The following is a 50,775-nucleotide window of genomic DNA, read 5'->3' as shown; positions in this document are numbered from 1 at the left end:
GATTCAGGTAGTCAAGGGTCCGGGCCAGCCGTTCGGCCTCCCCTCGCTGTCCCTCTTCCTTGAATTTGAGGGTGCCCGAGGCTATCCGCGCATTAAGCTGCTCGAGTTGGGTTTCTTTGCCAAGCAGCTCAACGCGCTCACGCATCTGCTCGATAAACCGCTGGCCTTCGTCTGCCGTTTCTCGCCGTGGTCGCTTGGACACAGCGGTTGCACGGTCGATGATGTCCGCCGCCTTGCGGGCCGCCTCGAGGTCGTCGTCCGAGTAGATCAGTTTCCCGGCCTTCACCAGCGCATCGAGCTGCTGACGTTGAGTGGTCAGTCCGGCCGTAAGGGCGCGGTCCTGCAGCCGTTCCAAGTACGTCTTACCGGCTTCGTCGGTCTCGCGCAAGGCGCCGGCCAGAGCACCCTGTGCATTAGCCGCTTCCCGGGCCGAATCTGCCAATCGCTGTTGCTCGGCGGTCAGCACGGCGACCTGCTGGGCGGTCCGCCGTGCAGGTTCCTGTGCAGCCGCCACTGCGGCCGCAGCCTGGCGGTACGTGGTCGCCTGCTCCTGCGTGATCCGCCCGGACTCCGCCCACATATCGATCAGGTCGGCCATTGCCTGCTGCATCTGTTCCGACGACAGATCAGTGTCGGCCGCAATTGCTTGCATCTCCACGCGCATTTGGGCGCGCATCTGAGCTACTGCGCGCGTACCGCGAGCGGTCGTTGGGTTGAGGCTATCGACAAAGTCGTTGACCGCTCGCGCCGCCTCACGCGCTTGCTGGGCCTGCAATTCGCCCAACCTGGCCAGCGCACTTTCCCGTTGCAGCACTCCCAGCTCGCGGAACTTCTCGATCGTGGTCTGCAACGGCTGGTCGATGTCGATCAGGCTGTCACGAGACCTATCCGTGGAGTTCGCAAAGTACACCCACGCTGCACCCGCCGCAGAAAGGCCCAAAGTTAGGGCGCCAATGGGGCCACCTATGAGGCCCGACAACGAAAGGGCAAGGGTGCGATTTGCCGCAGCAAGCGATTGGGTAGAAGCGGCCAGCGCTGCCTGTGCCGGAACCAATTGGGTCTGCACGACAGTGAGCCGCTGCATGCCCGTCGCAGCGGCCACTGCAGCCTGCGCTTCGGCGACTCGGGCTGCTGCAAATGCGCGGCTTGCGGCGGCAGAATTGCGGGTGGCCGCCGCGTCCGCGATTTTGGCTACGGTCAGCTGGCCAGTTGCCACCCCGGCAGCAATAGCGCGTGCCGTGTACGCCGCCAAAAGCCCGCCAGCGGCCAGTACTGCCACGTTCAACACGGAATCGAGGTTATCGCCAAGGCTCACTAGCGCGGCAGCCATCGACGCCGTGACCTGGTTCGCCTCATTGGCAGTACCGATGTACTCGCCGAACGCATTGCTCACATTGTTCATTGCGTCCCGCACGGTGGTCGGCATGCCTTCCACCTGGCGCATGATCTCGTCGTAGCTCCCGGCAAGCGCCTGCGCGATCATGTTGACGGACAGCTGCCCGCTAGCGCCCAACTTGCGGATCTCTTCCGCCGACTTTCCGCTGTGCTGCGCCAGGACCTCGACCAAACTGTCCAGGGACGAATAGATCGTGATCCAGCCTTGTGCGTCCAACTTTCCTTTCTGCAACGCCGTAGACAGCGCCCGCTGTGCAGCGACCGCCCTGTCAGCGCTGGCAGCGTTCACAACCAGCAAGCCACTGAAGGCGTCAACGGCGTCCAGGCTCTGCTCCAGCGACATCCCCATCTGCCGCAGGACCGGCGATAGCTGAATGAACGACTCCCGCGTCTCGTTGATGTTCCGGTACGTCGCATTGGCGCTTTGCAGCATCCGCCGCTGTACCAGGTCGTACTCCTCGGCGCTCTGCGTGGCCATCCGGATCCGACTGGCGAACTGCCCCCAGTCGTCGGCGATGTCGATCACATTCATCGCCGAAAGCCCTGCGATCCCACCAATAAAAGCACGACGCAATGCCAGGGTTGCCTGAGTGGCCGACCTATCGGTGTCATCGAGGGACCGATTAATGCGGTCTACGCCCTGCGCGCCGCGCGTGGCCTGCTGGCCAGCCTGGCTATAGGCCCGGCCGGCATCCCGCGCGGTACGCCCCGCTCTGCCCGCACTGGTGCTCACACGCACGCCGGCATCTTCCAAGGCCTGCATGGCTTGCGCCAGCCCCTCGGCGTCGGTCTTGGCATTGCGGCTGTCGATGACAATCGCTAGGCGGCTTTCACTCATGGTTCATCACTCACGTCGTCGTGTCATTCACGGTCCAAGGCGTCAAGCGCGAAGACACATGCGTCCAGTTCGGCCCTGGGGAGTGGCGACGGATGCGCAGCAAGAACGTCGGATATATCGGCCACGGATATGGGCAGCAGTACCGCACCACCTTGAGCGGGCACCATGCGCCGGGCGCGAGCGGCGAGTTGGTACACCGCGATTACATGGGCCGTGATGGCGTCGATCTCCGGCGGGTCAGGAATCCGTACGCCAAGCCTGCTGGCGATCAGCTTTTGTTTTTCGCTTCGGCTTCCCCACTCGCGCTGCCAGCGGTACCTGGCGACGACTTTCCCCTCGTTTCCTCGACCTCCCTGTGGTGACTCGCCGCCACGTCGGAGGCCTCTTTAAGGACCCAGAGAAAGAAGCGGATGTCGGTCTTGAGGGTTGCCACCGCCGCTTTCGGCGAATAGGGCACCGGGTTGCCGTTGGCGTCGGCCGCCCCCTTCCAATCCCTCACAACGAAGTGCCCAAGCAAGGTGCACTGCGTCGCGTGTTCGGTCTCTTCGCCATCCAGGACCAGGACCTGCTCGGCGCCGGCCAGGCGGTCCAGGGCCTGCGTGCGGCGCCTGGCACGTGCAAGGGCAATTTGGTACTCGTCGTTGTCCAGGCTGTCGATAAGGACGCTGGTTTGCGCGTCGTACTCACGCCACTGCGCCACCGACCTCGGTTTTTGGCGCTCCTCCGTGTGGACGGTCAAAGGCATGATCAGTCCTCGCCTTCCGTAGCGGCCGCAACGCGCGTGATGAACGGAGCCACCTTGGCGACGGTCCAGTTCAAGGTGGCCTGGATGATGTCGCGCTTGCCGCCATTGGGCAGCTCGCCGTCGAATTCAATCGAAGGGAAGGCGAAGACGTATCGGTTGCCCAAGCTGTCCTCGATGGGGAAGGACACCGCGAAGGGCTTGCGGGTCAGTTGCTCCTTCCAGATCAGCCAGGCGCGCTTGGACCATGCGAGCGTGATCGTCCCCGTGATCGCTGCCTCGGTCTCGATAATGGCGCCCGGCCCGAGCCGGCCAGAGCCCAAGCAGCGCTGCAGCTGCACGGTGTTGTCGACGTTGACCGTCATGGCCGACACGCAGGCCGCCCCGGCCAGGGAAATCCCATCCACGGTGATATCGCCCACCGCCAGGGACGACATGAAAGGCGTCGTCGTGGCCGCGGCCGGGCTCGTCACGAACGACGATTCGCCGTCCTCATAGTCCAGAGCCTGGCCGCCGATGGTCAACGTGATCTTGCCCTCCTCGGGGATCTCGATCGACCCGGTGGCGGCGTGCACGCCCTTGAACAGGTGATAGGTGCCCACGTCGGTGAACGCCTTTTGGACGCTGAAGGTGTGGCGCGTGGTCCCCACGGTCAGCACGTCGTTGGTCCAGTTGCCGTAGAACAGCGCCTCGAGGAAATCATCGAAAGTGCCGAAGGACATCTCCCCGACCAGGTCGCCGCCTATCGTCAGGCCGGTGACCACGCTGCCCTGACTGATGCGCGAGTCCGTGATTTCGTCGCTGACTTGAGTGGTGGGCGTGGGCGACAAGCTGTTGCCCGTCAGGCGGGCTGTTTTCCACGCGCCGGCAGCCGGGCTGGCTGGGGTCACGCCAGGCGTGGATTCCTTGATGTAGTGGGTGACAACTTTGGCTCCGCTGCTCACGGCTGCCTCCTATGCTCAATGCGCCCGCACAGAGCGGGCAAAAAAAACCCGCCGAAGCGGGTCGTTCGAGGTGGTTGTTGGCTATCCGGCTCGGTAAGCCACGCGAACGTTCTGCTGGTAGAAGCCATCGGCCGGCCCCACGTCTACGTGGCTGGCCTCCAAGCACTCCAGCTCACCGTGGCGCCAGTACGCGAAATGCACCTCCAGGGCGTCGGCCAGTTCGGTCAACGGCTTGATGCCGGTACGCTCGCGCGCAAAGCACTGCACAACGATCAGGCCGGGCTTGCGGGTGTAGGGACGATCCGCCATGCCGGCCATAAAGGCAGGCCCGGGCTGAATCGACAGGCGGCACCAAAGCCCCTCGTCCGGCGGGGCGAATATCCCCGGATGGTTCGGATACGCAATGCGCGACTGTTCAAGGCCGCTGAAGGCCGCCATGCGGCCCACAATGGCTTGTCGGATCTCTTCGTAGGTCATTTCGCGTGCTTGGCCCGCAGGAACTCGAACGCGGGTCCGTAGATTCCGGACGGCGCCCGCTGCGAATGACCGTCCTCCAGGCGCTGCGCGTAGGCGATGTTGTTCTGCACCACGGCGTACCCGTAGGCCGTATCGATTTGGCCGATGACGGCCTCGCCCCTGGCCAGGGTGTCCTGCCCGCTGGGGTCGGCGGCCAGGGGATCGGAGGAAAGATCCTCGCCGTCCAGGCTCACCTTGTGATTGCCCTTGTACGCGCCCGTATCGACGGGCGAACCCGAAATAACGGCCTGGAGCGCGTCGGACGTAATGACCTTGCGTTTGTCCACGAGATCATCCTCGACTACCTTGATAAAGGCGGTCGGCTTCGTTCCTCCCCAGGCCATTACGCCACCTCCCAGGCATCAACCCAGGACGGACCCTTGACGCTGCCATCCTTGAGCAGCAAGCAGCGCCGTCCCAACGTCTTGCACTCCATGCCGAACGGCGTCCTGCGGGCGATGTGGAATGACACTTCGCCATCGTGGTGTAGCAGTGCCACAATCTTTCGCTGCGTCACGGCAGCCCATATTTTCATCAGCAGCACCATCACACCTTCCGAAGTTGCACGACCCAGGTGACGGCGGCCGGGTCCTGCCCGACGGACTCCACCCTCATGCCGTTGATCTTGTCGCCCACGGCTGGCGTGCCGGTCGTCTCGGCCTGCAAGGCAAGCAGCCGCACGTCGGTCGCCAGCACGCGCACGCCGTCGATCTCCTCGCTTCGATATCCGCCAAACGCGCCGCGGCCGCTGTAGGTCTCCGTGATCCCCGGCCGCGTCTCGGTCACCGGGTCATACGGCCCTACACCCGCGACCCGCGAACCCTCGAACGGGCGGATGGCGTCGGCGAGGTCGTCATCGAAGGCTTCGGCCAGGTCAGCTGTAATTTCGTCGCGCAGCCCCACATCAACTCCCTTCGCTCTTTCGGCACGGATCCGGCTTCCATGTCATCCGTTTGGCCTTGATCGTTCGCTTACCCAGCGCCAGCGCCTTGATGACGCGGTGTCGGCCGTCGGCGATGCCGCCGTTCCAGTCCAGCAAGATCGGCACATCCAGGTCGGCCCGCATCACCTTGCGAACGTGGAAGGCCAATCCGTGCATGTTGCTGCCCTTCCAGATCTCCCCCGACAGATCCAGCGCCGCCAGCGGGCAATCGAAAATCGGCAGGTCTTTGGCATCATCGACCAAGCGCGCCACTGAATACTGGTTGCCCTGGCCGTCGTCGTAGTAGTCCTGGAGTGGATCGATGGGCCGGAACTCGACCCTAGGCGGCTTTAGGTGCTGTCCCATGTCACCCCGTCACGGCATGCAGCCAGGGCTTGACTACCCCCCACAGCCACGGAACACCCCAGAACAGCAATGCCATGATCGCCGCGCCGGCGATACCGCACGCGATCATGAGCGCGGTAAACGCGCCATCCAGTCCACTTCCGTACATGCTCATACCCTCTTCAACATCACCACTCCGGCGCCGAGCCCGCCGCGCCAGGGCTTAAGCAAGGCCAGCGCGAGGTTTTCCCCGGCCGACACCACGCGGTGCCCATGCGCGAACGTCTTGGACGTGGAGACCTCGCCAGCCGAGGCCGACTTGCTCATAAGCCCGTGCTCGGTCTGTCCGTAGATCCGGCCGGCGGCGGCCTCGCGCGCGATGTAGGCCGCGGCGCGCGGCCATTGTTCGGGCATCGGGTCCAGCGCGGGCAAGTCCTGGTCTGACATCCAGACGTTGGCGATGAAGATCGCCTCGGCCTTCTTGTCCGCCGCCGCCCATCCATCGCCCAGCAGCTCGTCCACCTGGGCGACCGTCACGTACTCCGTCACGGTCAGGCCCCCGCCTGTTTCCGGGGCGGCCGGCCACGCCGCTTCGGCGCTTCGGCGGAGGGCACCGTCGTCGGCTGGCCGGCGGGAGGAACGGTCTCCGGGGCCGCCCCGCTTATAGGTGTCGGCACGGGCTCTCCACCAGCCGTCGGGGCTGTTGCTACCGCAGTGCCTCCATTGGTCTCTGCCTCGGCACCCGAGCTCAGCTCGGGCACAGACGGCCGATTCTCCGTTTGCGCCGCTTCGCCCGGCAGGCCAACGCCGGGCACGAGGTGATCAATGAGGAAGCGCTGGCATTGCCCGCTGCGCATTTCCTCCAGCGTCCACTGCCCATAGGCCAGACGGGCGAAGTAGGCACGCCGGTCTTCGATGCTCGGCAGCTGTTCGCCTGCCAGGTCCTCGTAGGCGGCGCCGGGCCCGCAAACCACCGGCACGCCGGCCAGCAGGGCATCGTGGCCCACATTGCTGTTGTAGGCCACGACCAACCGCGCTCCGGCGAGCGACTCCGCCAGCGGCCGGCGGTCGCTTTCCACCCCGGGCAGATCGACGCCGCCTCGCGGGTGCGGCCGGTACACCGCCCCAGCGCGCGCTCCCAACTGCTCGGCCAGCCACGATTGCAGCGCCTCGGCATCGAGGCCATGCGCGGCGTCCCCTGGGACTTGGCCGCAGACGAGAACGTAGCCCTGCGGGTCGCCACCCTGCTCGACCACCTCAAGACCCAGTGCGTCGAACCGGTCAGGCGGACACGCGAAGGCCGGCACCCTGTTCAACCCGGCCAAGCCGACTTGGAAGTAGCCCGCGGCCGCTTCGGACGGATCGTTGACCCGACGCATGTAGCCCCAGTCGATCACCACCACCGGCACGCCGGCGGCGGCGTAGGTGTCGCGTACGCGCCGGCCCGCTTTCATGCCATACACCACCACGAGGTCGAACGTCTCTCGTTCGCCGTAGTAATGGTCCGTTGCGCGCACGCTGGCACCGGCGCCGCAGAGGCGGAATCCCTCCACGAGCGCCGGCGCTACTGCGTGATGCGCGCCAGCGTAGATGCCGACGCGCATGCCTTAGCTCCCCGCGCCGGCGTCGCCGGTCAGGTTGATCAGTACGCCGGCCGTCGACTTATCGCTGGCCGCGTGCTTGTGCCAGTTGGCGCCGGAGCCCAGGGCGGACATCGTCGGGTTGGCGCCGCCGGTATCTTCCTTCCACGAGTAGCCGAGCAGGTTGAGGTTCACCGTGCCCTCGGCGCGGATGCCGATGGCCAGGTTTTCCTGGTCGTTGATCGGGTAACTGCGGAAGCCCGGGGCCTGGGACTCCACCACTTCGGACGCCCCCGGTTGCAGCGCCAGGATGCGATTGGCCGGCATTTGGTCCGTCACCAGCACCGGACGTCCCAGCGTGCCCGGCAGACCGCCGTACACCACCACATCGGCTTCGCCGTACAGCTTGTTGGCAATGGCTTCGTCCACGATATCGAAATAGCTGGCCGAGTCCATGACCCACAGTGCGATACGGCTGAAGCGGTCGCCGAAGCGGCGCAGGCCGCGCGTCAGGGTCTTCTTGCCGTCCACGGCGATGCTGCCCGTAACGACGGTACCGGCATTGGCGCCGATGGCAGCGACGAGCGAGTTCACGCTGTAGCGGATGAAGCCCTCGATGGTCGCGTCGGCGAGATCCTGGCCGACGATCATCGAGAACTCTTCCGGGGTGCGCGCGCGGCGCTTGAACGCTTCCTCGGTGGACTGGTACGGGCCGTACTTCCACGGCACCTTCACGCCGACGCGCTCGAGGTGGCTGATGGCCTTGCCTTCGGGCTTGTCCGTCGAGTTGACGTTGCGGTGCTCGAGGGTGCCGCCGATGCGGTAGAAGGTGCGCTTCTGGAAGTCACCTTCGATCAGCTCGTTGCGCAGCACGATCGCGCCGGCGGATGCGGCGTTGAACACATCGAGGTTGTCCTGGATGCGCTCCAGGTAGGCGGTCTGCGCCAGATCGTTGTAGATGATCAGGTCGCTGTTGACGGTGGTCGTCATGTCGATTCCTTATTTCGGCAGTTTCAGGTACTCGGCCTGGCCGTGCTTCTGGATGAAGTCGTACTTCTCGGCCGCGGTCATTTGGGAGCGGGGCTTGGTGGCCTTGCCACCGCCGCCGCCGGTAGCACCGCCGCCCTGGGCGCGCGGGAACAGATGCGGCGCGGCTTCGCGCAGCGATTCGGCCCATTCCTTGGGCGTGAGGGGGGTCTTGCCGTCCTTGCCGTAGACGACCTCGCCGTCCTGGAGCGCGACGGCCTTGCCGTCCTCGTCCAGCGTCCAGATCGCTTGGCCGCGCAGAATGAAGTCGTCGAGCGCGCTCTTCTCGGCGCCGGCCTCGATGGCGGCGCCGCGGATGACGTCGCCCAGCGCGCGGGCTTCCAGTGCCTTGGCGCGGGCCTCGGCCTTCTCTCGGGCTTGCTGTTCGGCCTTGATGGTCTTGTCCAGCTCGCCGCGCAGACGCTCGGTACGACGCTCGAAAACCTGGTCCAGCTTCCCCTCGGCAATCAGCTTGGTTTCCTCGTCTTGGCTGGCCTTCTGCAGCAGGCCCTTGACGGCGTCGATGTCCAGACCCTCGAATTGGCCCTTGAACGTGTCGAGGTCGGTCTTGAGCGTCTTGTTCTGGCCCAGCAGTTCCTGGTTCTTGGACTTCAGGCCAGAGACCTCTTTCTCGATGGCTTGCTGGATCTTGCCCGACAGCACCTCCTTGAGTTCAGCTGCCTTGCTTTCGTCCAGATCCAGACCGAGTTCGGCCAGGTCAATTTCGTGCGTCATGCGGTTCCCCTCGGGAAAAGAAGCGCCCGCCTCGCGGGCAAATGAAAAGGCCGCCCCTCGGGCGGCCCTGAAAGCAAAAAACCCGGCGCGGGGCCGGGTTCAGAATGGGTTGATCTTGTGCTGCATCGCAATGCTCACCCGCATAGCGATCCATGCACCTGGCACGGTAATGAGCGGCTTGCGCTCGACGATTCGAGGTACCCACCACTGCATAAACAGCTGGTCGGCCAATTCTGGCTTATTCTCCAAATACGTTCCTGAAGGTCTGCGCGTCCCTGCGACGCAATTCCTCCAGGGTATACGTCTTCCCGTTCTTGGGGTCAATAAACCGGGTCAGCTCGTATTTGCCGTCCCGATACAGGCGGTACCGAGCCTCGCCCAGCCATTCGCGCTGAAACGCGGCATCTTGCCGGCCGAACCAGTCCGCATAGGTCGTCCCCGCGGCGACTTGGCCCGTTTGCAGGCCTGCGGCCTCCCGCTGCTTCTTCGTCATGTCGCCCAAGCTGCGGAATCGGTCGGTGCCATCGCGCTTTTTTACCTTCAGGGCTCGCATGAAAGGCCGATTGCCGACCATTTCGCCATCAAAGCTGGGCGCGTACCGGCAGCGGCAGTTCGGGTGCAAGGTGGCGGGCGGGCGCGGCTCGTCGCGCTTGTACACCTTTCCGTCGAGCGCGGCGCACGACTTGCAAGTCCGCCCCTCCAGGCTGGCCACCCTCACGACGTAGGGCGCGCCCAGGGCCTCGTACACCTCGTCACTGGCAACGTCGGCGATGTGGTTGCGAGCGGTGCGCACCAGCCGCTCAACGTCGCGCTTTGCGGCGAAGATCAATCCGTCCTCACCGCGCAACTCGGTTGTGCCCCGCAGCGCCCGCATGATCTCGGCCGTCGTCTGACCGCTTGCCATTCCCTGGCGCACCGTAACGTATACCCGCTGCGTCGTGTCGGCAGAGAACCCTTTGATCATGCGTTCGACGTGTTCGCCCATCAGTGGCTTGAGCGCCGCGCGGCGGTATAAAGCCTGCGCGCTGGGCACTTTGATCGGGGGGCCGTCGATGACCTCCCCGATGACGGCGGCTACGTGGCCCGCTTCGTACCCGGCCAATGCCTGCGCCGCCGGCCCCCACACGCCCGTTACAGCCTCGTTCAGCGCGCTACCCCACCCGTCTATCGTGGCGCGCAGGGCCTTGAGCCGGTCGGTGGTATAGCGCCCAGCCAGGAACGCCTCGCGTTCAGCCGGCGCCAGATCGTCCAGCATCGGCGCGAGGTCAGCCACAAGGCGCTTGGCCAGGCGGTCAATTTCCTCATGAATGCGGTTGACCACTCCCGAGGATGCGCGATATAGCCAGCTCTGATGCTGGCCCAAAGCGTCAACGATCGCACGCTGTACTGCGCGCAGCTCTTCAGTCGTCGCCATCGCTCACCCGGGCGCCCGGCATTTCAATCCGCACGGCCTCGACCTGGTAATCGTGCTCAGGCAGTTTGCCCGTGGACAGATATAGCCAGTAGCTCTCGTTGCTGATCTTGCCGGCCATCGCCGCTTGCAGCAGTTGGGCCGATACAGCAGGATCCACGGTTCGGGAACCGAAGTCGGGCTTGACCGTGAACTTGACCTTCTCAGGGTCGGCGCCGATCCATTCCGCAGCAAACCGCAGCGCCTGCTCAATCGCCTCGGCGGCCGTCATCACCACCGAGTGCAGGCTGGCATGCTGGTCATCCTGCCTGGCTCGCCTGGCGTCTCCGGATTCGGCTCCGCGCGTGTCGATCACCCTGGCGCCGGCCTCCAGCGCCGCGTTGCGCTGCTCTTCCATTGCCGTGCGCTGCGCTTCGATGCCGGTACCGCTGATCTCCAGGTACCCGCAGGATGCCTCGGGATTGTCAAAGACCCATGCCGCTGCCGGACCGGCAACGCGTAAGGTCTTTTCACCGGACAAGCCGGAAATCCAAGGCTGGGGATGGGCTGTCTGGTGTAGCGCGTAGTGATAGTCCGCTGAGAGCTGATAGTACTTCTGCGCAGCCTTGGCCATCGTCAGCAGCGGGATCTCATCGATGCTGGGGGCATTGTCGATGGAACCACAGAATATGATGGGCAGATAGGAGAGGTGCTTCGCCGGCTTACCGTCCGCGCCATACATACCCGGGCGAGCCTCCTCTTCAACCAGCGACCCGTTGTCGCGCATCACTCGCACGCGATAGCCGCCCCCGACCATGTCCAGCACGCGGTATACGGTTTCGGCTTCGTGGCTGAACTCGTCGGCTACATCCTTGGGCCTGCTTTCCTTCAGCACCGCCAGAACAAGGTCTTGGCGGCCGTCAACGTCCAACCCAGCCGTCTTCCAGTTGATCGCATCCCGAGCGCCATACAGGGCGATGTAAGGGCGGCCCGCCGCGTCCACGTCGGTCAGCAGCACCTTTCGGCCGTAGGCCAGCGTGGCTGCCACGACGCGCAGAAACAGCTGCCGCAGGCCGAACCCGTCCGCCGTGGCGTTGAGCTCCATGTCCGCCATGCGCTCGGGCAGTTCAATCTCGGGCTGCAGGCGGGACACCAGGCCCACCATTGTCCGCAATCCATCCTTGACCCAATGCGGGTATACGGCCCGCTCGGTATAGGCCGCGTACAGGTAGCTGTTGTTGGAGTCCAGCTTCTCAGCCTCGGCCATGCCGGACGGTTTCGGCAGATTGCTATTGCGTGCCTTTACCGCCCGCTCGCCCTCAAGGGCGTCATCCATCAGCGTCCAGTCAGGATCGGCCCGGATGTAGTCAGGGTGTGGTGTGGTAACTGGCATCAGCCCAGCCCTCGAATGTGTTGCACCGTCATGCTGCGCTCGACCACCGGCCAGCGCTTGGTGATGAAATAGCCGATGGCGTCGTTCGGGTGGTCAAAGCCCAGCGACTTGTCGGGGTTGCCGTCCTCGTCATAAACCTGGCGCTCCAGCGCCTGCGTAAGCCGCGGGCAGCGCGCAATGTTCACCATCAGCCGGCGCTCGCCATACGCGTTACAGAGCATCGCGTTGACGCTGTTGATACGGTCCTTGACCGCGGGATTGCTGCTATCGACCACAACGGTAAAGCCCGCCTTGCGAAGTAGCGCGAGATCCGACTCGCTGGCGCCAACGGTCTTGCGGCTTTTTCCGCTCGCGTCTGGGTAGACCCGGATGCTGTGCCCGCCGTACTTGAGCTTGATCTTCTCGATCATGGCCGGCGTGTCGAAGACATCGGCGAACTCGTCCACGGCATGCGGCAACCCGTCGCGCAGCACGCACACGGTAGCCGCCATCTTGCCCACGTTGAAGTCCATGCCAATGTGCAATTCGTCGCCGCGGCGGACGGTTTCCGCTGAAGCGTTCAGCCGGCGGTCGAAGCAGTAATAGATGACCCCCGAGTAGGTCTCGAAGCTCGCCTCATACTCCTGGCGGAAGGTGCGGGGATCCATCCGCCGCCGCGCCGCTTCGATTTCCTCCGGCGGCACGTTGCCGCCCTGCAGCGACGTGTAGAGCCAACTCTTGTGATCCGGCTCCTTGCCCTGCCCGTCCAGGTACGTGTCGTAGCAGTGGTTAAAGCCCTTCGGCGTGCCGATGCGCAGTGCATGGCCGCCGACATACTCGACGCCCTCCACCGTGTACCGGCACGTGGAGAGCATCGGGCGAATCACCTCTTCCCACGCCTGATAGGGGCAGTCGGCCCACTCGTCTATCAGGACGAAAAAAAGGCCCGAGCCCCGCAGGTTGTCGTAGTCCGCCAGGCCGACGACGCGGATAATGTGGCCACTCTTGAGCGTGATCGAGCATTCCGTCTCGTTCGGCTTGCCGGCGCGCCAGGACGGCGGTATGGCCTGCTTCAGCCTGCGCCAGAATACCCGCTTGGCCTGCTTGAACGTCGGCGCGGCGTACCAAATCTCGTCCTCGACGCTGACATTCCACTTCACGGCCAGCCGGGCGGCCCGGCGCATCTCAGCCTTGCCGAGAAAGGTCTTCCCGAAACGGCGGCCGCACACAGCATCCCGGAACCGGGCTTCGCGTTGCCACCCCCAGACGTAGATATTCGCCTGCTTGGGCGTGAGCGCGACCCGGCCGTCAGAGGATCGGCTTTTGCGGACCGCTTTCATCTGGCGTCAGGACATAGTCTTCGGGAGGCGACCCGTCCTGGGCATCACCCTGGTCCGGCGGGGCTGCGGCGGCCCGCGTCAACTCCACGCGCGTCCGCTCGAGGCTCTCGATTCTCGCCGTCAGCCGGTCAATCAGAGCGGCGTAGTCGCGCCTCTTGAATCGCTCGGTGACCACCTTGTCCTCGTCGCCGAGCGGAACGCCGTTTACAGTGGCATCCTGTTCCGTGCGCTCCTCGAGCTCCAGACCTCCAGATGCGCGGTTCTCGGCGGCAAGCGCACGGGCAAGACGGATGCGCGTTAGCCGCAGCTCATCGTCCACGCGCCCCAACTCGATGTCGTTCCAGACGGCCAATTCGTCATCGGTCAGGTGAGACGAGTAGATGCCGTGCGTGCGGGCATACTGGTTGCCCTTGTGCGTAGTGCTTGCCTTGCCGCCGTGCATCCGGCAGCGGCCGTTGGTCATCGCCCTGTTCTGGCACGGCTGGCCGCTGCGGGTTTTGGCTCCGCAAAGTGCCATTCGTTACCTCGCAAGGCGTAGTGTTTGCATGGGGTGTTTCTGGCGCCCAACAAAAAACCGCCCGAAGGCGGCTTGATGTTGGGCTGGTTTCGATCAACTGCCGGAAAGGGCGGCAGCCGCGCGGCGCTGTGCGGTACGCCGCGACATGCCACGGTTCAGCGCGGCTTGGTAAGCCCGGCGCTGGCCGATGTTCATGCGTCCACGCATGGCATTCTCCTATTCAAAGTGCCAGCCCAGCGTATTCCTTGTCAACTTTCGGCTCGGTCTTGCCGAAGTTGGCCTCCGGAAGGTCGATACCGTGCAGCTTGGCGATTTCGCCGCCGGGCAAATACTTGTCGCCAAACTGAATCCAGTTCATTGCCTGGAGAAATCGCTCCTTCTGTTCGCGGGTTTGGAAACACACCGCGAACCAATATTCCGAGTCCGTCACGTTCATGAAGCGGCTGCTTTCCAGTTTTGCTCGCTCACGGAAGCCACGCTTCATTTCATCCAGATCTGCAAGCGAATCCAGCTCGGCGTCCCCTGTAGGATCCGGCATATTGACCAGCTTCGGGTTTGCCCTGGCAACCTTCTTTGCCTGCACGGCTTCGCGCACTTGCTGCGCTTTTGCCCTGGCCGCGGCTTTCAATTCGTCTGTGCTCATGCCGCCCTCTCGAATCGGTACAGCTCCAACTCGGCCAGCGGGAACATCTCGAGAACGCGCTGATAGTCGCGCGGGAAATGCCGCTTCATCGGCCCTAGAAACCTGACATCAAGGCCGTCGAATGTGCGGCCGAAAACTCGATAATCCGGCGCAAGCTTTACGCCGGCTCGCCGAAACTCGCGCAGCAGATCCGCCTTCTTCCAATCCCAGACGGGGTGATATTTCAACCCCTTTTCATGGATTGATCCGTGGGTCTTGAGCGCCACGAGCCGCATGGGCGAATCCGCGGCGCGAACGCCGGTGGCGTACATCAAACCCGGGTCCAGTCCATGATCCTGCCTAACCGCCGCAAAAACATCCTCGTAGCTGTGGTTCGGCAGTCCGGCCTGTTCGACCACTGCGCATTGCTGCGGCGGCCGGAAGATATGCCCATTGAGCCACCTATGCAGGCTCGGATGTGGCATTTGGATGATGCGCTCGCCGAAGAATCGCTCGTAGTAGTCAATGGACTCCTGCACGAATTCCAGGCCCGGCACCAGGTACATGTAAACAGGTATCACTCGTGCGAAATGCCGCTGGATGCCCAGCCATGCGGCCACAGCGTCTTTTCCCAGCGAAAACGCCAGCAAGGTTTCGGCCTGGCGCTTTCGGACGGCAGCGATGGTCTCTTCGCCAGAAAGTGTGGTGCTCATGGGCGCAATATCTCCGCAGCAAGCCTGACTACCCTGAAATATTCGCCCACGTGCGCAGGCACAGGCACCTTCCCGGTACACCATCTGCTGACGGTGTCCTGATCGCATCCGTACCGCTCGGAGAAGTACCGCTGGGTCCAACCGAGGGCCGCCAGCTCGGCCTTAAGCTTTTCTGCATCCATTCCGCCATTATATCCGCATTACGCGGATAAATGACCGGACATTAATCCGCTTAATGCAGATAAGATGTCAGCCTAAAACGCAACGCCGGCTGCCGCAAAAACTTATTTTTCTTGCGCCAAAACTTATATTTTGCTTATAATTAAGCCATGAACACGATCCACTGGACCCAGAAAGCTGCCAAGCAGCTGCGCAAGTTGGACCGCCAGCACCAAGTCGCTGTCCGGGATGGCGTCAAGGCCCTGGAAGCGATGCCCGCTTGCCAGAACGTCAAGGCCCTGACGGACCACGAGTACGGATACCGCTTGCGTGTCGGCAACTATCGGGTCCTTTTTAGCTGGGACGGCGCTATACAGGTCGTCGAAATCGAAGAAGTGAGGAAACGCGATGAACGCACCTACTAACATCCAGATCATCAACGGCCCGGGCGGGCAGCCCGCCTTTGTCGTGATCCCCTACGCCGAGTACATGGCAAGCCGTGCGGCCACGCCCGAGCGCAGCCTGATCCCTCACGACGTCGTAAGCCGCACTGTGGACGGGGCAACCCCGACTCGGGCGTGGCGTGAACACCTTGGCCTGACCCAGGCCGAAGTCGCGCGGCGCTTGGGCATCAGCCAGTCCGCCTATGCCCAGCAGGAGAACAGTGAACGGCTGCGCAAGGCTTCGCGCGAAAAGATCGCCGGCGCCCTGGGGATCACGGCTGCACAGCTCGATTTCTGAAGTGCAGCAACCCAGGTTGTCGCGGCCCAGCGCGAGATAGCCGAGGTCTAAAACAGGCCGGCCGGCTGCTGCTGCGGGTCCCAACTGAAGATCAGGACCTCGCCGCGTTCGACGCCCGCGCCGCCGCCGACGGTGTAACGCAGGTCGGTGCGTTCAATATGAAACTCGGCAAACGCCCGCCGGATGTCTGGATGGTCGTTCAGGCTGACCAAGGCCTTGCCCTGAATCTGGCGCATGTGCGCTGCCATCTCCTCGTACTGCTCGAAGCCGAAGTCTACGCCGTACCCCTCGGTCTGCCAGTAAGGCGGATCGAGATAGAACAGCGTGTGCGGTCGGTCGTACATCTCCAGGCAGCGCTGCCACGGCAACTGCTCGATGTAAGCCCCGGCCAGTCGCAAATGCGCAGCCGAGAGATTCTCCTCCAGCCGCAGCAGGTTCAGGCCCGGTGGCGCCGTTGTGGCGGTGCCGAACGACTGCCCGCTCACCTTGCCGCCGAAGGCGGACTGCTGCAGGTAGTAGAACCGGGCCGCGCGCTGGATATCTGTCAGCGTCTCAGGCCGCGTGTCCTGCAGCCACTTGAACACCTGGCGCGAGGTCAGCGCCCACTTGAACTGTCGGACGAACTCTTCGAGGTGGTGCTGGACCACGCGGTAGAGGTTCACCAACTCGCCGTTCACGTCGTTGAGCACCTCGACCTTGGCCGGCGTCGGCCGCATGAAGAACAGTGCAGCACCTCCAGCGAACGCCTCAACGTAGCACTCATGGGGCGGAAAAAACGGAAAGATGCGATCGGCCAGGCGGCGCTTGCCGCCCAGCCAGGGGATGATCGGTGATGCCATGAATGTGAGGATGTGTTACCGTGCCTCCCGCCTGTACAGGTGGGACGGCCTCGGGTCGCTCACGGCCCTCTTCCGTGGGTGGCTGTCGGTCGTGCGGTTGCCGCCGCTCGGCCGTCGCCGTCTCTTTTTGTCCAATCAAGCAGCAAAAAAGCCCCGGCTTCCGCACGGGGCTTTTCTCTGGGCGCACTAATGCACCTTGACATAACTGGCCGGATTTTGCGGGTGATTCCCGCAAATGTCAACCAGCGCCGATGAGTCCAGCTGCCGCCAGCGCATTTTCGATCCGGGTCATGGCCTTTTGCTCCTCCCCGACAACAGCCGCTGCCCCGCCCTTTTTCGGCAGGCGTGTGCCGCGCAGCCACACGGTCAACTTTCCGTTCTGGTCGGTCACTGTCCGCTCACTGATCCCGGCCTTCACCGCCAGCGTCCGGAGCGGAATGCGGTCGCGGCCTTCCTTGCCGGCGAAATAGCGCACCAGCAGCCCGTCTCGGACACTGCGGTGCACGACGTGGCCGGAAAGGACACCGGCCGCCATCGCCAAGTCCGAGATCTTCCTGACCACGGCCAGCCAATCCGCGTCCCATGCGTGGTGACCGCAGCACCGGCACTCGGCCGTCTTGGGCAGGAAGCGAGCGCAGATGATGAGCTGGTGCAGGTCGCCCAGTCCGTCGAGATTGGCCAGGATCATGCCGGCCTGGCCAGCGCCGTCGGTGCCGCCGAGGCCCTTGCTGCTGCCAGGGCGCGGCGTGGCCGCCAGGCGCGCCATCATCGGTCGGTCGTAGACCTGGGCCGAGTGGTTGAAAGCGAACGTCAGCGCGGCATGGGCGCTGCCGAAAAGCGGTTCGGAAGCCGCTGCGCCGGCGGGCGGCGCTGCCATCCGCGTGGATTGCCCCGACATGCTCATTGCCGCCCTCCTTTGCCCTGCGCGCGCTCGACGCCCTCCATCTCGGTCAAGGTCACCGTCACGCCCGCGACCTCGCCGTACCGCTTGCTCTTGCTGTCATCGACCACCTGGACATCGTCTCGGTAGACCACGCCGTTCATGCCGTCCTTGACCGCCTTTTCGACGTTGTCCGAGTCCGGCTTGACGGTCGGCATGATTTCGCCGGCCAGGGCGCGGCGCCGACGCGTCAGCGACCACGAGGCCGGCACCGGGCAAACGATCTGGATGTGCATCTGTATCGGGCCCGTATAGGGTGGCCGGCCGGCCATAGCCTGGGCTGCGGCCAGACGGACCAGGCTCATGTACGCCGCAGTCTCCTGAGGCGTGTAGTGCCGGGTGATCGCCAGCGGCTTACCGCCTTTTGTGACGATGCGGGCAGTGGACTTGGCCCGGCCTTTGCCTTTAGGCGCGCCGGGGACGGTGAAAACGATCTGGTTGGCCATCAGGCTCCCCTGTTGCTGGTGGGTTGGTGTGATGTGGATTGGGCGGCAAGCCAGCGGCGGCGGCTGTCCACCAGCGACGGCTCGGCGGGCTGGTGCTGTTGGCAGGTGCGCGGATACACGGCGCTGGTCAGGGCGCCCTTTTGGCGATACGCACAAGAGCCGAAACCGTGTGGTGCCATCCCCCCGACGCCGCGCAGGTTGAAGTGGGCGCAGGTGCAGCACTGGACGGGGCCTTCGCTCACAGGCGCACTCCGAAGTCGGCCAGGATGCGGCGCCTGTCGGCGTCGGTGACGCCCGCCGCGGCATGCACGCGGGCCTTGAAATGCGGCGCCAGTTCGTCCGGCCGTTGCTCGAGCCCTAGCTCGGCGCCCTTGGCGACGATGCCGGGCCAGGACGTGGCCCAGGCCAGCGGATCGGTGGCCGGCGGCGGCTTGACCTTGCCCACGGCGCTCTCGCCGGCCGGCGGGTTCAGCACCTTGGCGACGAAGACGTCCAGGAAACCCGGCGTGATCGTGCCCGGGTCCTGGGCGTGCTCGCGGTCCGCGACGGCCAGGTCGTAGGCCTCGCGCAGTTGCGCATCGGTCACGCCAGCCTTTGCCCACGCCTTGACCCGCGGATCGCTGCTGGTCCCGGCGGGCTTGCGGCCGCGGGCCTTCTCCCAGCCGCGCAGCAGCACGACGAGGTCTACGGATCGGTCGCGGTTGGGCGGCGGCGGCGCGGCGGCCTCGCGTACGTGCGCGCGCGGGGGAGGTGTCGCCGCCGCCGCTATTTCTTTTTTTAAACCGGTTCCGGTTCCGGTTCCGGTAGCGTCACTCCCACCGGAATCCCCTGGGAATCCCGCGTCTGTCCCGTGGGACAATTCAGGACTACCGTGGGACGCCTCCGGTACGGATTGGGACCCGGCAGCCTGCGCGGCCGCACGCTCGGCCTCCTTCTTGGCTCGGTACTGGGCCTTGCGCAGGCGCTCGCCGTCGCGGCGCTCGATCATCTCCAACACGCGCTCGGTCATCGTGTCGTGGTAGAGCCGGCCGTCATCGGCTCGCCACCAGCCGCGCAGCAAGCGTCCCTTGGCGGCCTGGAACTGGTCCAGCGGCATGCCGATGCGCGCCGCGATCAGCTCGTCATCATCCGGCAGGCTGCCGCACGGCGTCTGTTCCCATGCCGTCATCCACAGCATCAGCAGCCACGGCCGGATTTCCGGCGCGGCCAAGGCCCAGGTATCGGACTGCCGGATGCGCTCGTGGTCGAGTTCGAAGCGCCAGCCCTTGGCGCGAGTGTCGGACGGGTACGGGGCCGACTTCGTCATCACCGCGCCCCCTTTTCCAAGCCGGACAAGGAAACGACGTGCAGCTTCACGCGGCCTCCTTTGCGTCCAGTCGCCGATAGGCGTCCCACATGCGCAGGCTGGCCAGCCGGGCGATATCGACGGCGGCGGCCGGGCTGATCGGCTTGGCGTCACGGTTCGGCGTAGCCCGGCGCAGGCAGGTCACCCGGATACCCTCCCATGCACGACAAGTGCTGTCCTGGTCCAGCAGCAGTATCCCGCTGTTCTGGTTCGGAAGGGCGTCCAGCAGCTCCGGTGTCCATATTTCCTTGGGCAGCGCGTAGTAGTGCTTCCAGACCTTGCTGGGCCAGTCCTTCGGCGTGCTCTTGTAGCGCGGGCGCCGGTAGACGCGCTGCTCCACCAGCTTGTCCAGCCTGGGATGGTGCCGCAGCTCCGTCACGGTCGGCCAGTAGCCGATGTGCTCGCGGCGCCACCACTTGTCCTTCTTGGCGTCCGCCTTCAGGTCCGAGCGGCTGATCTTGATCTCGACGTCGATGATCCGCAGGTTCTCGGTGATGGCTAGCAGGTCGCACTCGTACCCGGTCCAGTTGCAGTTGGGCACCACGCACAGGTACTTCCTGTTGAAGAACTGCGTGGCCAGCGCGCGGGCGATGCTTTGTTCGGACCAGGTCATGCTGACATCCTCCATGCGGCGGGGTAGCATGCTGCCCCCCCGAGAGCTGGTGTGGTCCGGCCGCGTCATCGCAACACCTCGCCGGGCGAAGCTGCTGCGCCCATGAGCTGCAAGCACCGACGGCGCAACCTGTCCAACTCGACCACGGACGGCCGGCGGTCCTGGGGATAGGCGACCTCGGCGACGCCTTTCGGCAGGTACAGCTCGGACCTGGATTTGGTGTCGGCAAACTGCGTCAGACCGATCAGGACCGGCGCCGGCCGACCACGCCAGGGTTCATGCATGCGTAGGGTGTGCACCTCGTCCGGCGCCACGAAATAGCTGCTGCCGGCGCTACGGCGCTCGATCCGCTGCAGCCGGAGGTCACACTCGCCCGCCGACGTGCGCCGCCGTCCTTCGGCCCGATACGTGAAGCACTGCCAGCCCTGGCCGGGCATGGGCTTGAATCGCAGATGCTGAAGGCGACCATGCAGCACGGTGGAAAGGAACGCATACCTGTGCGAGTGCGGGTGCACCAGAAACCCGCTATTCGGGTTCTTCGGTTCCTCGATCAGGTAGAGCTTGACCGTCAGCCGCGGTGTACGGTGCAGGCACAGGTACTGCATCCCATCGACGTGGTGATTGATCGTGGAGTGCGCCGCCATTGCGCTCGGATCCATCTGCAGCAGCATGGCGCGGTAGAACTCCAGGCCCAAATTGGCGCCTCGCCAGCATGTGGTGGGGATGGGGTGCAACATGGTCTACCCCTTTAGCCGATGACGAGTCACCCCGGTCACGCCGGGGGGCAGGTTGTCGTTGCCTATAGCGTCCAGGAACGAGCTCTCACCGCCGTTGTTCGCGCGGATGTAGTCCACCTCCACCTTGGCGGAGTTGATGATGACTTGGCCGATCTCCGACACGGCCTTCGCCTGCTCGATAGAGATCGTCCCGGCCTTGAGCTTTTCCAGGGTGTCGAACATGGCGTCACGCAGATCGCCGATGGTCTTGGCGCTCATGGTTGATTCTCCGGTTCAGCGCGCCACGCATCTGCACAGCGCGCACAATTTCCTGCGGGTAGTTGTGTATGGTGTTGCGGCGCATGTTCTCGGCTCGGGAGATACACTCCAGCCGATCCAGCGTTATTTCCTCAACGACGACGGTTCTCTGGCCAGGCTTGAAAACGACGATGTGGCCGTCCGGAACGGGACCGTTCGCGGCCTCCCATACCTGCCGGTGCACGGCGACCCAGCGCCGCGCAGGCACGGGGTGGTCATCACAGGTCTTGCGCTCCAGGTACCCGTCTTTGCACAGGCGAAGCGATCCAATCGGCACGTAGTTGTGCCGAGCGGCGCCGCGCACCTCGCCCTTCTTGAACTGGGTGCGCCGGCTGTTCGGGTGCGTGCCCGTGACGCCCTTCAGCCCGGCGTTCCACGGTTGCATCCCCGGCTTGAAGCTGCCGCTATTGGCGCGCTTATTCCGATTCGCAAAGCACTGGTGAAAAAACCTGGACTTGGTCAATCCCAGCTTTGCGGCCTGGTTATGGACGGCCGAGAGCGAGCGGCCGACAGCCTCAGCAACCATCTCCGTCGGCAGATTCGGGTAGAACTGCCGGACAATGTCGATCTCCTCGGGGATCCAGTGGCGACGCGACATCAGGCAGCCTCCTGCCGAAACAGCCCGATCTGCCCCATGCGCGGCGAAAGCCACAACGACTCAACACGCGGCCGGACGCCGTCTGCATACGCCGCCTTGTCCACGCGTTGCCATCCCGCGTACAGGCGGTCGTACAGATCGCACCGGTAACCGCTCAGGACAACCATGCCGCGTAGCTGATGCAACGCCTCGGCGAGATGTTCGTGCTGGGCATCGGTCATCTCGTGCCGGTAGCAGTGCGCCCGCTCGCGGAAAGCGCGCGTAGCGTGCACGTAGGGCGGATCGACGTAGTGCAGCGTGTCCGGGCTGTCATGGCGCGCCATGCAGTCCAGAGCATCCCTGTTCTCGATTACGACGCCACGCAGACGCTCTATGACGCGACGGAGGCAGTCCGGATAGTTCATCCAGTCGTGCGCCGGCGTGGTCCCCGAGCGGTTGCTGTTCGCCCGGAAACCGCTCGTCTGGCCCGTGGCAGCGGCCGATCCAAAGCCGGCAAAACTGCGAAACACGGTCCGCCGGGCCTGCTCGAGCGGATCGTCGCAAGGCTCGTAGCTGAGATCGAACTCTTCACGCGCGAATGGTGTGAGTTCGCAGGCCAGGGCAAGGCGCGCGCCGTCGTCGCGCGCGACGCGAAACAGGTTCACGACTTCGCCGTCCAGATCGTTGTAGATCTCGGCGTAGGCCCGGGGTTTACGCAGCATCACGCTCCCCCCCCCCCGAATGGCTCGACGTATACGCGGTGCGGCGGGAAGTGCTGCACGATCCAGGGCGCCAGGCGCCATTTGCCGCCGTGGTAGCGGACCAAGGGGCGATGTGGCTTCATGCTGACACCTCGGCGGCTATCGAATACGATTTGCGCCGACCAATCACCGACCCGAGATTTCGATGAAAGCGTTGGTCGCCGCGCACTTTATCGACACGCTCTGGCGTATTCATTCAGCCCCCCACTTCACGGTGCTCGATAGCGAGGCTAAGGCGGGCTGGTCGGCCGCGGCGCGAGCGGCCGCAGCACGCCATGCCATTGCCTCCACACCCCTCAGGTTGGCGGGGTCTAGCGGCCTGAACGGTACTGGCGTACGCGGCGGAACCGCACGCGCCTGAAGCGCCTCTTTCTCGGCCGCCCTTTGCGCGTTTTCCCGCCGGCGCTGATCGAGCGTGGCCTGCCTCTTGGCCTTCCATTGGTCAAACGCGAGTGCTTCGGTTGGTCCGGTTCCAGTGATTCCCGCGCCTTTGCAGCGCCATACCCCGCGCACCTTCTTCAACCTGGGCTTGGGCAACTTCTGCATCATCACAGCCCCCTGCCCTTGCCCACGGCGCGCAAGACATTGCGCTCCATGCGGTGCAAAATGACCCGGGCGGCGCGGATCAGCGCCAGTAGGGGACCGGCCTCTTCCTCGGTAATCCGTTGGTCCTCGGCCGCATCGGTCATCAGCCCGGTAATGCGGCCCAGTTTTGTGGTCAGCTTCAAGCACTTGTCCTTGAGCGCACTTATCTCGCACTTCCAGCCGCCGGCCGGAGCCTCCGGCACCACGTCGCAGTGCATGCCCTCCTGGGCATTCACGGTTTGCAGCCAGCGGTGGGAATATTCGGCGCCGCCGGCCTTGGTCTGCATCCACTCGGACAGCAGCAGGGCCAGGTCGATATCGACGGACTCACCCGGCAACCCGCGCAACTTCTTGCGCAGGGCCTCGGGATGAATCGACACGCCGCGGCGCTCGGTCAGGAACCGGGCGGCCTCCTGAAGGCCGCCGTCGGTGCGGCGCACGTCGTTGTAGAGCACGTCGCGCCAATACAAATCGGAGTAGCTACACGTCATCACTGATTCCTAGGCGCATTTCAGCGTTTCGGGGGGCATTAAGCGGCTGCACAATGCGGACTTCACGTAGCGGCAACCCACAATGGCGTTGCCACGAACAGCCCGGCACACTCGGGCCGCCGACCTGATAGGAGCCACGATGGACAAAGATGTGGACCGCGCGAAGCGCCGCGTAAGGGCCCTGCTTACCCTGGCCAGGGAGATGGCATGGGACGCCTTCGACTCGCCGAGCGAAGAGGTGGTCATGCAGCTTTTTGACCGCCTGTGCCTGGAGCTGGACGAGGTGCGGGACCGCGAAAAAGGCCTGCCGCCCTGCGAGCCAGGCGACGACCGGGTGCTGCACTGATTGGCAAAGGGCAGTGGAGAAGGCCATTACGCTCGCTCGCGGGCAGCCCCGGGCCGCGCCCTGCTATCGGCAGCATTCGCAGGCGGTTGCAGGTCGCCCTTCTGCACGAAATAGTCGTGCAGCGCCTGGACCGTCTGAACGCGTGGATCCCTCACTTCGCCGTACTTGATCTTTCGTATGGTCCCCTCAGGAACGCCAGAAAGGGCGGCAATGGCGTGTAGTTCGTGGTGCTTGCACGCGCGGAGCTGCGCCAGCACAGCGTCAAAAAAGGAGTCTGTCGGCATGGCCGCATGCTATTCCCATTTATGGGAATCGTCAAATGCACAAACGGGAAACGTTTAGTGCCACCATCCCGAAGATGGGAAAGCACATCGTGCAGCAGCTAAGGGATACGCTCACCCGCCTGATCCAGGAGGGTGGGCGCTATCCCACGCTTGTCGATCTAAGCGCGAGATGCAAAGTCAGCAAGTCGACGCTCGCCAGGGCCAGAACCGGCGAGTCGGTACTGCGCATCGACAACCTGGAAGACATCGCACGGGCCTATGGGCTCGAGGCTTGGCAACTGCTGGTTCCGCATGTTGACCCCAATACCCCTCCCCGCCTGGTCGGCGACGGACAGCAAGACGCTGAATGGCCCTTTCCTGGGATACCCCGGGCGGAATTCGATGCGTTGCCACTTGAGGATCGAAACGCCATTGCGGAATACGTAGAGATGAAGGTCAACAAGCATCGGTTTCGCGCGCGCGATGGCTCCGCTGCCGCATAACCCCACGCCCGACGGAGGCCACAACAATCGCCGCCAGCGATGGCTGCTACACGTCAACCCGGATGCGCGAACGTCGGCCCGGCGGGCTCAACTGGAGCTAGTCCGGCCTTTTTTTTACGCCGATAGTGACTAAACGTAATATAAGTAGTTTAAATGTTAATGTTTCTGAACATCCCAACCGGTCCTATTCGGTCCCCCTCGCACCGGATGCGCGTAAGGGGTCGATCAGCTACGATTCCGAAATCGTTTGTTACTAGGGGTTGGGGATGTTCTGGGCGGTGGTAATCGGGTTCGTGCTTCTTATAGCCTTAGGCGTCGGGCTGAATATGTGGACTGGATATCAATCGCCGACGAAAGGCGTGAACCGGTCATCCATGTCGACATTGACAAGGTCTTCAGAAGCCCGTTGGGGGCGCAATGTCACACTGGGTTCGTTGGTGGGCTTAATCGCTGTGCTTTGTTGGTACAAGTTGCATTACCAATCGGATGACCAAATTGCCGCAAGGGCGAAGCATAAGGCCGCTGCCCTGTGCGCGGATCGTCGTATGGCCTTTGTCATGTCCCAGCGGTTTGTTGAACAACGGCTGAGAGCGCCGGCGAGCGCCAAATTTCCCTACATCACTGATGGTGTAGATTCTGTCGCTCTGGGCAATTGCAAGTTTGCGGTATCCGCGTACGTTGACTCTCAAAACGGATTCGGGGCAATGGTTCGCACTTCGTATGAGGCGGAGATGGAATACGACCCCAGCAAGAAGGTCTGGCGGGCGCTACGCGTTCAGCTGGGACCGTAATCCTCCCTTCCACCAGATCGGAGTTCCAGGAGTTGAAGCGGGTGGGCCGAGATCATACGCTGCCCAGTGCCCCCCTCACGCACCAGCCCGCCGACCCACACGACGCGGCCCAGCACCCGCACCGAGTCACCCCCCTCTAGGCGATCATCTTCCCGTCGCTGTCGCCCTTGGCTTAGACGGCGCGACCGCGGCCGCCAGCGGCGCCCACCGAGCGCAGGAAGGTTTGAGCCTGTCCGCTCATAGCCCTCGCGAATTCCCGAAAACGGGTTGACAATTCCCGTTTATGAGTTCAACATACTCAAAAATTCCCATTTACGGGAATTAGCGATACCAAGCTGCACACACCGGTTCGCAGAACGGCCTAGGCGCAGAGCCAGCCCAGTAGAGGACCGCCCGCAGCGCGCAGTACGCAGTACCCCGGCCTGGCCGGACAGCAGTAGGTAGGTGGCGCTGCCTGACCAAACGCCCGCAAGCCCAAAGCGTGAACGCAGTAGGGAATGCCTAGCCAGAGCTGCAATCTGGTGGACCGGAACGCCAGGACGAGTCCCTTGGGAGACCTGGTTGCTGCGAGCAAGGATCCGAACAACTTTCGGTGCTACGGGCGGTATGCCGTAGCCGGACAGCCCACGAAACGGGCGAATGCCTGCCCTGGCGACCAACGGGGCTGCGCCGTGCAAGTCGGCAACTAGCGCCCGAGCGTCGTGGTATCTCGCTGGGCGCTGGCTTCATCCGCCTGCGCCGTGACAGGGTGCAGACAGATGAACTCACATAAAGGAACCCTCATGGCATCCCTTCTCGTATTCGGCATCCTGGCGCTGGTCTGCGCGTTGCTCTCGTTCTCCCGTGCGCATAAGCACGGCTTTGACCGCATCACCAAAGCCGGCATAGCGGCAACGGTCGCGCTGGCCATCCTGGGAATCGTGACATTCCCGTATGTCAACGTCTGGCAGCGGGCCATGTCGGGCAAAGCGCAGATGGCCGAGGCGGAAGCCAACCGGCAAATCAAGGTGCGCGAAGCACAGGCAGCTCGTGACGCCGCCGAGCTGCTAGCACAGGCTGAGGTCCTGCGCGCCAAAGGCGTTGCCGAGGCGAACAAGATCGTTGCCGATGGACTTGGCGGCCCCGAAGGATATCTGCGCTACCTATACATCGAGGGGCTGAAGGAGGCCAACGCATCGGGTGCGCAGATCATCTATGTGCCGACAGAGGCCGGCTTGCCGATCCTGGAGGCTGGAAGGCTGTCGTCTGGCCACCCCCTTCCCTGAGGGCTGGACGACGAATGGAATCCCTACTGGAGAAACCCATGCTCGCTCTTCTGCACACGTTCAACCTCTGGCGCAACGGCACCGCCGGCAAAACCACGGTGGTCGCCAGCGACATGAACGAGGCGCTGGACCGCTTCTGCGCGCGCCTCGGATATATCGATCACGCCGACTACTGCCAGGAGCACGGCCTGACCGAGAGCGACATTCACATCGAGGAAGTCGGCAAGACCTGATAACCGGCCCCGCAAAGGGCTCCAACGGAGAAATGACGCCATGAAGACGTACCGCTACGAATACGAGGTTCGCAACGCCAGCGGCGCCCTGATCGCCTCGGGGCTGACCTTCGCCGCGGCGCAAGCCCGCGCCGCCAAGCCGGGCTGCGGCCTGATGTACGGCCTGCGCATCCGCAAATACCGCACGAAAGCCTGAAGATTCCAGCCCTGTGCGGGCGGCCCTGCACCATTACGCGCCCGTAGCCCAACTGGATACGGCATCGGAGTTCTAGTCCGACGAATGCAGGTTCGAGTCCTGCCGGGCGCGCCAACTCCTGCGCTGGAGGAAAACCGTCATGACCGAGAAACAACGCAAAGAACTACTGCGCCTGGGGCGCAAGTGGGCGATGGGTACCGCGTCTCGGCGCGAAATCCTGCGCTACCTGGAACTGTCCGGGCCTAACAACCCGCCCCGGCCGCCGCTGGAGCTGCACAGGAGGAAGTGATCATGTACGTGTACATCCTATCCGAGCCGGGCCTATGGACTGTCGGGTTCTACGACCCGTCCGGCAAGTGGCTGCCGGAGAGCGACCACACCAGCAGCGACGAAGCCGCAAAGCGCGTCGCCTGGCTCAACGGAGTGCGCGCCTGACATCCCCGGCTCATCCCTCGCGTGCGGGGGATCGACCCACCCTGCCTATCAGAGGCAGGGCCATCATCGAAGCGGCGGCGTGGCCGGTGGAACTCAAGTGCTTGAGGGATGAACGGTGAATCAAAGCGCGAACGGCGCGCAACGATAGCCGCCCTGACTGGACGCACCGAAACCCGGAATGCGGAGCGCCCGTAAGCTAATGCCGGAGTAGCGACCGGCCCGCTTCGATGATGGTAAAGCGCAGCACTAAGGCAGGCGGTGCGCGAGGGGAAGCTGGTCCTGCACCTCTATACGAGGGTCACTGGCATAACTCGCAACGATCATGACCACCCCGGGAAAGTAGCGGGGCCGATTTTTCGCAGTGCCTCTTGGGCGTCACCCCGCCCGCCGGAAAGTCGGGGCCAGCTACCAAGGAGATAGTCATGCTCACCGATGCATCGTAGCGGCGTGATCCGCTAATTTCCCTGAGCACACGGGCGCAGAAAGCCGGGCGACATCGGCATGGGTACAGACTTGCCCGACGGTTGGGGAGTACCCACCCCCGCTAACCGGAAGACGGCACACATAGACTAAGGAACGCGAGCCTGGGGCAAACAACCCACGCGCACAGGCCCATGCCGGACATGGTTAAAGCCGGACCCCTGCTCTCGGGTCGGTTCCGAGAGTAGGGCCATCAAGTATCCATACTGGTCGCCCGCCTAGCCGTTCCGGGAGGTAAGAGCGAAGGCTGAACCGCAAGGGGAAAATTTCGCCGCCAGTGTGGATTCTTGATGGCGGGCAGTACGCGCAGGCGATGCGCAAGAGGCTCGGCCGCCCGCCCGGGGCAAGAGGTCGACGCCGATCCGGGAAAGCCGGCTCGCACCGGCCACCATCACTGCTGATACGCAAGGCAGAGGAACCAAAGCGTGACAGCCGGAGAGACGGCCCCGAGCAGCGGGGAACCCACTGTCCCCAGCGTGAGCCGAGTCGTTAAGTCGGCAGGCAAGCAACAGCGCATGAAGCGCAGTGGGCGCGTGGAGCACGTAATGCGACTGACGGGCTGCTGAAGACATGAGCGGTGACAGCCGGGAAAGACCGGCGCTGAATGCACCCGAGAGGGCCGCGCCGCAGAACACCGCGGCAATCCGAATGCAGGTCGAGCGCTGATCCGCAGGACGTAGGCCCGCCACGATGGGATTGCCGCTGAGCCTCCAGCGGCAGTCTGGACGGCTGACCGATCCAGCCGCACCCGCTGCACATATAGCCCGCCGCAGGGTCTGACGCAGCCGCCGGGACGAGGGTAACCCGGCACCGACATCCCTTGGGCGACACCGCGCCCGCCCCCATTGCAATTCCGTCCCCGAGGAGCCGCCTTGGAAATCGACGACCCTGTACGCCGCCTGGCCACCAGGATCTCGGCGCAGCATCGCGCATCGCTGGAAAAGTACGGCGGCCACGTGTGCGACAGGATGGTAATTGGCGCCCTGGCGACGTCCATCGCGTTAGCCGTCAACGAGAACTCGCTGGCGCCGCTACTTCGATGCCTGGAGAAACCCGATGCTGACCCGTGAAATAGTACGCGCACAGCGGGCCTTCGACGGCCTGGAGCCTCCCGAGTGCCCGCTGGATGCGCTGGCCGACCGCTGCGACCAGATCTCAGAAATTTTCGCGCTCGCCAAGGCCGCGGCCGAGCTGGGCGACAAAGACCAGGCCTGGCGGTGGATCGCCCGAGGCAAAGACCTCGCCTCCGATTTCGGCGACCCGACCTAATGCTCCACCCCTCATAACCCCTGCCCAGGCAGGGCCGCCCCGGGGGTAAACGGGGCGGGACCAACGGGGCGCACGGCGCGCCTGCTCCTGGGACAGCCGGAACGGCCCCCGATAGTGATCGGGTCGCCCTGGGCCAGTCAGGGCTACTCCCCCATTTTCCTACGCCATCAGACCTGCCCGGGCACGCCCCGCCGGCAGATTGCGTAACGGACCACCATGACCACCACCCCTATTCGCATGCTCTTGCGTGCCGACGGCGCCGAGCTGCCGCTCGTCGGCCCGCACTCGATCCAAGACATCCAGACCATGCTCGGCGCCGACGCGCTGGACGTGGTCCGCATGGCCGACCGCATTCACGTGATGCTGGTCGATGACGCGGGCCAGGCCAAGGGCCTGCCCGTCAATGTCTCCGCCACTGCGCACTACCACGCCGTCTGCCGCCCTGGCGTGACGCAGCCGATCCTGGGCGACGTCGTCATCGTGCCCGACAGCGACTACGCACGATTCGCCTGACTTCCCTTTCACAACGGAGGAAATCCCATGAACGCAACCAACTGGCCGGGCGGCGTAGATCGCTCGAACAGCAATTGGACCGGCCGCATTCAGCGCACGAGCAGCGACTGGGGCGGCGCATGGGCGCCCAACAGTCACCGCATCCCCGCTTCTGGATGGGTCGGCGCAATAGCCGTCGTGGTGATGTTGTTCGCCATCATCCCATTTATCGGCCGCCTGGCGGGCTTCTGATGCAGTCCGTGTTCACCGTACGCGCCAGCAGCTGGGGCCGGCTGTTCGACTGCGCACACGCTTGGGAAGGCACGCACCTGCTCGGGATGCGGAAGCCCGCCGGTATGCGTGCCCAGCTGGGGACCGCCGTGCACGCCGGCACGGCCGCATTTGACCGCGCACGGATCGACGGGACGGTCTGCACGCCCGACGACGCCGCCGGCGTGGCAGTAGCCGAGCTGCACTCTCCCGACCGCGAGGTAGACATGGCCCAAGACGGACTATCCCTGGCCGAAGCCGAGCGGATCGCCCTGACCTTGATAGTGCGCTACTGCATGGAAATCGCGCCGCGCCTGAAGTTCATCGACGTCGAGACGACGCTCGATCCCCTGGAAATCGACTGCGGCAATGGGCTGACCGTACGGCTGACCGGCCAAATGGACCGGGGGCGCGTGGCTGATACCGAAGGCGGCATCGCCATCAACGATGTGAAAACCGGGGCGCGCGCCGTCCAGGACGGCCAGGCGGTCACGCGTGGCCACGCTGCGCAAACCGGCACGTATCAGCTGATGTACGACGCCACCAAGCGCGTACGCACGGTCGGCTCGCAGATCATCGCCCTCTCCACCAGCGGACGGGCGGAAACCGCGATTTCTCCCATATTCGATGCCCGCCGCGTGATGACAGGTGACGAGGACCGGCCAGGCCTTATCGAGCATGCCGCCGCGATGTTCCGCACGGGCTTGTTCCCCCCTAACCCATCCAGCGTGCTGTGCAGCAGAAAGTACTGCGCGCGCTGGTCCACCTGCCTATTTAAAGGATAGCCCGATGGCAACGCCCCTCATGCCGGCCAGTCGCTTCGTGTATCTGCGGCTGGAAGATCCGGCCGGCAAGCACAAGCCCGTCATCACTCAGCATTTGGTCTGGAACTTCGAGCGGTTCCTACAGAGCCAGATGAAGGCCTACATGGACGTTAAGGACGAGGCGGACCGCCGCATCGTCACCCCCGCAACCCGCGCCGAGTACATGGCGCAGCACAAGAAGGCGAACTGATCATGGCACAAACCACCGATATCGCGGCCCTCCAACGGCCGCCGGCCACAACGCCGCTGGCCGTGAACATGTTTACGGCCGAAGGCTTCGAACTCGCACAGCGAATTGCCAGGGCGTACCAGACCGCGAACGCCGTGCCATCCGCCTTCCGGGCGGTAACGATCAAGCGCGAGAAACAGGGTAACGACTACTACGACGTCGAGGTGCCCAACCCGGCAGCGCTGGGCAACTGCATCGTCGCCATCGAGACGGCGCAGGCGGTCGGTATGTCGATCACCGCAGTGATGCAGAACGCCAACGTCATCGAAGGCCGTCTGTCGTGGAGCGGCAAATTCGTCATCGCGGCGATCAACGCCTCGCGCCGATTCTCTCCGCTGCGCTTCCGCATCACGCACAAGGGAATGATCAAGGCCACCTACAAAGAAAAAGGCCAGTGGAACCGGGAGCTGCGGCGCTACGACATGATCGAGCGCGAAATCGAAGTCGAGAACATCGAGTGCGTGGCATGGGCGTATGTCATGGAGAACGGCCGTCGTACCGATGAAATCGTCGAGGGCGTACCGGTAAGCATCAAGATGGCGGTCGAGGAAGGCTGGTACTCCAAGCCGGGCAGCAAATGGCAAACCGAACTGAAGCACCTGATGCTCCAGTATCGCGCCGGCAGCTTCTTCGGCAACATCCACGCGCCCGACATTGTCATGGGCATGGGTCGCACGACCGAAGAATGGCAAGACACGCTCGATGCCCATACCGGCCCCGACGGTTCGATTAGCGTCAACCTGGACGAACTGCGCGCCTCGGGTGCTGCCTCCCAAGCAACCGAACACGCCCGCACCGACGCGGTCCGCGGCAAGCATGCGGACGTCACAGATATCGATTCGCGCCCAGCCGCCGAAGCCAAACCTTATCCCCCCAGCGAGAAGGCGAAGGCCGAGGCTGCGCAGACCCAGCAACAGCGTAGCTTCGACATCACCTACGAGCAGGTCGCGCAGAAACTGCGCGCCGCCGATTCCCTGGACGTGCTGGACGTGGCCGCCGACCTGATCGGCGAGGTGCAGGATCCGCAAGAGCAGGACGACCTGCGCCACATCTACGGCCAGCGCAAGCAGGAGCTGGCCGACGCCCCCACAGCCCAGCCGCGTGCCACGCGTAGTCGCCGCAGCGTCGCTGCGCCGGAATAAGCGAAGGCAGCCGCCATGAGCAACACTGCATTTTTCCGCAACGCGACCATCTACCGGCTTGCGGCGAGTTGGTGGCCGGACATAGCCACGTTGGCCAATCAATTGGCCACCCAGGCGTTTCAGCCAACCGGCGACCTCCAAGCCGAATCGGTGGGCTGGGTCCAGCCCACCGCGGACACCGACCTCGTCTACGACTCCGCGGGGCACCTGCTGCTAACCATGCGGGTCGAGCGCAAGGTTATCCCCGGCGCGGCGGTGGACCTCCTGGTGCGCGAACGCGCAGCTGAATTCGAGGAGAAGGAAGGGTTCAAGCCTGGCCGCAAGTTGCTCAAGGAAATCAAAGAGCGGGTACTGGACGAAATGCTGCCCAGGGCCTTCCGCCAGCAACGCGACACCCGCGTCTGGATCGACTTGACCGGACGGACGCTGGTGATCGACTCTTCCTCGCCAGCGCAATGTGACCAGGTGCTGGGCCTCATCGGCAAGTGCCTCGACCCCTTCCCGCTGGAACCGTTCCTTGTGCAGACCAACCCTGCCTTGGCGATGACAGCCTGGCTGCAAGCCGATGCCGCCCCGGATTGCTTCACCATCGATACAGACGTGGAATTGCGCGGCCAAGGTGACCAAGGCCCGGTAATTCGGTACCAGCGGCAAGCCGTCGATCCCAACGACGTCGGCCGCCACATCCACGCCGGCAAGGTGTGCACGCTGCTGGGGCTGACCTGGAACGACCGCGTGGCGATGCTTTTGACGGACACGCTGGTGCTCAAGCGAATCGTGCCGCTGGACCTGCTCACGCACACACAAGAGCGCGAGGCCGCGCAAAACGCGGCGGAGCGATACGCCGCCGACTTCAAGCTGATGACTGGCGAGATGTCCGGCTTGATCGGGGATCTGACGCACGCCCTCGGCGGCCTACAGGATGACCTGGCACAACGGGCGGCACGTGACACGGCCCCTGTAGTGGATGCCGAAATCGCACCTGACCACGGCAGTTCGTCTGCCCCTCTGCTCTATCAGGCGCGCGAATACGTTATCGCCAACGACCGTGCCAGCATCTCGCTGATTCAGCGCCACCTGGGCATCGGCTACAACCGCGCCGCCCGGCTGCTCGAAACCCTCGAACAGCTGGGCGTCGTGTCCCCAATGACGCCGGACGGCAAGCGCGCCGTTCTGGCCTGATCGAGGACCAACATGAAGATCCAACACCTGGAAATCCAGAATTTCCAAGCCCTTCGCCACGTGGACCTGTCCATTCCGACACCGCTGGCCATGATCGGCGGCGACAACGAGGCCGGCAAATCGAGCCTGTGCGAGGCGATCCGCCTGGCGCTCACCGGCGAGCAGACCCGGGTCGCGCTCAAGAAAGAGATGGGCGAAATGGTCACCGACGGCGCCACGAAGGGACATATCTTCGTCGATGTTGACGGCGCCGGCGTGTCGGTCAGCCTGCCGGATGGCAAGGCGCACGGAAACGCCCCGGAGAACCCGTTTCTGCCGTTCGTGCTGCAACCGTCCCGCTTTGCCAGCACGACCACCGACGAACGGCGTACGCTGCTGTTCAAGCTGACCAAGGTGGCCGCCAGTAGCGCCAGCGTGCTCGAGCGCATGAAGGCGCGCGGCTGCGCCGAGTCACTGGCCAGCGGCGTCCTGCCGATGCTGCGCAGCGGTTTCCCGGCGGCGCACGACTATGCCGCCGGCCAGGCCAAGGACTGCAAATCGGCTTGGCGCGGCGTGACCGGCGAGGCCTGGGGAGAGAAGAAGGCGCCGGGCTGGAGCGCAGCCAAGCCGGAATTCGACCTGGCGGCGCTGACCGCCATCAACGGCGAAATCGCCGAGCTGGACGAGCGCATCGGCGGGCACCAGCAGTCGCTGGGCGCGCTGCGCGAGAAGGCCAGCGCCTTCCAGGCCTACCAGGCCCAGGCCGCGCAGCGCGAGAAGCAAGCCGCGCAGTTGCCGGCCCTGCGCAACAAGCTCGCAGTGGACGAGAAGCAGCTCGCCGAATGGCAGGCCAAGGTCGAGGATCTCACCGCCCGCGCCGGCACCGGGCCGCGTCAAGGCCTCGTGCACGACCTTGCGCGCGCAGTGGATTACCTGCTGGGATTCACCGCCGCCGACGCCAGCAAGACGGCCGACGATCTGGCCGCCGAGGCCGCGCTGGCCTCCTACGAGGCCCAATACGGGAAGCTGGGTGGGCAGGGCGACCCTGACGCTGCTGCGGAGCTTGCCAAGGCCATCCAGGCCCGCGACCTCATGCAGCGCGCGGTCAACAACGACCGCCGCGACATCGCTGCGGGCGAGGCGGCCGCCAGCGGCACGGATGCCGCCGCCGTGGAGGTGGTCGAGCCGTCCGACCTGCAGGCTGCCGAGCAGGCGCTGCAGCAACTCAAAGAGAAGCGCGCCGCACTCAGCAAGCGCCACCATGACCTGCTGACGGCCCAGCGTGCCTCCGAACAGGCCGACAAAAAGACCGCCGAGGCGGCCAAGCACCACGCCGACGCCATCGAATGGCTCAAGATCGCGGCGGCGCTGGCCCCCGACGGCATTCCGGGCGAGCTGCTGGCCGACGCTCTGCGTCCCGTGAACGCCCTGTTGGCCGAGTTGTCCGAGCTGGCCGGCTGGGCGACGGTCCGCATTGATCCGGACATGACCATTCGCGCCGGCGGCCGCATGTACCGCATGCAGTCCGCGTCCGCGCAGTGGCGCGCCGACACGATACTGGCCCTGGCCATCGCCGAGCTGTCCGGCCTGCGCTGCGTGTTGCTGGATGCTTTCGACATCCTGAACATGGCTGGCCGTGTGGAGGTGATCGATCTGCTCGACGTGCTTGCCGAGAGCGGCCGAATCGACACGGCCATCTTGCTGGGCACGCTCAAGGCGCCGCCCAGCGCCCCGACCGACGCCTATACCGCCTTTTGGCTGCAAGACGGCGCCCTCGGCGACACGGTTTTGCAGCAAAAGGCGGCTTAGCGCCCCACCAACAGGAGGTCACCGCCAATGAGCAACCCCCACAGGAAGGCGCGCCGGGCTAAGGCGCGAAACAAGCCGTACCGTCCCAAGCCTTCCGAGCCGCCAATGCTCGTCGGCTCGCACCTTGTCCTGAGCCCACTCGAGCACATGGTGGAGCAATTGGAGCGGGACGGTACGCTCGATACCGACGAGCGGGGCACACCCATCGTCATTGGAAGAGACGGCCGCGAGTATGACGCGGCGGGTGCCCTCGAAGGCGTCTTGTGGCATTTCGAAATGATGTCGATACGCCACGGCGTCACCCTTCCGCTGGACGGGCTCCGCGAGCTCATGATCGCGTGCCGCTACCTGGTGCCAGTGCAGTCAGGAACGATTGCGAAGCTGCGGGCGGACTTGCCGGTGCTGCGGCGGGCGATGGCAACCGGATCCCGCGTGGACCAAATCGACTTGCTCCAGCAATGCCGAATCAAAGCCGCTCTGGAGAACATCGTCACGCCGGACGGCGGGCGCTGCCCCCCGGGCAGTCGACCTTAACGAGTGCTCGAGGAAATCAGCTGATCGATCAGCTGGCAAGCCAGCTTGACCCCGGCATCCTTGGCCTGCTCATAGGTCGCGTGGGAACGGTCATCTTCGCTACGCCGCGGCAGGACCTGCTCGTCGTTCCTGAACACCTCCACGGCGACCGTCCAGGGCGCGGCACCGGTTCCGTGCTTCTCGCAGTGAACCGCGTAGCTGTAGCCCTCACGGTAATCATTCACATGAATCGGGTTGTTCGATTGCATAGGCATCCCCTCGGTGGCTATGCGCCTAATCGTAGCCTAAAACATTGGAGTGACGTTTGATCACCGATATCAACCATTTCCACCTGTTCTTCGGCCTGGGCGGCGGCGCCGCCGGCTTCCAGGACGCCCGGCCGGAGATCCCTGGCATGCGAGGCCGCATGGTGTGCATCGGCGGCATGGACGTAGATCCGGCCGGCGCCGAGGATTTTCACCGCTTTACGGGCGTGCGCGGCACGGTGCGCGACCTTTTCGACCGCAAGCAGTACATGGCCTTTCATGGGCGCGAGCCCGGGCCCGGCTGGGTCGAAGCCATGCCCGGCGACTTGCACGCGGCTGCGCACGGCCGGCGGCCCGACATCGTGTTCCTTTCCGCGCCCTGCAAGGGGTTCTCCGGCCTGCTGTCGGAGACGCGTAGCGTGACCGCCAAGTACCAGGCGCTGAACCGCCTTACGCTGCGCGGCGTTTGGCTGATGCTCGAGGCCTGGGCCGACGATCCGGCCGACGTGATCCTGTTCGAGAACGTGCCGCGCATCGCCACGCGCGGCCGGCACCTGCTCGACCAGATCACCGGCATGCTGCGCCACTACGGCTACGTGGTGCGCGAAACCACGCACGACTGCGGCGAGCTGGGCGGCCTGGCCCAGAGCCGCAAGCGGTTCCTCTTGATCGCCCGGCACGCCGAAAAGGTGCCGCCCTTCATCTACGAGCCGCCCAAGCGGCCGCTGCGCTCCGTGGGCGAGATCCTGAGCCGCTACTGGCGCCCGGGCGACCCGGCCGCCGGGCCCATGCATCGCATCCCGAGCCTGAACTGGAAAACCTGGGTGCGCCTGGCCTTCGTCGAGGCCGGCAAGGACTGGCGCAGCCTGAACCGGCTGGCGGTCGAGAACGGGTATCTGCGCGACTACCTGATCGTGCCCGAGGCGCACCACGGGTTCCTGGGCGTGCAGCGATGGAACGGTGCCAGCGGGACGGTATCCAGCCGCTGCGGCCCGACCAACGGCGCATACAGCGTGGCCGACCCACGCCAGGAGGTCTATTCGGCCGGCTACGGGGTGAACGCCTGGGGCGCGCCTACGGGCGCCGTGGCGGGAGAATCGCTACCCAGCAACGGCCGGTTTGCCGTCGCGGATCCGCGTGCGCAAGACGGCGCGGCGCAGTATCAGCAGTACGGCGTCATGAGCATGGACGACACGGCGGGCGCGGTCATCGGCGTGAAGTCGCCTGGCCAGGGAACGTTCAGCGTCGCAGACCCGCGCGGCTATGGCTCAGACACGCACAAGAACGTCTACCGCGTCGTGCCCTGGGATGGAAGCGCTGGTACCGTGAGCAGCGGCCACGGTCCCTCCAGCGGTGGGCAGTGCGTCGCGGACCCTCGCCACGCCGGCCCGGCCAAGCACTCCAACGAGTTCCGGATCGTCCCATTCGACGGCCAAGCACGCGCCGTTACCGGTGCGCACGGTACCGGCCAGTGCGTGGCTGACCCGGCCCCGGATTGGGCTGGCCGGCATGGCCACCTGGCGGTTACCGCCTGGCACGAAGCCAGCCGCACTGTGACGGCGGGCGGCAAGGGTGTCCAAGGCGGCTACCTATCCGTGGCCGATCCGCGGCCGGCCGCTCAGGGGAGCCGGCTCTTCACGAAGTACCCGGTTACTGCCTTCGATGCGCCCTCCCGCACGGTAATCGGCGGCGATGACACCGGAGCCTATGCAGTGGCCGACCCGCGCCCGAACATGGCCCGCGGCCGCGGCGACAACTACCTGACGGCCGGCCATTACGGCGTCGTGGACCCGGCCGAGCCGTCCGGCGCCGTGTCGGCGGCCGCGTGTCACGACAACGGACGCTGGAGCGTGGCCGACTGGAGGCTGCCCGAGGCCACCGACAAGCTGGTGTGCGTCATCCGCGCGCTGGACGGCAAGTGGCATAGGCCATTCACGACGCTGGACCTGGCCGCACTGCAAAGCCTCTACGACCCCGACGACTATGCCGAGGCCGCCGAGCAGTTTGTGCTGCACGGCAACTCCGACCAGGCCTGGCGCGAACGCATCGGCAACGCTGTCCCGCGCAAGGCCGCCCAGGCGATGGCCGAAGAGATCGGCCGCGCCATTCTGCTGGCGCGCGCCGGCGAGTCGTTTCAGCTGTCCAGCACGCCCATTTGGGTGCGCCCTATCGCCACTGCGCTGGCCGTTCGCGGAAACGACGTGAACGCGACCTGAAGGCGCCTGCCCAGTACGGCACCACACACCACCCACATAAAGGTATTCCCATGAAAAAAATTCAAATTGCGCCGGAGAAACTGCAAAAGCTCTTGGAAGAGCTCGGCGCGCCGATCCCGAAGGAGATGGCCGAGGTCATCAAAGCAGGGACGCCCGTTTCCGTGTCCCAAATCACGTTACCCGCCCCCGACTACGGCCCCATCATGGCCGCCGACGCCGAGCAGCTCGCCGGCCTGCTGGAAGGGGCTCTCGCCGAGCCGTTCGCAGTCGGTGACATCGTGCGCTTGCGGCCCTGGGCGGCCGACCGGTTCAAGTGGCCGCGCCCGGGGGAACACTGCATCGTCACCCAGGTGCTGGCCGTGCCGTATCGCCAAGGCGCTCACGGCACGGCGCGCGCCGCCGAGGTGGGCGACATCGCTCTAGGATTCGTGGATGGCGACGGAGAAATCCTCGAGTTCCTGTACGACCGCCGCATGGTCGAACGCGTTGGATCCTTGCACGAGACGGCAGACGCATAAGCGCCCTATCGCTCGGCCCCACCTACACGCCTACGGGCTGTTGTGTAGCGAGCAATATAGGACCGTGGCCACTCGCAAGAATGCGCCGACCAGCGACTTCCCCGAAGCGCCCCGGGAATTGATCGACCAAGCGATCAGCACGCTTGCAAAGCGGTTGCTAGACGCTCAGCACACCCAAGGAGCCTGACATGCCCGACTGGTTCGAAATCATGCGCAAGCTGAACCAATACCGGCTGCGCAAACACGACGGCCACTACACCCTGGAGTTCCAGGAGGGCCGCCATCGCTTCCAACTGCACCGTCACGACACCGGCCAGCACCTGCGGATCTGGGTCGTGGACGATGCCGGCGACACCCTGCTGGTCTACGACAAGACGGAATGGTTCAGCAGCCGGTACGAGTTCAACGGCACCGGCCCAGGCTGGGTGCATCGCGGCCCCTGGACACACGCGATCACGGCGGACTTCGAGCGCTTCGAGGAAGAGATTGAGCAGTACGTCCGCGCGGCCGAGCTGCGCGCGGATGCTGCGGCACGCGATGCCGAAGCGGCGCGCGCAGCCACGCTCAGCCGGTTCAGGGCGCTTTACCCCGAGCAAGGAGCCTGACATGGGCGAGACAGACAAGGAATTGCTGGAACTGGCGGCGAAGGCTGCTGGCATCGCGCTCGCGGAACAGCCGTTCATCCATTCCAAGGACCCTGGGGCATTGACCCCCGGTGGCAGCATATGGAACCCCCTCACCGACGACGGCGATGCGCTGCGGCTGGCGGTGAAGCTGAACCTCATCGTATGCAGTCATCGACAGGGAGAGTCGTGGGCGCAGCGACTGGAAATAAATATCAAAGAGGCGCACGGGGATGATGCTGTTGCCGCCACCCGCCGCGCCATTGTCCGCGCTGCCGCCGCTACCGCCCGCCATACGGAGGGAGCATGAGTGCCAAGCACTGGATCGCCAGCGAGGATGAGGCGGAGTTCCGCGAGTTCTGCGAGAGCAACGGACACGCTACACGCGACCACACCGACCCTTTCCGCCGTGGCTTCCAAGTCCAGCACAAGGGCCACTGGATGGGGGTTGTTTGGAACGGCGCCTTCAAGCGCTACTCAGCCGACTCCCGCTTGTCCCTGATCGTTCAATCGTGGGCTTCCCACCGCGCCCGCACCCAGGGGGGAGCATGAGCAAGATCGAAGACGGCGGGCCGGCGTTTCCAGGTGAGCGCGCATTCCGCTACTACCAGATGGGCGACAGGACGGGCACTGAAACGGTGCCGGGAATGTCTCTGCGCGACTACTTCGCGGCCAAGTTCAGCGCAGCCTGGGTGCTAGCTATCACCGCCAGCCACCCCACGGAATCACGCGAAGCCATCGGCATCGAGGCCAACCGGCTCGGACTGCTTCAGGCCGACGCCATGATCCGCGCCCGCACCCAGGAGGGAGCATGAGCAAGCCAATCTTCATCGACCTCGACGGCAACACTGCTCGGATCGATCCGCAACGGACACCCACCGCATATGTGCGCCTGTCGATTATGACCGAGCAGGCGTACAGCGGGCAGACCGGCAAGATCATCAGCCGGCCTCAAGCGGTGGAAGTCTACATCACCGTGGACCAGGCCAACGCCCTGGCAGATGCCCTTCTCCGCGCCCGCACCCAGGAGCCCAGCCAATGACCACGATCACGTTTACCCACAAGGGCTGGTTTCTGCTTTGCCCGATCCTAACCAACACGAGCCGCCAGTACATCCATGCCCGCTGGCCGTGGCTGGAGTTCTGGTTCGACGTGCAGTGCGCAGTGGTGTTGCCGCTGTACGGCTGGCTGGTCTACCTGGCCCGTCGGGCGATGAGGCGCCCCGGCGTTATCCAGGTCGACCCTGTGCACCATGTATCACGCCTTGCAGAGCCCGTCACATTGCATGGCACCGAGCACGACGGCGAAACGCCTGGAGGGCAGCCATGACCGTTGATACGCAGAAGCTGCGGAACGCGCTGGCAGACTCCGATAGCGACTGGCACCTGTCCGAGTTCTCCGCAGCGATTCAAGCCCTGCTGGACGAACACAGTGCCCTGATACACGACATCAGCGAGTACGTGCGCATCAGCAGCCAGCAGGCCGAAGAGATCGAGCGCAAGGACGCGGAGGTGGCGAGGCTGCGTGAGGCCGTCCAGCGAGCCTATGGCTATCTCTGGCACGTGAACAACGAGCCCGGCACGCCGAACCGACACTACCCCGAGGCGATGGCCTATGAGGCGAGGAAAGTGCTACGCGACCTGCTGACCACGGGGCAGCGCGGCGACGGGATAAATGCCGCTCGCGCCGCACTATCGGGAGCACGCAATGGATGACAATTACGAAGCGCTGAGAAAGGCTGCGAAGCGCCGGAATATCTTTTGCCACCCCGACGTGATCTCCGAATACCGCGCCGCCGTCAATCCCGAAGTCATCCTAGCCCTGCTGGCCGAGCGGGATGCACTGCGCAAGGCACTGGCCGAATTGGTAGCGCTTGAGGCTGACGGTTGGCACGCCGGCGAGTCAAGCATCGAATCCTGGGAACGCGCCCGCGCCGCCCTCTCCCACAGCCAAGGCGTGGAATCGCAAACAACCGCGAGGATGAAGGCGCCGGAATGCTAACCCGCTTCCGCTTCGTCAATAAGGCGCTTCGCATGCTGTAAGGCCCACTCGGTGGCTTCACGAGAGTCATCGCAAGCCTTGCGGAGTCCGCTACCCAACGAATGGCTGGGCGCATTTTCCTCCGCCCGATACCAGCGGGCATTGCCGTAGTAAGCCGGGAGGCGCTCATCCTTCTGCGCCCAGGCGTCGATTACGAACCCGCGATAGCTCTCCTGGACGGGCGAATATTTCACGATTCCGCTTCGACCTTGTTCCATGACGGTATCCCCAGAGTTATAGCGGGTCGATCGTACCCCACCCCCATCAGAGTGCCAGCATGCAGAGCCCACAACTCGTACTTGAAATCGCACCCAAACTGGTCGTGGACATCTTCGCCGGCGGCGGCGGCTGGTCTACCGCCTACGAACAAGCCACCGGCCAACACGTGCACGTCGCCATCAACCACAATCCCGACGCGCTGAGCATGCACGAGGCGAACCACCCGCAGGCGAAGCATCACATCGCCGACGTATGGGAGGTCTGCCCGCGCCAGGCGACTGGCGGCATGCCCGTGGGCTGGCTGCACCTGTCGCCCGACTGCACCGACCACAGCCAGGCCAAGGGCGGCCAGCCGCGGCGCAAGAACATCAGGGCGCTGGCCTGGGTTACGGTGCGCTGGGCCGGCACGGTCAAGCCCGACATCATCAGCCTGGAGAACGTCGTCCAGATACTGAAGTGGGGCCGCTTGGTCGCCAAGCGCGATCCCGCCACCGGCCGCGTGGTTCGGTTGGACGGCACCGTGGCCCAGCCGGGCGAGCGCGTGCCGGTGCAGCAGCAGTACCTGGTGCCGGACACCAAGGGATGGGGCCGCCACTGGCGCCGCCTCGTGGCCATCCTGCGCGGCATGGGCTATGTCGTGGAATGGCGCGAGCTCAACGCCGCCGACTATGGCGCCGGCACCACGCGCACGCGCCTGTTCATGATGGCGCGCCGCGACGGCCTGCCCATCGTCTGGCCCGAGCCGACGCACCACAAGAGGCCGGCCAAGGGCCAACGAGGCTGGCGCCCGGCCGCCGACGGCATCGACTGGAGCATCGAAGGCCGGTCGATCTTCAACCGGCCGCGCCCGCTGGCCGACGCCACGATGCGCCGCATCGCGCGCGGCATGAAGCGATACGTGCTGGACAGCGCCGATCCGTTCATCGTACCCGCGACGCATCAAGGTGCCGACCGCGTGCACGGTATCCGCGAACCGGCCAGGACCATCACCGGGGCGAATCGTGGCGAGCTGATGCTGGCCGCGCCCGTGCTGGCGGGCGTGGGCGGCCGGGCTGGGCAAAGCGAGCCCCGGCCTGCCAGCGAGCCGCATTACACCATCACCCGGAAGGGCGACAGCGCCGTCATCGCTCCAGTGCTTGTCCAGGCATCGCACGGTGAAGGCAAGCCCGGCCGCGCGCAACGGTGGGGCACTGGCGCGCGCAGCGCAAGGGATCCTGCTGGCACATTTGCAGCGAGCAGCGCGTCGTTCTCGACAGCCAGCGCATTCATGGTCCAGGCCAACGGCGGCTACAACACCACGCCCGCCCACGACCTGCGCCGGGCGGCGTCGACCATCACCAACACCGGCAGCCAGCAGCAGCTCATCACGGCGCACCTGACGACCATGAGCCAGAACGTGACCGGCTCGGACTTGCGCGAGCCCGCGCAGACCATCCTGGCCGGTGCCGCGCGGTACGGCCTTGTCGAGTACGACCTGGCGCCCGATGTCGAGGCCGGCGCGCTGCGCGTGGCCGCCTTCCTGATGCGCTACTACGGCGAGGGCGGGCAATGGGGCGACCTGCGCGAGCCCGCCAGCACGTTGACCACGAAAGACCGTCTGGCGCTTGTCACCGTCTATGTGCACGGCACGCCATATGTAGTGGTCGATATTCGCCTGCGCATGCTCACGCCGGCGGAACTGTACGACCTGCAGGGCTTCCCTCGCGATTACATCATCACCCACGGCCATGACGGTCGGCGGTTTACCAAATCCCAGCAGGTGCATATGGTCGGAAACAGCGTCAGCCCACCGCCAGCGGTTGCGCTCATTGCCGCCAATGCGCCCAGCGAACTGCTCATGAGGAAGGCAGCATGACCACCCCCACCCCCCATCCCTCCGAGGTCGAGAAGGCCCAGCCTGTGCAGGGCGAGTGCCCGAGCGAGCGCGTGCGCAATGCCGCTGCGATCCTCGACACGCTGACCAGCAACCTGGTCGAGCAGCACCCGCTCCGAGTTGAAGCGGCCGAAGCCGCGAAACGGGCTGTGGCCGACCTCTACGCCCTGGCCGACCGCATGGACGCCCTCCAGGCAAATCCCTCCGGTCCAGACGAGCCCATCGCCCGCGTCGCCAACGATTACACGGCGAGCGGCCTGTCCTGCCACATTACCGAATACCTGCCCGCGGGGATGCCGCTGTATGCGAGGCCGTCCGCGATGCCAGCCCTGACGGACGCGATGCGGGCGGTACTGCGCAATGAGCGGGATGTGTACGGCAGCGAGGATGCGCTGTACGCCGCGCTGGTCGCTGCGGCGGGCAATCAGGCCCAGGCAAGCGCCCCGGCAGTGCAACCCGGCTGGAAGCTGGTGCCGGTCGAGCCGACCGACGAATGGGTGGCCGCGCTCCAGGGCGTGCGCGTCGACTCGATGAAAAGCGTCATCGCGGACGTGCTCGCCGCCGCGCCCACTCCCCCAGCAGCGGTGCAGGAGAAGGCCGCGCCGAGCGACAAGGAACTGATCGCAGTGGGAGAGTCGGTTGGATTGGGGCCAAGCCTGTCTGTCGCCTATGGTCGCGCCTTGTTTGCCCGCCACGGGCAGCCTGCCGCGAGCGTGGAACCAACGCAGCAGATGATCGACGCGGGCATCAGAGCGGCCGGTATGGGGACATCCTACCAGTACCCCCGCGAGGTTGTCGTAGCCGTGTGGCGGGCCATGCAAGCTGCCGCCCAGCCTGTCGCGACCTCGCGACCGAGCGACAGGAAAATCCCGGATGCAGTTTCGCACTATGGGCTGATCGACGAGCGTGTGGGCGCTCCGCCTGCGACCCAGCCTGCCGCGAGCGTTACGCAGGTCGGCACTTGGGAGCCGGACGACCCGAGATGGTTCATCTGGAAGCCCGGCATTGTGCGCGACTCTTTCCCGGCCGGCACGCCCATCTATGTCGGGCAGCCTGCCGCGAGCGCGCAGCCCTTGCACTGGATCCCCGAGGACGAATTGCCGGAATGGCTGCCGACGCCGGTTTATGACGCGCTGTTCCCTCACTCGCGCATCGAAAACGGCATCCGCGAGTTTCCGATCTACGGACCCGCCCCCGTTGCCGCCCAGGCCCAGCCGGACTACCCCGGCGCAACGGTGGCAGACCGGCTGGACGCGATGGCCGACGAGTGCGCGCCCGGATCGCAACGGGCCGCAGACCTGCTCGCTGCCTCCACCATTTGGCGCAAGCACCTGGCTGGGCCGGCCGCCCAGGCCAGCGGGCAGGATGCGGCGGCAGAGCTAACGGCGGCTGCGCGTGACGTGTTGGCCGAGCGGCGCCGCCAGGTCGAGGCCGAGGGCTTGACGCCGGAGCACGACGACGAGCACGAGCCGGGAGGCATTGCCGGCGCCGCGGTTTGCTACGCACGACACGCATGGGAGAGGCTATCCGGTGTGCTGCACGAACCGCTGACCGCCCGCCCCTACATCCACTGGCCGTGGGCCGCGACATGGTGGAAGCCGACCACGCCACGCCGCGATCTCGTGAAAGCCGCCGCACTGATCCTGGCCGAGATCGAGCGCCTGGACCGTGCTGCCGCCCGCGCAGCAGGAGGCGAGTATGCCTAAGCCGCCGAAACTCAAACCCGACCACGTCTTCATCGAAGTCGTCAGAGGACCGGAAGGTCTCGCGCTGTACGTGGCGAATGACGATGGCGGCCACCGCCTGGCTGGCCCCAAGCCTTGGGGCGGTGGTCGGACCATCCATCAGTTCCAGGTGAAGCTGTCGGAACTGCTCAAGGAAGCTCCGGCCTTTGCGCCGAAGGATACTGGCCATGCCAGCGGGCAGGCACAGGGTGCGGAAGCCGAGCGCCAGCGCGTGGGCGAGGCGATCAGCCAGTTCATGGCAGATAACGCCCATGAAAACAGCACCGAATGTTGCCTAGATTGGGCCGACGCCAACAACATCGACGCGCTGATGGACGCCATCGACGCCGCCCGCGCAGCAGGAGGCGAGCATGTCTGACCTTACCTACGTCCCTGCTCAACCTCTGGGCGCCGTGCAGCCCGGCGACATCGCGCAGATTCTGGACCGAAACGGGTCGGTGATTTCGGAGGTAGTCATCGACAAGGTGACCACGCGCAGCGTGACTACCGAGTGCGGCCGCCGGTGGACACTCCAATATGGCGAGTTCATCAGCCACTTTCAAGGCAGCCGGCCGATCTCCTTTCCCTTTCCCTGCATCCGCAAGAAGGTGGCTGACCATGCCCTGGTATGAAATCGCGCTCGGCCTGGCCGGCGCCGGCATCATCATCGCCCTCCTCTACATCCTCTTCGTCATGAGGAAGTGACCATGCCTGACGACATCAAGTCGGCGCTGCCGCCGCTGCCCTTCGGCTTCCACTCGCCTGACGATGACTGGCTGAGCCAGATAGCCGGTGGCAGCAACCGGGCCCACTGCGTGGCCGACATAGAGGCATACGGCCGCGCCTGCTACACCCAGGCCCGTGCCGACCTGATCGCCGAGATGCACAAGCGCCTCATCGACCGTGCAGTGGCCGGCACAATGCTCGTTGCAGACGTGCGCGCCATCCTCCCGGAGAAGTGACCATGCAAGACGACATCAAACCCGTGCTGACGGATGCCCAGATTCTCGCCGTTGGCACCTTCGGCCAATCCCCTTTGAAGCGTCTCGATCATGGCCGCGCCATCGAGCGTGAAGTGTTGCGCGTCCTCGCTGATAGGGAGGGACGGCAGCAGTGGATCGACGTGCGCGATCGCTTGCCGGAACCTGACGAGCCTGTGCTCGTGCATAACGGGCGCTGGACTGGCGTAGGCGCCTGGATGTCTGGCGAATACCTGGAACCCATCGAGCGCTGGCAGGGCGAGCACCGCGAGTTCATCGAAATGAGCGGCCCCTCCGTCACGCATTGGCAGCCCCTTCCTGCCCCGCCAGCCGACGCCCAGCGTGCCAAGGAGGAATGACCATGCAAGACGACATCAAGCCGGCGCTGACGGAGCAGGATATCGACGACATCATCCTCATGGGCCACCGTCGCAATGCTGCCGGCGGCCGCCACTACCGCGTCTCGCCGGTCCTGCGGCAGATGGGGATGTCGCTGGAGCAGAGCCGGGACGCCATCGACGCGTTTGCAGGGCTGCTGGTCGTGAATGCAACGAGCGCGGATCGCGCCCAGGCCGCCCAGGGTGCCCTCTCCGTCGCGCTACAGAAGGGCCGCTTGGATGCCTATGGCTGGATCACGATCTATTCGTCCCTGGGCAGCCTGGTCGATGTCCTGGCGCAGCACAGCGGAAAGTCGGCGGAAGAGATCCGCAAGTTGGGCGCTAGCGGGCAGCTGTCCGTCAACATGATCGCGCAGGCGCTTGCCGGGAGCTACGACGAGATCATGCGCCAGGTGGAAGGCATGCCGACCACCGTGCGCAATGCGTTCAGCGAGTACATCGGTACTCTTTGGCACGTGGGCCGTCAATCCGTGGCGGCACCTTCCGCTTCAGACAGGGAGGGGTGACCATGATCGAAATTCTCGGTATCGACCCGCGCGCCTCGAGCACCCAGAAGCTCACCGCACCAGCGCCGCTGCCCTACGTCTCGCGCCGAGCCCTTGGACGCGTAAGGGATCGCGTCGCGCCGCCCTCAGCATGTGACTGCTGCGGCGGCGCGGTGCGCTTGGCGTCCAACGCCGAAATCTACCGCGGGCGCAAGTTCGGCGACTGGCCCTATGTCTATCTATGCGACGCCTGCGGCGCCTACATCGGACTGCACCCAGACACCGATTTGCCACTTGGCACGATGGCAAATGCCGACCTGCGCGCCCTCCGAAAGAGCACCAAGCGCCTGTTCTTTGATGTCGCCGAGCATTTTTTTCATGGCCAGCGCGACCGTACCTACGCGTGGCTTGCACAGGTCATGGGTATTGACGCGCGCCGTTGCCACTTCGGGCTATTCGATATCGACGCGTGCCGCGCCGCCGAACAGGCGTGCATGACGAAACTTGCAGATTCTGATACCGGGGAGAAGCGCCGATGACCGAACAAACCGAACCCGATCCCGTGCGCGAGGCATTCGATCGCTGGTTCACACGCAACGACCTTTCGCCGGAAATGGCCGCGCGCGCTATCCGGCGAGATGGCGCCGGGCGCTACCTGCTCATGCAGGCGCACACGGCCTGGGAAACGTGGGAAGCAGCTTACGCCCAGGCCCGCGCCGACCTGATTGCCGAACTGCGGCCGGTGGCTTCTGCACAGATCACTCCTGGTTGTGGTGGTTTGAATATAGAAGCCACATTCAGCGGCCATCTGTATCTGTGTGATGACCCTCGCATCGCCACTGGCGGCGCCCCGCTCGCCATCATCCCGGAGAAGTGACCATGCAAAACGACATGAACCCCGTGCTGACGGAGGAGCAGATACAGCGCATCGGGTTAATGAGCCTGCCCGCTCGCCCCGAACCCGGCAGCACTATCCAATTCGCCCGCGCCATCGAGCGTGAAGTGCTCCGCGTCCTCGCTGATAGGGAGGGGCGGCAGCCCATTGCGTGGCTAACGCGCGATGAGGAAGGCAGCCCGTCGATGCTGTTTTTCGACTACGGCGAGGCGTGCACCTACTGCGACCCGGACGAGCAACCCGAGCCGCTAGGCCTGATCGCCCAGCGTGCCAATTCGGCCCCCGAACCAACGCCCGACCGCTACGTCGTCCTGAAGGCGCCCGGCAGCCGCTACGCCTATGTGAACGACACGCAGGAGGGGAAGACCGTCAAGCGATACGACGTTCTCAAGGGCGACGGATGGGCCAAAGCGGAATCACACGCCCGTGTGCTCAACGCCCACGAGCGCACCCAGCGTGCCAGGGAGGATGTAGATGCAAGCGGTACTTGACCCCTGCTGCGGTGGCCGCATGATGTGGTTCGATCCGCAGGACCAGCGCTGCCTGTTCGGCGATCTGCGGGACGAGGAAATCACCGTCACCGACCGTACTCACCGCGAGGACGGAACGCGATCGGTCCACATCCACCCCGACGTACAGATGGACTTCCGCGCCCTGCCATTCGCCGACGAAACCTTTGCACTGGTCGCCTTCGATCCGCCGCACCTGGTCCGCGCTGGCAAGCGCAGCTGGATGGCAGCCAAGTACGGAAAGCTGGGCGCCGACTGGCAAGAGGACATGCGCCAGGGCTTCGCCGAGTGCTTCCGCGTCCGGCGCCCCCACGGCGTGCTGATCTTCAAGTGGAATGAGACCCAGATTCCGCTACGGGACATCCTGGCATGCACGGACCAGCAACCGCTGTTTGGCCACCGCGTAGGCCGGCTCAATCGGACGCACTGGATCACGTTCATGAAGCCGGCCGCCCGTCAGCAGCAAAAGGGAGAGAGCAATGGTTGACCCCAAGCCGATCATGGCCGCCGCTAAAGCATTTGCACAGCGTCATTACGTGGAGCTCGCTGCCGAAGAGCTCGAATGGCAGGACACAGCGCTGCTACGCAATGGGCGGATGCGGGAACTGGCTGAAATGCTGAAGCCGATAGCCGGTCATGATCCCCTGGTCTTAGCTAAAAATCTTACCCATCGGGCGGCACTGGAAGCGGTCGCCCGCGTGGCGGAACTGGAGGCGGCGCTACGGCAATTGCTGGGCACCCTTCAGCACGCCGACATATCGCATCGCTACCAGGGCGACTGCCCCGATGCCAGCGACTACAACCGGCGCGATCCTGAGTGCCCAGCTTGCCAGGTCATGGTACGTGCGGCCGCCCTTCTTTCAGGTAAGGAGAGAATGTGAAGACCCCGTGCCGACACTGTCCATTCCGCGCTGACTCCCCTCTCGGCTACGACGCAGATGCCCTTGAAGCGCTGAAGACCGGTCAGGAGCCCTCCTGTCATGTGGTTGTTGGGATGGAGTCCATTTTCAACCGCGTTCCGGACCAGATCACGCGCTGTGTAGGCCATGACGCATGGGCCGCCGGAGTGCCCGGTTTCGTAGAACCACACCTAGCGCAGGCATCATGAGTGACCTCGTTCCCAATCGCCCGAGCCCCGAGGGCCGCATGATCGGGGAGCAACTAGCGCGCCTGACCGACAAGGCCGAGGCCGAGTTGCTGGCCAAGTTTCCAGACCACCCGCGCCGCTGCAAGTCCTGCGCGTTCACCGCCGGCACCGTGCCGAACGGTTGCCTGCCGACCGTCATGGATGCCATGAAGGCTACGATGGAAATGGACCCGTTCTACTGCCACCAACCCAAGCCTGGGCCGGACGGGAAGCCCACCACGATCTGCGCCGGCTGGTCCATCGCCATCAGCGCATTGGTAGACCGAAAGCCTCTGCCCACGCCCTGGCCGTACAGCCACGAAGGCGCATGACCCCACGCTATTCCGCAGCAAACCGCGCCCGGCGCACTTCGTCTAGCAACTCGTCAAACGCCTGCCGCGCTTCATCTTCGGCCCAACGCAGCTCGTAGTACCGGCGCCAGTGCGCGTCTTGCGTCACATCGTGCGCTGCGAGGTATTCCATCGCCGCAGCGGTGGCTAGCTGCCATTCATCAAAAGCGGCTTTCAGGTCCATGTCCGGCCTCCTTTTCAGGATCGTACCGCCGGCCGCCCTGGCCCCCGCTATCTCATTGAAACCACACGTAAAGCATGGAGGCTGAATGTCCGCCCACGCTCGCTTGACCGACGGCCACCTTGCGCTCATTGCTATGCTTGCCGAGCGCATTGTCTCGGACGTCGCCAACGATACCAACTACCAGGAAGCAACATGCACGCCGCTTTCTACGGTCGATTCAGTACTGACCGCCAGCGAGAGACCAGCATCGAAGACCAGGAGCGCATCTGCGCCGCGCGCGCCGCTGCGCTTGGTCTCGACCTTACGATCCGACACAGCGACCAGGGCATATCCGGCAGCACGCCGGTAGCGGCCCGGCCGGGCGGCAAGAGACTGCTGGCCGACGCTCTCGCGGGTCGCTTCGACGTGCTGCTTGTAGAAGGCCTGGATCGCCTCTCCCGTGACATGGTGGAGCAGGAGCAGACCATCCGGCGCTTCGAGCACCGCGGCATCCGCATAATCGGCGTCTCGGATGGATACGACTCGGTCTCCTCGGCTCGAAAGCTGCACCGGGGGATGCGGGGCCTGATCAACGAGGTGTACCTGGACGACCTGCGCGCGAAAACGCATCGAGGCCTACG

At 64.8% G+C, this 50,775-nt stretch carries 75 protein-coding genes, 1 tRNA gene and 1 pseudogene (2 of these 77 running past the window's edge); 44 read left to right on the top strand and 33 right to left on the bottom strand.

Annotated features, from left to right (window positions below; translation table 11 throughout):
• From V8Z80_RS08550 to V8Z80_RS08455, 20 genes are all read right to left on the bottom strand, one after another.
• Positions 1 to 2,233, bottom strand: the 5' portion of a protein-coding gene (locus V8Z80_RS08550; protein WP_336061717.1) for a tape measure protein. 1,025 nt of this gene lie to the left of the window's left edge; the window shows 2,233 of its 3,258 coding nt (coding positions 1-2,233); it begins with the start codon at positions 2,231 to 2,233; its stop codon lies beyond the left edge, outside the window.
• A gap of 268 nt (positions 2,234 to 2,501) precedes the next feature.
• Complete coding sequence (locus V8Z80_RS08545) at positions 2,502 to 2,978, bottom strand: hypothetical protein (protein ID WP_336061716.1); 477 nt, start codon at positions 2,976 to 2,978, stop codon at positions 2,502 to 2,504.
• A gap of 2 nt (positions 2,979 to 2,980) precedes the next feature.
• Entirely contained in the window at positions 2,981 to 3,919 is a 939-nt protein-coding gene (locus V8Z80_RS08540; protein WP_336061715.1) for a phage tail tube protein, read from the bottom strand.
• 81 nt (positions 3,920 to 4,000) lie between these two features.
• Positions 4,001 to 4,396 (bottom strand): phage tail terminator-like protein, encoded by a 396-nt coding sequence (locus V8Z80_RS08535; RefSeq protein ID WP_336061714.1) that lies wholly within the window; start codon positions 4,394 to 4,396, stop codon positions 4,001 to 4,003.
• Positions 4,393 to 4,722: a hypothetical protein gene (locus V8Z80_RS08530; protein WP_336061713.1), complete on the bottom strand. Its 330-nt coding sequence runs from the start codon at positions 4,720 to 4,722 to the stop codon at positions 4,393 to 4,395. The genes V8Z80_RS08535 and V8Z80_RS08530 overlap by 4 nt, the downstream gene beginning before the upstream one ends.
• 56 nt (positions 4,723 to 4,778) lie before the next feature.
• Positions 4,779 to 4,982 (bottom strand): hypothetical protein, encoded by a 204-nt coding sequence (locus tag V8Z80_RS08525; RefSeq protein ID WP_336061712.1) that lies wholly within the window; start codon positions 4,980 to 4,982, stop codon positions 4,779 to 4,781.
• Complete coding sequence (locus tag V8Z80_RS08520; protein ID WP_336061711.1) at positions 4,982 to 5,338, bottom strand: hypothetical protein; 357 nt, start codon at positions 5,336 to 5,338, stop codon at positions 4,982 to 4,984. The genes V8Z80_RS08525 and V8Z80_RS08520 overlap by 1 nt, the downstream gene beginning before the upstream one ends.
• A gap of 1 nt (position 5,339) precedes the next feature.
• A complete protein-coding gene (locus V8Z80_RS08515; protein WP_336061710.1) occupies positions 5,340 to 5,723 on the bottom strand; it encodes a hypothetical protein in 384 nt (127 codons plus the stop codon).
• 1 nt (position 5,724) lies between these two features.
• The gene (locus V8Z80_RS08510) at positions 5,725 to 5,877 is read right to left on the bottom strand and encodes a hypothetical protein (protein ID WP_336061709.1); all 153 of its coding nucleotides are present in this window, start codon (positions 5,875 to 5,877) and stop codon (positions 5,725 to 5,727) included.
• A complete protein-coding gene (locus tag V8Z80_RS08505; RefSeq protein ID WP_336061708.1) occupies positions 5,874 to 6,251 on the bottom strand; it encodes a hypothetical protein in 378 nt (125 codons plus the stop codon). The genes V8Z80_RS08510 and V8Z80_RS08505 overlap by 4 nt, the downstream gene beginning before the upstream one ends.
• A gap of 2 nt (positions 6,252 to 6,253) precedes the next feature.
• Positions 6,254 to 7,306: a hypothetical protein gene (locus V8Z80_RS08500; RefSeq protein ID WP_336061707.1), complete on the bottom strand. Its 1,053-nt coding sequence runs from the start codon at positions 7,304 to 7,306 to the stop codon at positions 6,254 to 6,256.
• Positions 7,307 to 7,309: 3 nt separating this feature from the next.
• Positions 7,310 to 8,272: a major capsid protein gene (locus tag V8Z80_RS08495; protein ID WP_336061706.1), complete on the bottom strand. Its 963-nt coding sequence runs from the start codon at positions 8,270 to 8,272 to the stop codon at positions 7,310 to 7,312.
• Between the two features lie 9 nt (positions 8,273 to 8,281).
• Positions 8,282 to 9,043, bottom strand: a complete 762-nt coding sequence (locus tag V8Z80_RS08490; protein ID WP_336061705.1) for a hypothetical protein — start codon at positions 9,041 to 9,043, stop codon at positions 8,282 to 8,284.
• A gap of 238 nt (positions 9,044 to 9,281) precedes the next feature.
• Positions 9,282 to 10,457 carry a minor capsid protein gene (locus tag V8Z80_RS08485; RefSeq protein WP_336061704.1) on the bottom strand — a complete coding sequence of 392 codons (1,176 nt, stop codon included), beginning with the start codon at positions 10,455 to 10,457 and terminating at the stop codon, positions 9,282 to 9,284.
• A complete protein-coding gene (locus V8Z80_RS08480; protein WP_336061703.1) occupies positions 10,444 to 11,826 on the bottom strand; it encodes a DUF4055 domain-containing protein in 1,383 nt (460 codons plus the stop codon). The genes V8Z80_RS08485 and V8Z80_RS08480 overlap by 14 nt, the downstream gene beginning before the upstream one ends.
• A complete protein-coding gene (locus V8Z80_RS08475; protein ID WP_336061702.1) occupies positions 11,826 to 13,145 on the bottom strand; it encodes a phage terminase large subunit family protein in 1,320 nt (439 codons plus the stop codon). The genes V8Z80_RS08480 and V8Z80_RS08475 overlap by 1 nt, the downstream gene beginning before the upstream one ends.
• On the bottom strand, positions 13,114 to 13,662 hold the full coding sequence (locus V8Z80_RS08470; protein ID WP_336061701.1) for an HGGxSTG domain-containing protein: 549 nt from the start codon (positions 13,660 to 13,662) through the stop codon (positions 13,114 to 13,116). The genes V8Z80_RS08475 and V8Z80_RS08470 overlap by 32 nt, the downstream gene beginning before the upstream one ends.
• 220 nt (positions 13,663 to 13,882) lie before the next feature.
• The gene (locus V8Z80_RS08465) at positions 13,883 to 14,305 is read right to left on the bottom strand and encodes a hypothetical protein (protein ID WP_336061700.1); all 423 of its coding nucleotides are present in this window, start codon (positions 14,303 to 14,305) and stop codon (positions 13,883 to 13,885) included.
• On the bottom strand, positions 14,302 to 14,997 hold the full coding sequence (locus tag V8Z80_RS08460) for a phosphoadenosine phosphosulfate reductase (protein WP_336061699.1): 696 nt from the start codon (positions 14,995 to 14,997) through the stop codon (positions 14,302 to 14,304). Before V8Z80_RS08460 ends, V8Z80_RS08465 begins: the two co-directional genes overlap by 4 nt.
• Positions 14,994 to 15,179 carry a helix-turn-helix domain-containing protein gene (locus V8Z80_RS08455; RefSeq protein WP_336061698.1) on the bottom strand — a complete coding sequence of 62 codons (186 nt, stop codon included), beginning with the start codon at positions 15,177 to 15,179 and terminating at the stop codon, positions 14,994 to 14,996. The genes V8Z80_RS08460 and V8Z80_RS08455 overlap by 4 nt, the downstream gene beginning before the upstream one ends.
• Positions 15,180 to 15,326: 147 nt before the next feature.
• On the opposite strand from V8Z80_RS08455, the gene V8Z80_RS08450 reads away from it, so the two are divergent.
• Together V8Z80_RS08450 and V8Z80_RS08445 are read left to right on the top strand one after the other, a co-directional pair.
• The gene (locus V8Z80_RS08450) at positions 15,327 to 15,581 is read left to right on the top strand and encodes a type II toxin-antitoxin system RelE family toxin (protein ID WP_336061697.1); all 255 of its coding nucleotides are present in this window, start codon (positions 15,327 to 15,329) and stop codon (positions 15,579 to 15,581) included.
• A complete protein-coding gene (locus V8Z80_RS08445) occupies positions 15,565 to 15,897 on the top strand; it encodes a helix-turn-helix domain-containing protein (protein WP_336061696.1) in 333 nt (110 codons plus the stop codon). The genes V8Z80_RS08450 and V8Z80_RS08445 overlap by 17 nt, the downstream gene beginning before the upstream one ends.
• A 47-nt stretch (positions 15,898 to 15,944) precedes the next feature.
• On the opposite strand, the gene V8Z80_RS08440 is transcribed toward V8Z80_RS08445, so the two are convergent.
• From V8Z80_RS08440 to V8Z80_RS08395, 10 genes and pseudogenes are all read right to left on the bottom strand, one after another.
• A complete protein-coding gene (locus V8Z80_RS08440; RefSeq protein ID WP_336061695.1) occupies positions 15,945 to 16,736 on the bottom strand; it encodes a DNA adenine methylase in 792 nt (263 codons plus the stop codon).
• A gap of 238 nt (positions 16,737 to 16,974) precedes the next feature.
• A complete protein-coding gene (locus tag V8Z80_RS08435; protein WP_336061694.1) occupies positions 16,975 to 17,640 on the bottom strand; it encodes a DNA-binding protein in 666 nt (221 codons plus the stop codon).
• On the bottom strand, positions 17,637 to 18,122 hold the full coding sequence (locus tag V8Z80_RS08430) for a RusA family crossover junction endodeoxyribonuclease (RefSeq protein WP_336061693.1): 486 nt from the start codon (positions 18,120 to 18,122) through the stop codon (positions 17,637 to 17,639). Before V8Z80_RS08430 ends, V8Z80_RS08435 begins: the two co-directional genes overlap by 4 nt.
• Positions 18,123 to 18,360: 238 nt before the next feature.
• The gene (locus tag V8Z80_RS08425; protein WP_336061692.1) at positions 18,361 to 19,428 is read right to left on the bottom strand and encodes a hypothetical protein; all 1,068 of its coding nucleotides are present in this window, start codon (positions 19,426 to 19,428) and stop codon (positions 18,361 to 18,363) included.
• Between the two features lie 46 nt (positions 19,429 to 19,474).
• A complete protein-coding gene (locus tag V8Z80_RS08420) occupies positions 19,475 to 20,080 on the bottom strand; it encodes a hypothetical protein (RefSeq protein ID WP_336061691.1) in 606 nt (201 codons plus the stop codon).
• 65 nt (positions 20,081 to 20,145) lie between these two features.
• Positions 20,146 to 20,817: a hypothetical protein gene (locus V8Z80_RS08415; RefSeq protein WP_336061690.1), complete on the bottom strand. Its 672-nt coding sequence runs from the start codon at positions 20,815 to 20,817 to the stop codon at positions 20,146 to 20,148.
• Between the two features lie 3 nt (positions 20,818 to 20,820).
• Positions 20,821 to 21,075, bottom strand: coding sequence for a hypothetical protein (locus V8Z80_RS08410; protein ID WP_336061689.1), 255 nt, complete (start codon positions 21,073 to 21,075; stop codon positions 20,821 to 20,823).
• A complete protein-coding gene (locus V8Z80_RS08405; RefSeq protein ID WP_336061688.1) occupies positions 21,044 to 21,712 on the bottom strand; it encodes an HNH endonuclease signature motif containing protein in 669 nt (222 codons plus the stop codon). The genes V8Z80_RS08410 and V8Z80_RS08405 overlap by 32 nt, the downstream gene beginning before the upstream one ends.
• A pseudogene (locus tag V8Z80_RS08400) lies at positions 21,712 to 22,535 on the bottom strand (DNA adenine methylase). Before V8Z80_RS08400 ends, V8Z80_RS08405 begins: the two are co-directional and overlap by 1 nt.
• Positions 22,536 to 23,000: 465 nt before the next feature.
• Positions 23,001 to 23,492, bottom strand: a complete 492-nt coding sequence (locus V8Z80_RS08395) for a hypothetical protein (RefSeq protein ID WP_336061687.1) — start codon at positions 23,490 to 23,492, stop codon at positions 23,001 to 23,003.
• Positions 23,493 to 23,667: 175 nt separating this feature from the next.
• On the opposite strand from V8Z80_RS08395, the gene V8Z80_RS08390 reads away from it, so the two are divergent.
• The 18 genes from V8Z80_RS08390 (at position 23,668) to V8Z80_RS08305 (ending at position 35,770) form a co-directional block, all read left to right on the top strand.
• Entirely contained in the window at positions 23,668 to 23,874 is a 207-nt protein-coding gene (locus V8Z80_RS08390; RefSeq protein WP_336061686.1) for a hypothetical protein, read from the top strand.
• Positions 23,875 to 24,193: 319 nt separating this feature from the next.
• Positions 24,194 to 24,640 carry a helix-turn-helix domain-containing protein gene (locus tag V8Z80_RS08385; RefSeq protein WP_336061685.1) on the top strand — a complete coding sequence of 149 codons (447 nt, stop codon included), beginning with the start codon at positions 24,194 to 24,196 and terminating at the stop codon, positions 24,638 to 24,640.
• Positions 24,641 to 26,213: 1,573 nt separating this feature from the next.
• Complete coding sequence (locus V8Z80_RS08380; protein WP_336061684.1) at positions 26,214 to 26,696, top strand: hypothetical protein; 483 nt, start codon at positions 26,214 to 26,216, stop codon at positions 26,694 to 26,696.
• A gap of 38 nt (positions 26,697 to 26,734) precedes the next feature.
• On the top strand, positions 26,735 to 26,929 hold the full coding sequence (locus V8Z80_RS08375) for a hypothetical protein (protein ID WP_336061683.1): 195 nt from the start codon (positions 26,735 to 26,737) through the stop codon (positions 26,927 to 26,929).
• Between the two features lie 40 nt (positions 26,930 to 26,969).
• Complete coding sequence (locus V8Z80_RS08370; RefSeq protein WP_336061682.1) at positions 26,970 to 27,125, top strand: hypothetical protein; 156 nt, start codon at positions 26,970 to 26,972, stop codon at positions 27,123 to 27,125.
• A 37-nt stretch (positions 27,126 to 27,162) separates the two neighbouring features.
• A tRNA-Arg gene (locus V8Z80_RS08365) sits at positions 27,163 to 27,239 on the top strand.
• 25 nt (positions 27,240 to 27,264) lie between these two features.
• Complete coding sequence (locus V8Z80_RS08360; RefSeq protein WP_336061681.1) at positions 27,265 to 27,414, top strand: hypothetical protein; 150 nt, start codon at positions 27,265 to 27,267, stop codon at positions 27,412 to 27,414.
• A gap of 2 nt (positions 27,415 to 27,416) precedes the next feature.
• Positions 27,417 to 27,560 carry a hypothetical protein gene (locus tag V8Z80_RS08355; protein WP_336061680.1) on the top strand — a complete coding sequence of 48 codons (144 nt, stop codon included), beginning with the start codon at positions 27,417 to 27,419 and terminating at the stop codon, positions 27,558 to 27,560.
• A 1,352-nt stretch (positions 27,561 to 28,912) separates the two neighbouring features.
• The gene (locus V8Z80_RS08350) at positions 28,913 to 29,110 is read left to right on the top strand and encodes a hypothetical protein (RefSeq protein ID WP_336061679.1); all 198 of its coding nucleotides are present in this window, start codon (positions 28,913 to 28,915) and stop codon (positions 29,108 to 29,110) included.
• Entirely contained in the window at positions 29,097 to 29,309 is a 213-nt protein-coding gene (locus V8Z80_RS08345; protein ID WP_336061678.1) for a hypothetical protein, read from the top strand. Before V8Z80_RS08350 ends, V8Z80_RS08345 begins: the two co-directional genes overlap by 14 nt.
• Positions 29,310 to 29,525: 216 nt before the next feature.
• Positions 29,526 to 29,822, top strand: coding sequence for a DUF3846 domain-containing protein (locus V8Z80_RS08340; RefSeq protein WP_336061677.1), 297 nt, complete (start codon positions 29,526 to 29,528; stop codon positions 29,820 to 29,822).
• Positions 29,823 to 29,849: 27 nt separating this feature from the next.
• On the top strand, positions 29,850 to 30,053 hold the full coding sequence (locus V8Z80_RS08335; RefSeq protein ID WP_336061676.1) for a hypothetical protein: 204 nt from the start codon (positions 29,850 to 29,852) through the stop codon (positions 30,051 to 30,053).
• Positions 30,053 to 30,856, top strand: a complete 804-nt coding sequence (locus tag V8Z80_RS08330) for a RecB family exonuclease (RefSeq protein WP_336061675.1) — start codon at positions 30,053 to 30,055, stop codon at positions 30,854 to 30,856. The genes V8Z80_RS08335 and V8Z80_RS08330 overlap by 1 nt, the downstream gene beginning before the upstream one ends.
• A 4-nt stretch (positions 30,857 to 30,860) precedes the next feature.
• Complete coding sequence (locus V8Z80_RS08325; RefSeq protein ID WP_336061674.1) at positions 30,861 to 31,085, top strand: hypothetical protein; 225 nt, start codon at positions 30,861 to 30,863, stop codon at positions 31,083 to 31,085.
• 2 nt (positions 31,086 to 31,087) lie between these two features.
• Entirely contained in the window at positions 31,088 to 32,266 is a 1,179-nt protein-coding gene (locus tag V8Z80_RS08320; RefSeq protein ID WP_336061673.1) for a hypothetical protein, read from the top strand.
• Between the two features lie 15 nt (positions 32,267 to 32,281).
• Complete coding sequence (rdgC, locus tag V8Z80_RS08315; RefSeq protein WP_336061672.1) at positions 32,282 to 33,448, top strand: recombination-associated protein RdgC; 1,167 nt, start codon at positions 32,282 to 32,284, stop codon at positions 33,446 to 33,448.
• A 12-nt stretch (positions 33,449 to 33,460) separates the two neighbouring features.
• A complete protein-coding gene (locus V8Z80_RS08310) occupies positions 33,461 to 35,236 on the top strand; it encodes an AAA family ATPase (protein WP_336061671.1) in 1,776 nt (591 codons plus the stop codon).
• 27 nt (positions 35,237 to 35,263) lie between these two features.
• Positions 35,264 to 35,770, top strand: coding sequence for a hypothetical protein (locus V8Z80_RS08305; protein ID WP_336061670.1), 507 nt, complete (start codon positions 35,264 to 35,266; stop codon positions 35,768 to 35,770).
• Here V8Z80_RS08305 and V8Z80_RS08300 read toward each other — a convergent pair.
• Positions 35,767 to 36,018, bottom strand: coding sequence for a hypothetical protein (locus V8Z80_RS08300; RefSeq protein ID WP_336061669.1), 252 nt, complete (start codon positions 36,016 to 36,018; stop codon positions 35,767 to 35,769). The two genes, V8Z80_RS08305 and V8Z80_RS08300, sit on opposite strands and share 4 nt — an antisense overlap.
• A 56-nt stretch (positions 36,019 to 36,074) precedes the next feature.
• On the opposite strand from V8Z80_RS08300, the gene V8Z80_RS08295 reads away from it, so the two are divergent.
• The 10 genes from V8Z80_RS08295 (at position 36,075) to V8Z80_RS08250 (ending at position 41,373) form a co-directional block, all read left to right on the top strand.
• Positions 36,075 to 38,231, top strand: a complete 2,157-nt coding sequence (locus V8Z80_RS08295; protein ID WP_336061668.1) for a DNA cytosine methyltransferase — start codon at positions 36,075 to 36,077, stop codon at positions 38,229 to 38,231.
• Positions 38,232 to 38,281: 50 nt separating this feature from the next.
• The gene (locus V8Z80_RS08290; protein ID WP_336061667.1) at positions 38,282 to 38,749 is read left to right on the top strand and encodes a hypothetical protein; all 468 of its coding nucleotides are present in this window, start codon (positions 38,282 to 38,284) and stop codon (positions 38,747 to 38,749) included.
• Positions 38,750 to 38,937: 188 nt separating this feature from the next.
• Positions 38,938 to 39,354, top strand: coding sequence for a hypothetical protein (locus V8Z80_RS08285; RefSeq protein ID WP_336061666.1), 417 nt, complete (start codon positions 38,938 to 38,940; stop codon positions 39,352 to 39,354).
• A 1-nt stretch (position 39,355) separates the two neighbouring features.
• On the top strand, positions 39,356 to 39,682 hold the full coding sequence (locus tag V8Z80_RS08280) for a hypothetical protein (RefSeq protein ID WP_336061665.1): 327 nt from the start codon (positions 39,356 to 39,358) through the stop codon (positions 39,680 to 39,682).
• Positions 39,679 to 39,924 carry a hypothetical protein gene (locus V8Z80_RS08275; RefSeq protein WP_336061664.1) on the top strand — a complete coding sequence of 82 codons (246 nt, stop codon included), beginning with the start codon at positions 39,679 to 39,681 and terminating at the stop codon, positions 39,922 to 39,924. The genes V8Z80_RS08280 and V8Z80_RS08275 overlap by 4 nt, the downstream gene beginning before the upstream one ends.
• Positions 39,921 to 40,187 carry a hypothetical protein gene (locus tag V8Z80_RS08270; RefSeq protein WP_336061663.1) on the top strand — a complete coding sequence of 89 codons (267 nt, stop codon included), beginning with the start codon at positions 39,921 to 39,923 and terminating at the stop codon, positions 40,185 to 40,187. The genes V8Z80_RS08275 and V8Z80_RS08270 overlap by 4 nt, the downstream gene beginning before the upstream one ends.
• Positions 40,184 to 40,414, top strand: a complete 231-nt coding sequence (locus V8Z80_RS08265; protein ID WP_336061662.1) for a hypothetical protein — start codon at positions 40,184 to 40,186, stop codon at positions 40,412 to 40,414. Before V8Z80_RS08270 ends, V8Z80_RS08265 begins: the two co-directional genes overlap by 4 nt.
• Positions 40,411 to 40,701, top strand: coding sequence for a hypothetical protein (locus V8Z80_RS08260; protein WP_336061661.1), 291 nt, complete (start codon positions 40,411 to 40,413; stop codon positions 40,699 to 40,701). Before V8Z80_RS08265 ends, V8Z80_RS08260 begins: the two co-directional genes overlap by 4 nt.
• Positions 40,698 to 41,087 (top strand): hypothetical protein, encoded by a 390-nt coding sequence (locus V8Z80_RS08255; protein ID WP_336061660.1) that lies wholly within the window; start codon positions 40,698 to 40,700, stop codon positions 41,085 to 41,087. Before V8Z80_RS08260 ends, V8Z80_RS08255 begins: the two co-directional genes overlap by 4 nt.
• Positions 41,080 to 41,373, top strand: a complete 294-nt coding sequence (locus tag V8Z80_RS08250) for a hypothetical protein (protein WP_336061659.1) — start codon at positions 41,080 to 41,082, stop codon at positions 41,371 to 41,373. The genes V8Z80_RS08255 and V8Z80_RS08250 overlap by 8 nt, the downstream gene beginning before the upstream one ends.
• Here V8Z80_RS08250 and V8Z80_RS08245 read toward each other — a convergent pair.
• On the bottom strand, positions 41,370 to 41,630 hold the full coding sequence (locus V8Z80_RS08245; RefSeq protein WP_336061658.1) for a hypothetical protein: 261 nt from the start codon (positions 41,628 to 41,630) through the stop codon (positions 41,370 to 41,372). The two genes, V8Z80_RS08250 and V8Z80_RS08245, sit on opposite strands and share 4 nt — an antisense overlap.
• A gap of 59 nt (positions 41,631 to 41,689) precedes the next feature.
• Between V8Z80_RS08245 and V8Z80_RS08240 the strand changes: the two genes are divergently transcribed.
• The 13 genes from V8Z80_RS08240 to V8Z80_RS08180 all read left to right on the top strand — a co-directional run bounded on the left by V8Z80_RS08240 (position 41,690) and on the right by V8Z80_RS08180 (position 49,953).
• On the top strand, positions 41,690 to 43,486 hold the full coding sequence (locus V8Z80_RS08240) for a DNA cytosine methyltransferase (protein WP_336061657.1): 1,797 nt from the start codon (positions 41,690 to 41,692) through the stop codon (positions 43,484 to 43,486).
• Positions 43,483 to 45,210, top strand: coding sequence for a hypothetical protein (locus V8Z80_RS08235; protein ID WP_336061656.1), 1,728 nt, complete (start codon positions 43,483 to 43,485; stop codon positions 45,208 to 45,210). Before V8Z80_RS08240 ends, V8Z80_RS08235 begins: the two co-directional genes overlap by 4 nt.
• Complete coding sequence (locus V8Z80_RS08230) at positions 45,203 to 45,607, top strand: hypothetical protein (protein ID WP_336061655.1); 405 nt, start codon at positions 45,203 to 45,205, stop codon at positions 45,605 to 45,607. Before V8Z80_RS08235 ends, V8Z80_RS08230 begins: the two co-directional genes overlap by 8 nt.
• Complete coding sequence (locus V8Z80_RS08225) at positions 45,600 to 45,860, top strand: hypothetical protein (protein ID WP_336061654.1); 261 nt, start codon at positions 45,600 to 45,602, stop codon at positions 45,858 to 45,860. Before V8Z80_RS08230 ends, V8Z80_RS08225 begins: the two co-directional genes overlap by 8 nt.
• Before the next feature lie 75 nt (positions 45,861 to 45,935).
• Entirely contained in the window at positions 45,936 to 46,190 is a 255-nt protein-coding gene (locus V8Z80_RS08220) for a hypothetical protein (RefSeq protein ID WP_336061653.1), read from the top strand.
• 2 nt (positions 46,191 to 46,192) lie between these two features.
• The gene (locus V8Z80_RS08215) at positions 46,193 to 46,567 is read left to right on the top strand and encodes a DUF551 domain-containing protein (RefSeq protein WP_336061652.1); all 375 of its coding nucleotides are present in this window, start codon (positions 46,193 to 46,195) and stop codon (positions 46,565 to 46,567) included.
• Between the two features lie 2 nt (positions 46,568 to 46,569).
• Positions 46,570 to 47,112, top strand: a complete 543-nt coding sequence (locus tag V8Z80_RS08210; protein ID WP_336061651.1) for a tape measure protein — start codon at positions 46,570 to 46,572, stop codon at positions 47,110 to 47,112.
• Positions 47,113 to 47,114: 2 nt separating this feature from the next.
• Positions 47,115 to 47,630, top strand: coding sequence for a zinc-finger-containing protein (locus V8Z80_RS08205; RefSeq protein ID WP_336061650.1), 516 nt, complete (start codon positions 47,115 to 47,117; stop codon positions 47,628 to 47,630).
• Positions 47,627 to 47,968, top strand: coding sequence for a hypothetical protein (locus V8Z80_RS08200; protein WP_336061649.1), 342 nt, complete (start codon positions 47,627 to 47,629; stop codon positions 47,966 to 47,968). The genes V8Z80_RS08205 and V8Z80_RS08200 overlap by 4 nt, the downstream gene beginning before the upstream one ends.
• Before the next feature lie 2 nt (positions 47,969 to 47,970).
• Positions 47,971 to 48,477 (top strand): hypothetical protein, encoded by a 507-nt coding sequence (locus V8Z80_RS08195; protein WP_336061648.1) that lies wholly within the window; start codon positions 47,971 to 47,973, stop codon positions 48,475 to 48,477.
• The gene (locus V8Z80_RS08190; RefSeq protein WP_336061647.1) at positions 48,461 to 48,982 is read left to right on the top strand and encodes a class I SAM-dependent methyltransferase; all 522 of its coding nucleotides are present in this window, start codon (positions 48,461 to 48,463) and stop codon (positions 48,980 to 48,982) included. Before V8Z80_RS08195 ends, V8Z80_RS08190 begins: the two co-directional genes overlap by 17 nt.
• A complete protein-coding gene (locus V8Z80_RS08185; protein WP_336061646.1) occupies positions 48,975 to 49,376 on the top strand; it encodes a hypothetical protein in 402 nt (133 codons plus the stop codon). Before V8Z80_RS08190 ends, V8Z80_RS08185 begins: the two co-directional genes overlap by 8 nt.
• A gap of 223 nt (positions 49,377 to 49,599) precedes the next feature.
• Complete coding sequence (locus tag V8Z80_RS08180) at positions 49,600 to 49,953, top strand: hypothetical protein (protein ID WP_336061645.1); 354 nt, start codon at positions 49,600 to 49,602, stop codon at positions 49,951 to 49,953.
• Positions 49,954 to 49,960: 7 nt separating this feature from the next.
• On the opposite strand, the gene V8Z80_RS08175 is transcribed toward V8Z80_RS08180, so the two are convergent.
• Complete coding sequence (locus tag V8Z80_RS08175; RefSeq protein WP_336061644.1) at positions 49,961 to 50,155, bottom strand: hypothetical protein; 195 nt, start codon at positions 50,153 to 50,155, stop codon at positions 49,961 to 49,963.
• A gap of 192 nt (positions 50,156 to 50,347) precedes the next feature.
• Here V8Z80_RS08175 and V8Z80_RS08170 point away from each other — a divergent pair, with 192 nt between their 5' ends.
• A protein-coding gene (locus V8Z80_RS08170; RefSeq protein WP_336061643.1) for a recombinase family protein crosses the window boundary here: on the top strand, positions 50,348 to 50,775 show its start. Its footprint extends 1,135 nt past the window's final position; only the first 428 of its 1,563 coding nucleotides appear in the window; the start codon lies at positions 50,348 to 50,350; the stop codon falls past the right edge of the window.

This window comes from Orrella sp. JC864 (genome assembly GCF_037026685.1).
Taxonomy (GTDB): Bacteria; Pseudomonadota; Gammaproteobacteria; order Burkholderiales; family Burkholderiaceae_B; genus Orrella.
Note: the sequence above shows the minus strand (reverse complement) of the source record. Positions and strands in the feature narration are given on the sequence as shown.

What these genes read in the sequence shown, in the direction of transcription:
- V8Z80_RS08545 (WP_336061716.1), bottom strand. Translation starts at nt 2,978, where the DNA reads ATGCCTTTGACCGTCCACACGGAGGAGCGCCAAAAACCGAGGTCGGTG.
- V8Z80_RS08535 (WP_336061714.1), bottom strand. Translation starts at nt 4,396, where the DNA reads ATGACCTACGAAGAGATCCGACAAGCCATTGTGGGCCGCATGGCGGCC.
- V8Z80_RS08525 (WP_336061712.1), bottom strand. Translation starts at nt 4,982, where the DNA reads ATGGTGCTGCTGATGAAAATATGGGCTGCCGTGACGCAGCGAAAGATT.
- V8Z80_RS08515 (WP_336061710.1), bottom strand. Translation starts at nt 5,723, where the DNA reads ATGGGACAGCACCTAAAGCCGCCTAGGGTCGAGTTCCGGCCCATCGAT.
- V8Z80_RS08510 (WP_336061709.1), bottom strand. Translation starts at nt 5,877, where the DNA reads ATGAGCATGTACGGAAGTGGACTGGATGGCGCGTTTACCGCGCTCATG.
- V8Z80_RS08500 (WP_336061707.1), bottom strand. Translation starts at nt 7,306, where the DNA reads ATGCGCGTCGGCATCTACGCTGGCGCGCATCACGCAGTAGCGCCGGCG.
- V8Z80_RS08495 (WP_336061706.1), bottom strand. Translation starts at nt 8,272, where the DNA reads ATGACGACCACCGTCAACAGCGACCTGATCATCTACAACGATCTGGCG.
- V8Z80_RS08490 (WP_336061705.1), bottom strand. Translation starts at nt 9,043, where the DNA reads ATGACGCACGAAATTGACCTGGCCGAACTCGGTCTGGATCTGGACGAA.
- V8Z80_RS08485 (WP_336061704.1), bottom strand. Translation starts at nt 10,457, where the DNA reads ATGGCGACGACTGAAGAGCTGCGCGCAGTACAGCGTGCGATCGTTGAC.
- V8Z80_RS08480 (WP_336061703.1), bottom strand. Translation starts at nt 11,826, where the DNA reads ATGCCAGTTACCACACCACACCCTGACTACATCCGGGCCGATCCTGAC.
- V8Z80_RS08475 (WP_336061702.1), bottom strand. Translation starts at nt 13,145, where the DNA reads ATGAAAGCGGTCCGCAAAAGCCGATCCTCTGACGGCCGGGTCGCGCTC.
- V8Z80_RS08470 (WP_336061701.1), bottom strand. Translation starts at nt 13,662, where the DNA reads ATGGCACTTTGCGGAGCCAAAACCCGCAGCGGCCAGCCGTGCCAGAAC.
- V8Z80_RS08465 (WP_336061700.1), bottom strand. Translation starts at nt 14,305, where the DNA reads ATGAGCACAGACGAATTGAAAGCCGCGGCCAGGGCAAAAGCGCAGCAA.
- V8Z80_RS08460 (WP_336061699.1), bottom strand. Translation starts at nt 14,997, where the DNA reads ATGAGCACCACACTTTCTGGCGAAGAGACCATCGCTGCCGTCCGAAAG.
- V8Z80_RS08455 (WP_336061698.1), bottom strand. Translation starts at nt 15,179, where the DNA reads ATGGATGCAGAAAAGCTTAAGGCCGAGCTGGCGGCCCTCGGTTGGACC.
- V8Z80_RS08450 (WP_336061697.1), top strand. Translation starts at nt 15,327, where the DNA reads ATGAACACGATCCACTGGACCCAGAAAGCTGCCAAGCAGCTGCGCAAG.
- V8Z80_RS08445 (WP_336061696.1), top strand. Translation starts at nt 15,565, where the DNA reads ATGAACGCACCTACTAACATCCAGATCATCAACGGCCCGGGCGGGCAG.
- V8Z80_RS08440 (WP_336061695.1), bottom strand. Translation starts at nt 16,736, where the DNA reads ATGGCATCACCGATCATCCCCTGGCTGGGCGGCAAGCGCCGCCTGGCC.
- V8Z80_RS08435 (WP_336061694.1), bottom strand. Translation starts at nt 17,640, where the DNA reads ATGAGCATGTCGGGGCAATCCACGCGGATGGCAGCGCCGCCCGCCGGC.
- V8Z80_RS08430 (WP_336061693.1), bottom strand. Translation starts at nt 18,122, where the DNA reads ATGGCCAACCAGATCGTTTTCACCGTCCCCGGCGCGCCTAAAGGCAAA.
- V8Z80_RS08425 (WP_336061692.1), bottom strand. Translation starts at nt 19,428, where the DNA reads ATGACGAAGTCGGCCCCGTACCCGTCCGACACTCGCGCCAAGGGCTGG.
- V8Z80_RS08420 (WP_336061691.1), bottom strand. Translation starts at nt 20,080, where the DNA reads ATGACCTGGTCCGAACAAAGCATCGCCCGCGCGCTGGCCACGCAGTTC.
- V8Z80_RS08415 (WP_336061690.1), bottom strand. Translation starts at nt 20,817, where the DNA reads ATGTTGCACCCCATCCCCACCACATGCTGGCGAGGCGCCAATTTGGGC.
- V8Z80_RS08410 (WP_336061689.1), bottom strand. Translation starts at nt 21,075, where the DNA reads ATGAGCGCCAAGACCATCGGCGATCTGCGTGACGCCATGTTCGACACC.
- V8Z80_RS08405 (WP_336061688.1), bottom strand. Translation starts at nt 21,712, where the DNA reads ATGTCGCGTCGCCACTGGATCCCCGAGGAGATCGACATTGTCCGGCAG.
- V8Z80_RS08390 (WP_336061686.1), top strand. Translation starts at nt 23,668, where the DNA reads ATGGACAAAGATGTGGACCGCGCGAAGCGCCGCGTAAGGGCCCTGCTT.
- V8Z80_RS08385 (WP_336061685.1), top strand. Translation starts at nt 24,194, where the DNA reads ATGCACAAACGGGAAACGTTTAGTGCCACCATCCCGAAGATGGGAAAG.
- V8Z80_RS08380 (WP_336061684.1), top strand. Translation starts at nt 26,214, where the DNA reads ATGGCATCCCTTCTCGTATTCGGCATCCTGGCGCTGGTCTGCGCGTTG.
- V8Z80_RS08375 (WP_336061683.1), top strand. Translation starts at nt 26,735, where the DNA reads ATGCTCGCTCTTCTGCACACGTTCAACCTCTGGCGCAACGGCACCGCC.
- V8Z80_RS08370 (WP_336061682.1), top strand. Translation starts at nt 26,970, where the DNA reads ATGAAGACGTACCGCTACGAATACGAGGTTCGCAACGCCAGCGGCGCC.
- V8Z80_RS08360 (WP_336061681.1), top strand. Translation starts at nt 27,265, where the DNA reads ATGACCGAGAAACAACGCAAAGAACTACTGCGCCTGGGGCGCAAGTGG.
- V8Z80_RS08355 (WP_336061680.1), top strand. Translation starts at nt 27,417, where the DNA reads ATGTACGTGTACATCCTATCCGAGCCGGGCCTATGGACTGTCGGGTTC.
- V8Z80_RS08345 (WP_336061678.1), top strand. Translation starts at nt 29,097, where the DNA reads ATGCTGACCCGTGAAATAGTACGCGCACAGCGGGCCTTCGACGGCCTG.
- V8Z80_RS08340 (WP_336061677.1), top strand. Translation starts at nt 29,526, where the DNA reads ATGACCACCACCCCTATTCGCATGCTCTTGCGTGCCGACGGCGCCGAG.
- V8Z80_RS08335 (WP_336061676.1), top strand. Translation starts at nt 29,850, where the DNA reads ATGAACGCAACCAACTGGCCGGGCGGCGTAGATCGCTCGAACAGCAAT.
- V8Z80_RS08330 (WP_336061675.1), top strand. Translation starts at nt 30,053, where the DNA reads ATGCAGTCCGTGTTCACCGTACGCGCCAGCAGCTGGGGCCGGCTGTTC.
- V8Z80_RS08325 (WP_336061674.1), top strand. Translation starts at nt 30,861, where the DNA reads ATGGCAACGCCCCTCATGCCGGCCAGTCGCTTCGTGTATCTGCGGCTG.
- V8Z80_RS08320 (WP_336061673.1), top strand. Translation starts at nt 31,088, where the DNA reads ATGGCACAAACCACCGATATCGCGGCCCTCCAACGGCCGCCGGCCACA.
- rdgC (WP_336061672.1), top strand. Translation starts at nt 32,282, where the DNA reads ATGAGCAACACTGCATTTTTCCGCAACGCGACCATCTACCGGCTTGCG.
- V8Z80_RS08310 (WP_336061671.1), top strand. Translation starts at nt 33,461, where the DNA reads ATGAAGATCCAACACCTGGAAATCCAGAATTTCCAAGCCCTTCGCCAC.
- V8Z80_RS08305 (WP_336061670.1), top strand. Translation starts at nt 35,264, where the DNA reads ATGAGCAACCCCCACAGGAAGGCGCGCCGGGCTAAGGCGCGAAACAAG.
- V8Z80_RS08300 (WP_336061669.1), bottom strand. Translation starts at nt 36,018, where the DNA reads ATGCAATCGAACAACCCGATTCATGTGAATGATTACCGTGAGGGCTAC.
- V8Z80_RS08290 (WP_336061667.1), top strand. Translation starts at nt 38,282, where the DNA reads ATGAAAAAAATTCAAATTGCGCCGGAGAAACTGCAAAAGCTCTTGGAA.
- V8Z80_RS08285 (WP_336061666.1), top strand. Translation starts at nt 38,938, where the DNA reads ATGCCCGACTGGTTCGAAATCATGCGCAAGCTGAACCAATACCGGCTG.
- V8Z80_RS08280 (WP_336061665.1), top strand. Translation starts at nt 39,356, where the DNA reads ATGGGCGAGACAGACAAGGAATTGCTGGAACTGGCGGCGAAGGCTGCT.
- V8Z80_RS08275 (WP_336061664.1), top strand. Translation starts at nt 39,679, where the DNA reads ATGAGTGCCAAGCACTGGATCGCCAGCGAGGATGAGGCGGAGTTCCGC.
- V8Z80_RS08270 (WP_336061663.1), top strand. Translation starts at nt 39,921, where the DNA reads ATGAGCAAGATCGAAGACGGCGGGCCGGCGTTTCCAGGTGAGCGCGCA.
- V8Z80_RS08265 (WP_336061662.1), top strand. Translation starts at nt 40,184, where the DNA reads ATGAGCAAGCCAATCTTCATCGACCTCGACGGCAACACTGCTCGGATC.
- V8Z80_RS08260 (WP_336061661.1), top strand. Translation starts at nt 40,411, where the DNA reads ATGACCACGATCACGTTTACCCACAAGGGCTGGTTTCTGCTTTGCCCG.
- V8Z80_RS08255 (WP_336061660.1), top strand. Translation starts at nt 40,698, where the DNA reads ATGACCGTTGATACGCAGAAGCTGCGGAACGCGCTGGCAGACTCCGAT.
- V8Z80_RS08250 (WP_336061659.1), top strand. Translation starts at nt 41,080, where the DNA reads ATGGATGACAATTACGAAGCGCTGAGAAAGGCTGCGAAGCGCCGGAAT.
- V8Z80_RS08245 (WP_336061658.1), bottom strand. Translation starts at nt 41,630, where the DNA reads ATGGAACAAGGTCGAAGCGGAATCGTGAAATATTCGCCCGTCCAGGAG.
- V8Z80_RS08240 (WP_336061657.1), top strand. Translation starts at nt 41,690, where the DNA reads ATGCAGAGCCCACAACTCGTACTTGAAATCGCACCCAAACTGGTCGTG.
- V8Z80_RS08235 (WP_336061656.1), top strand. Translation starts at nt 43,483, where the DNA reads ATGACCACCCCCACCCCCCATCCCTCCGAGGTCGAGAAGGCCCAGCCT.
- V8Z80_RS08230 (WP_336061655.1), top strand. Translation starts at nt 45,203, where the DNA reads ATGCCTAAGCCGCCGAAACTCAAACCCGACCACGTCTTCATCGAAGTC.
- V8Z80_RS08225 (WP_336061654.1), top strand. Translation starts at nt 45,600, where the DNA reads ATGTCTGACCTTACCTACGTCCCTGCTCAACCTCTGGGCGCCGTGCAG.
- V8Z80_RS08220 (WP_336061653.1), top strand. Translation starts at nt 45,936, where the DNA reads ATGCCTGACGACATCAAGTCGGCGCTGCCGCCGCTGCCCTTCGGCTTC.
- V8Z80_RS08215 (WP_336061652.1), top strand. Translation starts at nt 46,193, where the DNA reads ATGCAAGACGACATCAAACCCGTGCTGACGGATGCCCAGATTCTCGCC.
- V8Z80_RS08210 (WP_336061651.1), top strand. Translation starts at nt 46,570, where the DNA reads ATGCAAGACGACATCAAGCCGGCGCTGACGGAGCAGGATATCGACGAC.
- V8Z80_RS08205 (WP_336061650.1), top strand. Translation starts at nt 47,115, where the DNA reads ATGATCGAAATTCTCGGTATCGACCCGCGCGCCTCGAGCACCCAGAAG.
- V8Z80_RS08200 (WP_336061649.1), top strand. Translation starts at nt 47,627, where the DNA reads ATGACCGAACAAACCGAACCCGATCCCGTGCGCGAGGCATTCGATCGC.
- V8Z80_RS08195 (WP_336061648.1), top strand. Translation starts at nt 47,971, where the DNA reads ATGCAAAACGACATGAACCCCGTGCTGACGGAGGAGCAGATACAGCGC.
- V8Z80_RS08190 (WP_336061647.1), top strand. Translation starts at nt 48,461, where the DNA reads ATGCAAGCGGTACTTGACCCCTGCTGCGGTGGCCGCATGATGTGGTTC.
- V8Z80_RS08185 (WP_336061646.1), top strand. Translation starts at nt 48,975, where the DNA reads ATGGTTGACCCCAAGCCGATCATGGCCGCCGCTAAAGCATTTGCACAG.
- V8Z80_RS08180 (WP_336061645.1), top strand. Translation starts at nt 49,600, where the DNA reads ATGAGTGACCTCGTTCCCAATCGCCCGAGCCCCGAGGGCCGCATGATC.
- V8Z80_RS08175 (WP_336061644.1), bottom strand. Translation starts at nt 50,155, where the DNA reads ATGGACCTGAAAGCCGCTTTTGATGAATGGCAGCTAGCCACCGCTGCG.